Source organism: Arthrobacter sp. B0316-5-4, from assembly GCF_059090325.1.
Map to the genome: position 1 here is coordinate 1 of NZ_JBNHFN010000002.1, position 56,665 is coordinate 56,665.

Here is a 56,665-nt window from a genome sequence, read left to right on the forward strand (position 1 = left end):
TGCCAAGTGCATCGCTGATTAGCTACGTTCGGATGGGATAACCGCTGAAAGCATCTAAGCGGGAAGCTCGCTTCAAGATGAGATTTCCATACACATTATGTGTGAGAGGCCCCCAGCCAGACCACTGGGTTGATAGGCCGGATGTGGAAGCGAGGACTAAAGACTCGTGAAGCTGACCGGTACTAATAGGCCAACAACTTACACCACACAACACACTGCACGCGTCCACTATGTGGTTCCCGAACAACAACCGTTCACAGGAACCAACAACAAAATAACAACCAAGCACCACAGTTGTAACCACACACTTCCCACCCACCCCCACACACGGGGGCCGGGACGGGTAAAAAGGTTACGGCGGTCATAGCGTGGGGGAAACGCCCGGTCCCATTCCGAACCCGGAAGCTAAGACCCACAGCGCCGATGGTACTGCACCCGGGAGGGTGTGGGAGAGTAGGACACCGCCGGACACACATTAAACGGGGAGCCCCGACCACCACGGTCGGGGCTCCACCCATTTAACCCACACAACACAGCGATACCCACAAAACACGGCCAGGATGGGTGCCCGGCGACTTGGCTTCAGAATGACCAGAGCCTGGCCGCAAGCTGCACAGCAAGGCACTTGCCTGGCTGTGAGACTTGCCACGAGGGGCCGTTTAGTCTCTCCAGACGTACTGGCGCTGCGGCGGCGTCGAATAGAATTGCATAAGACAAACGAGTCGGTAGCTCAGCGCTGCCGACGGCGTGACAACGAAATAAGGGTTATGAGCGACTACGCACGCGCCAGTGGTCGGCTCGCAACAGGAGGAATCCACCATGGCTGAGCACAACGGCGGCAATCGCGGCGGCAATCGCGGAAACTTCGGCGGGAACCGGGACGACCGCGGTTCGTACCGCCCCAACAACAACTCCGGCGGCGATCCTCGCGGATTCCGCTCCAGGGACAACAGGGTCGGTAACGAGCGTCCGGCCCGTGATGGTGAGCGTCGTCCGTTTAACAACGACCGTGGTGACCGGAAGCCTTTCGGCGACCGCCCGGCCCGTGATGGTGAGCGTCGTTCCTTTGGTGGCGACCGTCCGGCTCGTGATGGTGAGCGTCGTCCGTTCAACAATGACCGTGGTGACCGGAAGCCTTTCGGCGACCGCCCCGCCCGTGACGGTGACCGCCGTCCCTTCAACAACGATCGTGGCGACCGGAAGCCCTTCGGCGACCGCCCGGCCCGTGACGGTGAGCGTCGCTCCTTTGGTGGCGACCGTCCGGCTCGTGATGGTGAGCGTCGCTCCTTTGGTGGCGACCGTCCGGCTCGTGATGGTGAGCGTCGCTCCTTTGGTGGCGACCGCCCGGCCCGTGACGGTGACCGCCGTCCGTTCAACAACGATCGTGGCGACCGGAAGCCCTTCGGCGACCGCCCAGCCCGTGACGGTGACCGTCGCTCCTTCGGTGGCGACCGCCCGGCCCGTGACGGTGAGCGTCGTCCATTCAACAATGACCGTGGTGACCGGAAGCCTTTCGGCGACCGTCCTGAGCGCGGCCCGCGGAACTTCGATGGCCCCCGCCGCGACAGCGATGAGCGTCGACCCTTCAACAATGACCGTGGTGACCGGAAGCCGTTTGGCGACCGTGGCGATCGCCCGGCGCGTGACGGTGACCGCCGCTCGTTTGGCAATGACCGTGGCGACCGCGGCAACTCCTGGGAAGAGCGTCCGGCGCGGGTTCCCAACGCAAAGGACATCCGCAGCGCGAACCGCCCTGACCGCGAACGTTCCCCTGAGATCGGCGATGACGTTACGGGCAAGGAACTTGACCGCGCCACCGGCCACCAGATCAAGACCCTCGAGGAGCAGAGTGCAGGCTGGGTTGCAAAGCACCTGGTCATGGCCGGCCGCCTGATCGACATTGAGCCTGAGCTCGCTTTCCAGCACGCGTTGGCTGCGAGCCGTCGCGGTGGACGCCTCTCAGTGGTCCGCGAAGCTGTCGGACTGACGGCTTACGCTGCCGGCCACTATGGTGAGGCTCTGCGTGAGTTCCGCACGTACCGGCGCATCAGTGGTTCCAACGTCCACCTGCCGGTCATGGCCGATTGTGAGCGCGGCTTGGGTCGTCCTGATCGGGCATTGGATATGGTCCGCTCTCCTGAGGCGCAGGACCTGGATGCTCCGGGCAAGGTTGAGCTCGCCATTGTGGCATCGGGTGCCCGTTCGGACCTGAACCAGCTGGATGCTGCCGTCAGCGAGCTTGAGATCCCGCAGCTGGACATCAATAGGGCGTTCTCTTACAGCCCGCGGCTTTTCCGCGCATATGCGGAGGCTTTGGCTGCAGTGGGTCGCACTGAGGAGTCTGAGAAGTGGGCCCGCCAGGCTTTGGTTGCCGAGAATGCCTTGGGCGTCGGGGACTTTGCCGAGCCGGAGATCGTTGACCTCGGCTGGGACGAGCGGGAGGAAGAAGCCGCGCGTAAGCCGCGCTTCGAGAAGCCGGCCCGGGACGCCGACGTCGTGAAGCCGGAGGCTGAAACTGTCATCGTCGAGGCGGCGGCAGCGGATGTCGAGCACGACGACGTGGAACTGGACGACGCTGAGTCGGACTACTTTGAGTCGAACGATGCCGAGTCGGATATCGATTCCGTTGAGGATGACGAGGCTGGCCACGAAGAGGCAGACGACGAGAACGCCGATTCCCGGAATGGCTGATTCCCTGATCTCATCCTTTGATGCTGTCCTCTCGGATTTGGATGGCGTGGTCTATGCAGGACCGCACGCCATCCCGGGAGCCGTGGAGTCGTTGCAGCGTCTCGAAACCGTGGGCGTTGGCCTGGGTTACGTCACGAACAACGCTTCACGGACGCCCGCCCAGGTCGCAGCGCATTTGCGTGAGCTGGGCGCCCCGGCTGAGGACCATCAAGTGGTCAGTTCCTCACAGGCAGCAGGGGAGCTCCTTGCTTCCATGCTGCCTGCGGGGGCGCATGTCCTTATCACCGGCAGCGCTGCACTGGCCCATGAGATCGAACTGGTAGGGCTGAAGCCCGTGCACAGCGCCGATGAGAACCCTGTGGCAGTGGTGCAGGGTTTCAATCCGGAGATCGGTTGGAAGGACCTGGCCGAGGCCTCTTATGTGGTGGCTGGCGGAGCTATGTGGTTCGCGACCAACACTGACATGTCCATTCCGCAGGCGCGGGGCATGGCGCCGGGCAATGGGACCCTGGTGGCCGCTGTAGCTGCTGCCACCGGCAAGTCACCGTTGGTGGCCGGCAAGCCTGAAGCGCCGCTTTTCCATGCTGCTGCGAAACGGCTTAACGCCGATCGCCCGTTGGTGGTGGGCGACCGCTTGGACACGGACATCCTGGGTGGAAACCGCGCAGGATTTGCGACGGCGGCCGTCCTCACCGGTGTGGATACGACGCACACCATCCTGGCCGCGCGCTCGGATGAGCGTCCCGACTATTTGTTGGCGGACCTTGAGGGTCTGTATGCCCCTTACCCGGAGGTCGTGAGCGAGGACGGAACGTTCCGTTGCGGTGCAGCCTCGGCTGTTGCCGTGGATGGCACGGTCACGGTCACTGGCGACGAAGCGGACATCGACGCTTGGCGTGCGGCGTGTGCCGCTTGGTGGGCGGCGGTTCCGGAGACCGCGGTGGCCCAGGCTCCCAAGCTGGAATGGCAAAGTCACTAGAGTGGTGCGATGACCGAACCCAGCAACGCCCCCGTGCCTGAGGCGGAGATCCCGGCTGTGGTCCAGTGGCCTGCCACCGCGACGCCGACAGGTGATGCGCCGGCGGACAGGGCCCTCGGCCTCTTGGCGGATGTTGCGGTGACGCCGGTTTCTGACCATGGCGAGCTGTACGCCGGCATCCACGACTCCCTTTTAGAAGCCTTGGATGCTGAGCCGGGCCTCCCGTCAGCACCGTCAAACACCCGCCCGGAAGGCGACAGCTAGCACATGGCACGACTTGATCAGGAACTCGTCACCCGGGGGTTGGCGAGGTCCCGGACCCACGCTGCCAAGCTCATCAGCGACGGGAAGGTCAGCTCCGCAGGGACGGTCCTGGCCAAAGCCGCCCTCCAAGTTGACGCGGCAACGGAGCTGCTTGTCGAAGCCCACCTTGAGGACATCTACGTCAGCCGTGCCGGGCATAAGTTGGACGGCGCGCTGAAGGCGTTTCCCGCCGTCGTGGTTGCCGACAAGCGGTGTCTCGACGCCGGTGCCTCCACGGGTGGCTTCACTGACGTGCTGCTGAGGCAGGGGGCCGCGCGAGTGGTTGCCGTGGACGTGGGGCACGGACAGTTGGTTCCGCACCTGCGGGAGGATCCCCGCGTGGACGTCCATGAGGGCCTTAACGTCCGTTACATGACGCCTGAACAGATCGGCGGACTTTCAGAACTGACGGTCGCGGACTTGTCCTTTATTTCGTTGACCCTGGTCGTGTACCCCCTTGCCCAATGCACCGAACCCGGCGGCGACATGGTCCTGATGGTGAAGCCGCAGTTCGAGGTGGGCAAAGAGCGGCTGAGCCGTACGGGCGTGGTCTCATCGGATAATGAACGACGCCGGGCGGTGGCCCAAGTGGCCCGGGCTGGGGTGGACGCTGGACTGGAGTTGATGGATCTTGCAACGAGTCCGCTGCCTGGCCAGGACGGAAATGTTGAATACTTCCTGTGGATGAAGCGCAGGATGTCCGCGGTGTTGCCTAAGATCGAAGAGCGGGACGCAGCCGTCGCCGCGTTAGTCGAGAAACTCTGGCCGAACCACTAGAAAGCAGAACCCGATGAGCAGGCGTGTACTGGTCCTTGCCCACACAGGGCGGGAGGAATCGCTCCGCGCAGCGTGGGATGCGTGTACGCAGCTGCACTCGTCTGGCTTGGTTCCCGTGCTCCAAAAGTCTGAGCTTGCCGATATTGAGCGGTTCTTCGGTGCCTTGGACACCCCGATCGAGATCCTTAACGACCACGTCAGCCTGGAGGACGTGGAGTTGGTCATGGTCCTGGGCGGTGACGGCACCATCCTGCGCGCGGCCGAGCTGGTCCGTGAGGTTGATGTCCCGTTGCTCGGGGTAAACCTGGGGCACGTGGGCTTCCTGGCTGAGAGCGAACGGGCCGACCTCGCCCAAACGGTCGAGTGGATTGCGAGCCGGCAGTACACGGTGGAAGAACGCATGACCATCGACGTTCAGGTGTGGATCAAGGGCCAGAAGATTTGGCACACGTGGGCTTTGAACGAGGCCGCCATCGAAAAGGCCAACCGCGAACGGATGTTGGAGGTCGTCACGGAGGTGGATGAGCGGCCCCTGACCTCTTTCGGCTGCGACGGCGTGGTCATGGCCACGCCTACGGGTTCCACCGCGTACGCGTTCTCTTCGGGCGGGCCCGTGGTGTGGCCGGAGGTTGAGGCCTTGGTCATCGTTCCCATTAGCGCGCACGCGCTCTTCGCGAAGCCCCTGGTGGTTTCGCCGCGCTCCAAGCTGGCCGTCGAAATCATGAACCGTACCGACGCGTTGGGCGTGCTCTGGTGCGATGGACGGCGCTCCGTGGACCTGCCTCCGGGTGCCCGCGTGGAAGTGACGCGTTCGGCAACGCCTGTGAGGCTCGCCCGAACGCATAAAACCCCGTTCTCCGCCCGGCTCGTCCGAAAGTTCGAGCTTCCCATCCATGGCTGGCGTGGCCCGGCTCCCCGCAGCGGCGAAGTCCACACCGGTCCTATTCCGGTGATCAGGACTCTGTCACCGGCACCTTTGCCCAGCCCGCGGGACCCAGGGCACGGTGAACCCTCCGACCCCACGAATGCGAAGTGAACCATGCTTGAAGAACTCCGAATCCGTGACCTTGGCGTCATCACCGACGCCGCCCTGCCGTTGGGCCCGGGCCTGAGCGTCGTCACAGGCGAAACCGGCGCCGGTAAGACCATGGTGGTGACCGCCGTCGGGCTTCTTCTCGGTGCCAGGTCGGACGCGGGTGCGGTCCGCAGCGGCGCCAAGTCCGCGTCCGCGGAGGCTGTACTGAAGCTTGATCCGGCGCACAGCGCCGTGGAGCGCGCCAAGGAGGCCGGCGGCGAGGCTGAAGAGTTCGACGGCGTTGCTGAACTGTTGCTCGCCCGCACGGTTGGTGCCGACGGACGCAGCCGTGCCTACGTTGGCGGACGCGCGGCACCTGTAGGGGTGCTGGCCGAGCTGGGGGAGAGCCTTGTAGTGGTGCACGGGCAGTCGGACCAGATCCGGCTCAAGAGCGCAACAGCCCAACGCCATGCGTTGGACCGTTTTGCCGGTGCGCCGCTGGCCAAGAGCCTGGGGGAGTACCAGGAGCTGTACAACCATTGGAAAGCCATCCAGGCCGAACTTGATACCCTGCGCAGCGAAGCCCGCGAACGGCTCCGCGAGGCTGAGTCCCTGGACGCTGCCCTCACGGAAATCGACGACGTGGATCCGCAGCCGGGCGAGGACGAAACCCTCAAGGCTGAGGCCGTGAAGCTGGCGAATGTTGAAGAACTTCGGCTGGCAGCTGCGGCGGCCCATGAGTCGCTCATCGCCGAGGAATTTGGCGACGCCGGGGATGCCACGTCCATGGTTGACGCGGCCAAGCGGACGCTGGAGCACGTGGCTGAACACGATGAAGAACTGCGTTCTGCTGCGACCAGGCTGGCGGAGGTCGGGTTCCTCCTGAATGACATCGCCGCCGAGTTGTCCAGCTACCAGGCCGCACTCGACACGGAGGGCCCGGAGCGGCTTTCCGAGATTGAAGAACGCCGGGCAGTCTTGGCCAAGCTGATCCGCAAATACGCCCCCAGTATCGACGAGGTGCTGGAGTGGGCTGCCACCGCCAGGACGCGGTTGGATGAGCTTCAGGACGACTCAAGCAGGATCGAATCCCTGGACGCGGAGGTGGCATCCGCGGAGGCCAGCCTGCGCAAGCAGGCAGCAGCGATCAGCAAAGCCCGACTCAAGGCTGCCAAGGACCTCTCAGCACGCGTCAGCGCCGAACTGAAGGCCCTGGCCATGGCGGACGCCACCTTGGTCATCGAGGTGGACGGCAGCGGCGTGTTGGGCCCGTGGGGTACCGATGAGATCGCGTTCCTCCTCCAGCCCCACTCCGGCGCTCCTGCCCGGCCGCTGGGGAAGGGGGCGTCAGGCGGTGAACTGTCCCGCGTCATGCTTGCCATCGAGGTAGTTCTCGCCGCTGTGGATCCCGTTCCAACGTTTGTTTTCGATGAGGTGGACGCAGGGGTGGGCGGCCGTGCCGCCGTCGAGATCGGACGCAGGCTGGCCATGCTGGCCCGGCACGTCCAGGTGCTGGTGGTGACCCACTTGCCCCAGGTGGCGGCATTCGCCGATCAGCACATCCGGGTCACCAAGACGTCGGTGCGGGGTTCTGACGGGAAGACCACCACCGGATTCACCTCCAGTGACGTGCAGTTGCTCAGCGAGGAGGAGCGGGTCAAGGAACTTGCCAGGATGCTGGCCGGCCAAGAGGACTCCGAGTCCGCGCAGGCACACGCCCAGGAATTGTTGGACGACGCGAAGCTCCTGCCGCAGCGGGCCTGAACACGATTGCCCGCAGTGCGAGCACCATCACATCGGTGCACTCCAAACCCCTGTGGCTCTTGATTGCCTGGCAGTCCTGAGCAACTATTGACCATTTGGGGAATCCGAACAGACGCTTGGAAGGCGTAATTGATGATAAGCTCGAATTCCGTGGTGCAGCGATCAAATTCCCGTGTAAATTCCCGGTTCCCGGGCTCGTCCAAGACGACCAAACACATCTTCGTCACCGGTGGTGTGGCGTCCTCGCTCGGTAAGGGTCTGACGGCTTCCAGCCTCGGCCACCTCCTGCGGGCACGCGGTTTGTCTGTAACTATGCAGAAGCTCGATCCCTACTTGAACGTGGATCCGGGCACGATGAACCCCTTCCAGCACGGCGAAGTATTCGTGACGGATGATGGCGCCGAAACCGATCTCGACATCGGACACTACGAGCGCTTCCTCGATGAAAACCTCGAAGGTTCGGCCAACGTCACAACCGGCCAGATCTACTCCACGGTCATCGCCAAGGAACGCCGCGGTGAATACCTCGGAGACACGGTGCAGGTCATTCCGCACATCACCGATGAAATCAAGCGCCGTATGCGTCTGCCCGCCGAGGGCAAGAACGCTCCGGACGTCATCATCACCGAAATCGGTGGCACCGTGGGCGACATCGAGTCGCAGCCGTTCCTTGAGTCGGCCCGCCAGGTCCGCCAGGACGTGGGCCGCAACAACGTCTTCTTCCTCCACGTTTCGCTTGTGCCGTACATCGGCCCTTCCCAGGAACTGAAGACCAAGCCGACGCAGCACTCCGTGGCAGCCCTCCGCTCCATTGGTATCCAGCCCGAAGCCATCGTGATCCGTTCGGACCGCGAAGTACCTGATGCCATGCGCGAGAAGATCGGCCGAATGTGCGACGTCGACATTGACGCCGTGGTAAACGCCGCTGATGCTCCCAGCATCTACGACATCCCCAAGACGCTGCACTCGCAGGGCCTGGATTCCTACATCGTGCGTGCCCTGGACCTGCCGTTCAAGGACGTTGACTGGAGCAAGTGGGACAAGCTGCTTGAAGCTGTCCACAACCCCAAGCACGAAGTCGAGATCGCCCTGGTGGGCAAGTACATCGACCTCCCGGACGCGTACCTTTCGGTGACTGAAGCCCTTCGTGCCGGCGGTTTCGCCAACGAAGCCAAGGTCAAGATCCGTTGGGTCCCGTCGGACGAGTGCGAAACCCTTGAAGGTGCCACCAAGTCCCTGGCCGGCGTGGACGCCATCTGCGTTCCTGGCGGCTTCGGCATCCGTGGCCTCGAAGGCAAGCTTGGGGCTTTGAAGTTCGCCCGCGAATCCAAGCTTCCCGTCCTTGGCCTGTGCCTTGGCCTGCAGTGCATGGTGATCGAGTACGCCCGCAACGTGGTTGGCCTTGAAGGCGCTTCCTCCAGCGAGTTCGAGCCCGATTCCAAGTACCCGGTCATTGCCACCATGGAAGAGCAGTTGGACATTGTGGACGGCAAGGGAGACCTGGGCGGCACCATGCGCCTGGGCCTCTACGAAGCCAAGCTGGACGAAGGTTCGGTCATCGCCGAGACCTACGGCACCACCACGGTCAGCGAACGCCACCGCCACCGCTACGAGGTCAACAACAAGTACCGCGAGCAGATTGCTGCCGAGGGCCTGGTGTTCTCCGGTACCTCTCCCGACGGCAAGCTGGTGGAGTACGTGGAACTTCCCCGCGAAGTCCACCCGTACTACGTTGCGACGCAGGCGCACCCGGAGCTTAGCTCCCGGCCCACGCGTCCCCACCCGCTGTTCGCAGGCCTGGTCAAGGCTGCCCTGGAGCGTCGCGAAGGCACACCCGTGGCAACGAAGACCGGCGCCCGCGCGGTAGCTGCCAAGTAAATACACGTACTAGCGAAGGACGGCGCGATGCCCGGTATTTCTGAAACCCCCCGCACATCAAGGCAGGTTTCGGACATGCCGAGCCCGCGCCGTCTTTTGTCTACCAACAAGGTTTACGAAGGCCGTATCTGGGACGTGGTCAGTGACTCGTTCCAGCTCGGCGAAGACACGGACACCCTGGTCCGGGACTATATTGACCACCCAGGCGCCGTCGCTGTCCTTCCCATGAACGTGGACGGCGAGGTCCTGCTGCTCAAGCAGTACCGGCATCCTGTCGGCATGGACCTCTGGGAAATCCCGGCCGGCTTGCTGGACGTGGAAGGCGAAGATTTTGTGGTGGGCGCGGCGCGGGAGTTGGCCGAGGAAGCCGACCTGGTTGCTGCTACGTGGAATGTCCTGGTGGACTTCTTCAATTCCCCGGGCTCTTCCAGCGAAGCGGTCCGAATCTACCTGGCCCGTGGAATTACTGACGTTCCGGAAGCGGACAGGCATGTCAGGACTGACGAAGAGGCCGAGATTGAGCTTCAGTGGGTCCCACTTGAAGATGCCGTCCAGGCTGTCCTCGAAGGCCGGCTGCACAATCCTTCCGCGGTGCTGGGAATCCTGGCTGCCGCAGCAGCGAAGGCTGATGGGTTCACTAAGCTCCGTCCCGCGAACGCGCCCTGGCCCGCACATCCGAGCCAGCGCTGAGCATGGCCGAGGCCCCCACACGTACCCTCAATGCCATTGACCGGGCTGTTACTGACTACCTGCAGCACGTCGGCGTGGAAAAGGGCCTGGCAGCGAACACGTTGGCTGCGTACCGTCGCGACCTCGCAAGGTACTCCAACTTCCTGGCCGCGCAAGGGATCGAGCGTCCCGGCAACATCACGCGCCATCACGTAACGGCCTTCGTCCAGGCATTGTCCGACGGCTCGGACGGCGCAGCAGCGCTGGGCGTCCGCTCTGCGGCGCGCACAGTGGTGGCCGTCCGCGGCCTGCACAAGTTTTGGGCGCTGGAAGGAACCACGACGGCGGACCCCGCCAGCGATGTCCACCCGCCGATGCCGGGCAAGAGGCTTCCAAAAGCCATCAGCGTTGGCGAAGTGACGCGCATCCTGGAAGCTGCCGGGACGGACACACCCACCGGTCTCAGGGACCGCGCGCTCCTGGAGTTCCTCTACTCCACCGGCGCACGCATCAGCGAGGCCGTAGGCTTGGACGTCGATGACGTCTCCCTCGAAGACTCCGGTGGCGATCCCGCGATCGTCAGGTTGTTCGGCAAAGGCTCCAAGGAGCGTTTGGTGCCTCTTGGATCCTATGGCGCCCGCGCCGTCGGCGCCTACGTAGTCCGCGGCCGGCCGCTGCTCGCGTCCAAGGGAAAAGGGACGCCGGCGTTGTTCCTCAATGCCCGGGGCGGCCGGATCAGCAGGCAGAGCGCCTGGACCATCCTCAAGGCTGCGGCCGAGAAAGCCCAGATCACCAAGGATGTCTCACCGCACACGCTGCGCCATTCCTTTGCCACCCATCTGCTTGAAGGCGGAGCGGATGTCAGGGTGGTGCAGGAGCTCCTTGGCCACGCGTCTGTCACCACCACGCAGGTCTACACTCTGGTCACGGCGGACACCCTGCGGGAAATCTATGCAGCTGCGCATCCGAGGGCGCTCGGCTAGGCCATCTCGCCAAGGCGGAAAAGGGCTAGCCTATGACGTTCAAGGTCAACTCGACGGCGTTCACAAACAGGGCCAGCACGGACGTGCCCAGACCAGCCACCAGCAGGAGGCCCGGGTGGGCCAAGCCGACCACCACCCGTTTGAGCCGGGGCCGGCCGCGGAGGAACTTCTTGGGCACCCTGGTCCTGACCGGTATTTGCCGCCAACCGCGGAGCCGCCTCAGGAACCACGCGCACCGGACAATGAACGCCATCCAGAGGACGGACAGCACCAATGGAACGGCGGCAAGCATCAGGTTGAACCCGAGTGCAGTGACTTCTTTCTCCGAATCCCCGATCACGGACTGCACGGTGGTGGAGATGGAGGCGCTCATCACTACGGACGCGGCCCAGACCATGAAGGCTGCCACCAGGGCCAGGAACCGAACGAAGAAATGACCCAGGACCGTCGCGTCCACGGCTTTAAGGTGGCTTCGTGGCGTGGCATGCAGGACCACCAGAGTAGAGATCAGGGTAGGCAAGGCGGCTAAGAGGACCAACAGGGACCAGGTCCACCCAGCCAGGTCCACCACTTCGTCCAGGACAATGAGTCCGGCCCACAGGACTGTCCAGGCCCAGCCCGCGTAGAGCGGCTGCGCCACAAGCCAACGCGGAAGCCAGGCATCCCGTTCTGTTGTGCCGGTGCCTGGCGTTCCAGCAGCGGCCTCGCCTCTGTCGGACGCTTCAGGAACCTCGTCGACGCCGCCCGCAACGGCGCGCACGTCACCCCCACCTTCGCTCATGGGCTCACTGTAGCAATGGCGGCTACGGCTGGGGAGTACAGGTTAAGGTAGTCAGCATGACTGCAGCCCAGGTGACTTTGTGCTTCCTCCTTCGTGATGCCGCGGGCGGTGAGCACGTGCTGCTCGGCACCAAGAAGACCGGCTTCGGCCGCGGCAAGGTGGTGGGCATCGGCGGACACCTGGAACAGGGCGAAACTGCGGAGCAGGCTGCTTGTCGGGAGGTCATGGAGGAAATCAACGTGGTAGTGGCCCCGGAGGACCTGGTTCCTGCCGGGACAGTTGATTTTGTTTTTCCGGCCAGGCCCGAGTGGAACATGGCTACCACCGTGTTCCTCACCCACGCATGGGATGGGGAACCTACCGAAAGCGTTGAAATTGCGCCGGCGTGGTTCCCTGTGGCCCGTCTCCCAGTGGAACGCATGTGGGCGGACGCCGAGCATTGGTTGCCTGCCATGATTTCCGGGCAGCGTATCGCGGTCCGTGTCGCCTTGGCCGCCGACAACGAAAATGTCGCGGACGTCCGCACCGAAGCTTGGGTGGGGCCGGTTTAGTGCCACGGACGACGGCGGTCCGGTCACCTCAGGTGACCGGACCGCCGTCGTTCTTTCTGCTTTGAGGCCTGAGCCCTACGGCACGTGCCGCTCTTCGGGGCCGTTGTATTCGCTCAAAGGCCGGATGAGGGAGTTTGATGCTACCTGCTCCATGATGTGCGCGGTCCAGCCCGTGATGCGGCTGGCCACGAACAGGGGCGTGAACGTCTGGGTGTCGAAGCCCATGAGATGGTAGGTGGGGCCGGCCGGGTAGTCGAGGTTGGGCTTGATGGCCTTCGCCTCGTCCATGGCTTGTTCCAGCCCGTTGTAGAGGCCCAGGAGTTCGGGGCGTCCGTAGTGGGCGATCATCTTATCCAGTGCGGCCTTCATGGTGGGCACGCGGGAGTCGCCGTGCTTGTAGACGCGGTGTCCGAAGCCCATGACCTTCTTTTTCTGGGCCAGGGCGTCTTCCATCCAGGTCTTTGCGCGGGACGCGGCTTCCTCCAGCGATTCTTCGCTGCGGATGCCGATCTCGTCGAAGGTATGCATGACGGCTTCGTTGGCGCCTCCGTGCAGGGGGCCCTTGAGGGCGCCGATCGCGGCGGTGACGGCCGAGTGCAGGTCCGCGAGGGTGGAGGTGACCACCCGGGCGGTGAAGGTGGAGGCGTTGAAGGAGTGTTCTGCGTAGAGGATCATCGAGACGTTGAACGCCTCAACCACTTCGGGAACCTGTTCTTCGCCGAACGTCATCCACAGGAAGTTCGCCGAGTAGTCCAGGTCCTCACGCGGCTCAATCGCGTCCTCGCCGCGGCGGCGGCGCTGGTCATAGGCCACGACGGCCGGCATGGCAGCCCAGAGGTCGATGGCCTTCTTCATGTTGGCCTCGGGTGAGGAATCCTCGGCCAGTTCGTGCCGGGCGCCCAGCACGGAAGCTGCCGTACGGCAGACATCCATGGGGTGCGCCGTAGTGGGCAGCGTATCAATGACGGACTTGACTACGGGGTCCAAGGCTCGGCCTGCGCGTTCGCGGGCAGTAAATTCCGCGAGCTGCGATTCGTTGGGCAGTTCGCCGTTCCACAGCAGGTAGGCAACTTCTTCGAAGCTGCACTTGGCGGCCAGTTCCTGGACCGGGTACCCGCGGTACAGCAGCGAGTTGGTGTCCGGGTTGACTTTCGAGACGGCGGTGTAGTCCACCACGACGCCGGCAAGGCCCTTTTTGATGTCTTCAGCAGCCATGCTGAACTCCTTCGTTCATGATGCAGGGCCCGGTAGCGGGACCCTGCGTTCCCCTTGATGAAATTGGAACCTAGCGGATGCCAGGAACCTTGAAGTTGAATACGCCGGTATCGAACTGGTTGTATGCCTCGTAGTCCACGAGTTCATAGAGGCGGGCACGCGTGAGCATGTTCTCCACTTGCGCCTCTTGGGTCCCCGCAGCCTTGATCGATTCCAGAGTACGCTCTGCAGCGCCCATGGCAATGCGGAGGAGCGTGACGGGGTAGATGACCATGTTCACGCCAACGCCCTGGAGCTGGTCCACGGTGAAGAGGTCGCTTTTGCCGAACTCTGTCATGTTGGCCAGGATGGGCACGTCCACGGCGTCGCGGATGGCCTGGAACTCGTCCAGGGTGGCCATGGCTTCGGGGAAGATGGCGTCGGCGCCTGCGTCCACCAAGGCGCGGGCGCGGTCTTGTGCGGCCTGGATGCCCTCGACGGCGCGGATATCGGTCCGGGCCATGATGAGGAAGTTCGGGTCCCGGCGCGCGTCGGCTGCGGCGCGGATGCGTTTGGTGGCGGTGTCGATATCGACGACGTTCTTGCCGTCCAGGTGTCCGCAGCGTTTGGGGTTGAACTGGTCCTCGATGTGGCAGCCGGCCAGGCCGGCGTTTTCGAGTTCCTGGATGGTGCGGGCCACGTTCATGGGTTCGCCGAAGCCGGTGTCCGCGTCCACGAGTGAGGGCAGGTCGGTCATGCGGGCGATCTGCCCGGCGCGGGTGGCTACCTCGGTGAGGGTAGTCAGGCCGATGTCAGGCAGTCCGAGGTCGTTGGCCAGGACGGCGCCGGAGATGTAGACCCCGGCGAAGCCCTTTTCCTCGATGAGCCGTGCCGAGAGCGGGTTGAACGCGCCCGGGAACTGCTGGATGGTGCCGGAGTTGAGCAGCTCGCGGAGCCTGACCCTTTTCTGCTCGGGGGTGGTTGTGGAGTACAACATTTAGAACAGTCCCTTCGGGGCTGCGTCGAGGTTGATGACCCCGGGAGCTGCGGTGATGTTGAGCTGGTCCAGTTCGCCTTCGCCCAGTTCGGTGACGCGTTCGACGGCGGTGAGGAACCTTTCGATCTCGGCTTCCTCCACCAGCCCGGCCGCGAGGGTGCGGAACTTGTTGATGTATTGCTCACGGGCGAACGGCCGGGCACCGAGGGGATGTGCGTCGGCTACGGCGATCTCATCGGTGACCACGGTCCCGTCCGTGAGGGTGATTTCCACGGTGCCGCCGAAGGCCTTCTCCGCGATGTCCAGGGAGTGGTAGCGGCGGGTCCATTCCGGGTCTTCGACGGTGGTGACCTTCTGCCAGAGTTCCACGGTGTCCGGGCGGGCGGCCCGTTCGGGGCTGTAGGAGTCCACGTGGTGCCAGGCGCCGTCCTGGAGTGCGACGGTGAAGATGTACGGGATGGAGTGGTCCAGGGTTTCCCGGGACGCGGTGGGGGAGTACTTCTGGGGATCGTTCGCGCCCGAACCGATGACGTAGTGGGTGTGGTGGCTGGTCTTGATCAGCACCGATGCCACGTTGGCCGGGTCGGTGGTTTCGGGGTGCTCGCGGTGGAGTTTGCGGGCGAGGTCGATCCAGGCCTGGGCTTGGTACTCGGCGGAGTGTTCCTTGGTGTAGGTGTCCAGGATGGCCCGCTTTGCTTCGCCGGGCAGCGGCAGCGGGACCTCGTAGGAGGCGTCCGGGCCGTCCAGCATCCAGGCGATCACGCCGTCTTCGCCTTCGTAGATCGGCACGGGAGAGGTCTGGCCGCGCATGGAACGGTCCACGGCTTCGACGGCCATTTTGCCGGCGAAGGCCGGGGCGTGGGCTTTCCAGGTGGAGATTTCGCCCTTGCGGGACTGCCGGGTGGCGGTGGTGGTGTGCAGGGCCTGGCCCACGGACTGGAAGATCGTCTCAACATCCAAACCCAACAACGTGCCGATGCCGGCGGCGGCGGAGGGGCCCAGGTGCGCGACGTGGTCGATCTTGTGCTTGTGCAGGCAGATCGCCTTGACCAGGTTCACCTGGATTTCGTAACCGGTTGCGATGGCCCGGACGAGGTCGGCGCCGTTGGAACCGACGTGCTGGGCGACGGCGAGGATCGGCGGGATGTTATCGCCCGGGTGGGAGTAGTCAGCGGCCAGGAAGGTGTCGTGGTAGTCCAGTTCGCGCACGGCCACGCCGTTCGCCCAAGCGGCCCACTCGGGGGAGACCTGCTCGCTGATGCCGAAAACCGAGGCGCCCTTGCCGTTGGCGGACGGTGCGTGGGTCAGGGCCTGCGCGCGGGCAGCAACGATCGGTGCCCGGTTCAGCGACGCGATGGCCACGGAGGCGTTATCGATGATCCGGTTGATCACCATGTCGGTGACCTCGGGGGACACCTCGACGGGGTCGGCAGCGACCACGGCGATCTTGTGCGCCAACTGCTCCTCGCGGGGCAGGTTCTCTTCGCTCTTGTAGACACGGACGTGATGGTTCTTAACCATGATGCTCCTTCTAGGCAGGGGTATGGGTGGCTTTGACGTGGGTGAGGCTGCGGTGCAGGTGGACTGTGGTGGCTGCTTCTGCCAGCCGGGGGTTGCCGGCGGCGATCGCTTCTGCGATGGCGGCGTGTTCGGCTGCGGCCGCGTGAAGCCGGGCGGTGTCGTCTGCCGCCAGGCGGCGGACCCGGACCAAGTGGACGCGGAGGCTCCGCATGGCGTGGGCCATGTAGGTGTTTGAAATGGCGGCGTCGATGGCGTCGTCCAACCGGCCTACCAGCGCATAGTAGTCGTGGCGGGCGGGGTCGTCTTCGCTGAGCAGTTCAGGGGCGAGCAGCAGTTTGGCGTGAAGTTCGGCGAAGACGCCGGGCTCGCCGCGTTGGGCGGCCAGGCCTGCGGCCCGCACTTCGAGTGTTTCGCGCAGCTCAAAAAGTTCGTCGATGCTGTCCAGCGAGATATCGGTGACGACGACGCCGCGGCCTCCTGCCGCCGTCGTCAATCCCTCAGCTGTGAGCCTGCCCAGCGCCTCCCGGACCGGCGTGCGGGACACGCCGAGGCGCTCGGACTGCTCAACCTCCGCCAGCACCGTGCCCGGACGAAGGCGCCATTCGATGATGTCTTCCCGGAGGGCAGTGTAGGCCCGGTCACTGGCGCGCATGCCCCCAGTGTATACACACCAACAGGCAAAAGCGACAGATTGGGTGTTTTCTGCCCGCTGTGTATACAGAAATCAGCTTCGGTTCCAGCCGTATTCGTTTTCGGGCCGCCCCGGAGTTCCGTACCGTGCCGCCCGGGTAACTGTCCCGGCGTCGGCCAGGTACTCCAGGTATCGGCGGGCGGTGACGCGGGACATTCCGAGCGCCTCCATGACTTCGCTGGCCGACACAGGCTGTTGCCGCGCCCGGACCAGGTCCTTCACGGACTCCAGGGTGGAGCCGGACAGGCCCTTCGGCAGCGGCAACTCCGTCGGAGCGCGAAGGCTCGCGAACGCCTGGTCCACGTCGCTCTGCGACGCTCCGGCCTTGGAGATCCCGGACATCGACCCTGCCAACTGGTCACGGAAGGTCCGGTAGCTGCCCAGCTTGTCGGCGAACGTCGCGTAGGTAAAGGGCTTGATGAGGTACTGCACGACGCCGATCGACACGGCACTGCGCACGATGTTCAGTTCCCGGACGGCGGTAATCGCGATGATGTCCGCAAAAACTCCTGCCGACCGCATGCGGCGGGCCACGTCCAGGCCGTGCAGGTCAGGCAGGTTCATGTCCAGCAGTACCAGGTCAACCGGTGCGCCGGCGGCGGCAAATTCACTGAGGATACGCAGGGCCGACTGCCCATCGGGTGCCGTACCCACCAAAGTGAACCCCTCAAGACGGCCGACGTAGACGGAGTGGGCATCGGACGCTATCGGCTCGTCCTCAACCACCAGGACGCGGATGTCTGTCATTCCTGCTCTTCCTCGGGATCCGGCACGGGCAACACAACATGGAACTGCGCACCGCCGGGATTGCTGATGGTCATCGTACCGTTCAGTCGCTGCACCGCCTGCCTCACCAACGCCAGTCCGACCCCGCGGCCATGGGCTCCTCCCGCGCCCGCTGCCGGGGACTTGGTGCTGAAACCGTACTGGAGCACGTCATCAATGGACCCCGGGTCGATGCCACTGCCGGTGTCCCGCACCGTGAATTCGACGGCGGCAGCTCCGGCTTCCACATCCAACTCCACTGTTCGCGGGTACTCACCGGCGGCGGCCGCATCGATTGCATTGTCCAGCAGGTTGCCGAGGATGGTCACCAGGTCCTGGATCTCAAGCCCGCGGACACCGGAACTCCCGGAGGTACGGACCACCAACTCCACCCCACGTTCATGGGCTTCGGCGGCCTTACCCATGACCAAGGCGCTCATCACCGGCTCGTCCACGGACGCCACCATGTCATCGGTGAGCTGCTGGCTCAACTCGAGGTCCTTCGTGGCGAAATCCAGGGCTTGCGGTGTGCGGCCCAGCTCCAACAGCGAAACGATCATGTGCAGCCGGTTGGCGTGTTCGTGGGTCTGGGCGCGCAAGGCATCGGACAACGTCTTCATGGTCTGCAGCTCAGTGCCCAAGGATTCGATCTCGGTGCGGTCGCGGATGGTGGCCACCGTGCCGTACACGGCTGGTCTCTGCCTGCTGCGCCCGGGCACTGGCGCCACAGCAGGGGCCTGGTTAACCACCAGGATCCTGGAGCCCGTGAGGTGGATTTCATCATGGGCCGGCCTGCCGGACTCGAACAGCGCCCGCAGGCTGCCGTCGAACGGCAGGTCGGCCAGCCGTGGGGCAGCATCAGGGGACCGATCGGCGTCGGACGGCTCCAGGCCCAGCAATTCCGCCGCTTGGTCGTTGTACATGACTGCCTTGCCGCGTGTGTCCACCAGGATGAGTCCCTCGCGCACGGAATGCAGGACTGATTCGTAATAGGCGAAGAGTTGGGCCAGTTGTTCCGGACCCCAGCCGCGCGTCACCGAACGCAGGTATCGGCCAAGCAGCCAGGAAGCGATGGATCCGAAGGTCAACACCACCAGGGCGATGCCGCCGATCACGCCCAGGCGTTCCGCGACGTCGGTGTCCACGGTCCGCACTGTCACACCGGCCGCCACGAGCGCCTTGACCGTGCCGCCTTGGTCTTTGACGGGGGAGATGGTCCGGACCGAGGGGCCAAGCGTCCCGGCTGTGACCTCGGTGAACGTGTTGCCGTTCAAGGCCGGTTCGATGGTTCCTATGTACGGCTTGCCCAGCTCCTCTGCCCGGGGATGGGTCCACCGCGTCCTGTCCGGAGCCATGATGGTGATGAAATCCGCATCGGCCTCACTCATGACCTTCAGGGCGTAGGGCTGAAGTACTGCCGACGGGTCCGCCGTGGATGCAGCCTGGAGGACCAGCGGGTTGTTGGCTATGGACGTTGAGATGGCACGCATTCGGCTGCCCGCGTCGTCGTAAGCACGGTCCCGGGCCTCCAGCACGGAAAACGCACCGAAAGCCGCCGTCAGTATCAGGACGAACAGCAGGTTCGCCACAAACAGACGGCGGGCGATGCTCCAGCTGTGAAACACGTGGGCCTCCCATGACCAATATGACCGCAACGGTGATGTGTGTCACCAACGGCTCAATGATGGATATCACACAAGGGCAGCGGATTGGACATCAGTGCAGGACCGCAGCGCCTTACACAGTATCCAGAAGGAGAATCCCATGACCTCTCAACGAGGAGAGTCGGCAGTCGCTGCCAAAGGTGGACGCAAGGGGCTCGACAAGTCCCACTACCTGTATATCGCCGTTATCCTGGCCGTTGTGCTGGGCGCCGTAGTCGGCCTGCTGTTCCCTGAGGTCGGAAAATCCCTCAAGCCGCTGGGCGACGGTTTCATCAAGCTCATCAAGATGATGATCGCCCCCGTCATTTTCTGCACGATCGTCCTGGGTATCGGTTCGATCGCCAAGGCCGCAACGGTGGGCAAGGTGGGCGGACTGGCCCTGGGCTACTTCGTGGCGATGTCCACGTTCGCCCTGGCCATCGGCCTGGTTGTCGGCAACCTCATCCACCCGGGAGAGGGACTCAAGCTGACCCCCTATGACCCGAACAAGAAGGCCGCAACGGACAGCACCGCGGACTTCCTCCTGGGCATCATCCCGGGCGACATCCCTGTCCTGCCCACCCTGCTGGCAGCCATCCTGGTTGGCTTCGCCCTGCAGAAGATGGGCAAGGAGGGTGCTCCCATCCTGAAGGCCATCGGCCACGGGCAGCGGCTCGTCTTCCGCATCCTGATCATGATCATGTGGCTTGCTCCCGTCGGCGCCTTCGGTGCGATCGCCGCCGTCGTCGGTGCAACCGGTGCCCAAGCGATCTTCAGCATGTTCACCCTGATGCTGGCCTTCTACATCACCTGCGCCCTGTTCATCGTGGTCATCCTGGGAACGCTGCTCCGGGTCGTGGCCGGCGTCAACATCTTCCGGCTCATGAAGTACCTGGCCCGCGAGTACCTGCTCATCTTCTCCACGTCCTCCTCCGAAGCTGCCCTGCCCCGCCTCATCGCCAAGATGGAGCACCTGGGTGTGTCCAAGCCGGTTGTTGGCGTCACGGTCCCCACGGGCTACTCCTTCAACCTGGACGGCACAGCCATTTACCTGACCATGGCCTCCCTCTTCGTCGCCAACGCCATGGGCACTCCACTGGACCTGGGCGCCCAGATCTCGCTGCTCATCTTCATGATCATCGCCTCCAAGGGTGCTGCCGGTGTCACCGGCGCAGGCCTGGCAACACTCGCCGCCGGCCTCCAGGCACACAAGCCCGAACTCCTGGGCGGCGTGGGCATGATCGTGGGAATCGACCGGTTCATGTCCGAGGCCCGCGCCTTGACCAACTTCACCGGCAACGCCGTGGCCACGGTCCTGATCGGCACCTGGGTCAAGGAAATCGACAATGGCCAAGTGGAGCGCGTCCTCTCCGGCAGCGAACCCTTCGACGAGCAGACCATGATCGCCCACGGCAGTGACGAGGAAACTGCCCCCGAGGGTGAGCCCCGGGAGAAGGCAACCGTCTAGCACCGCAACGCGAAGCACGCACTGAAAAGAAGGCCGGCACCTGTTGGGTGCCGGCCTTCCGTGCTCCCGGGGCCCGACCCGGCGCCCCGACCAGAACCTTCGACCTCAACTAGAGGGTCAAGGCTCAATACGCGGCCAATGTCAAGTTCCCCGGAATACCGTGTCGGGGCCTGTAGCCTAAGTGGGTAGTAGCGCTGAAGCCGGGGGCACAGCAGCAGGGAAGATCGTCGTCGAAAGAGTGGTTGGATACGTGAGCATCGAACGGGGTTCCGCAACGTTGGAAGGTACCGGGCTCGATCTGGAAGACGCCATCATGGGGCCCACTGGGCGCCCCCACCGCGAATTTCCGGAACCCGCTCCGTTGGCCTCCCACGGCCCGGCGAGAGTCATCGCCATGGTCAACCAAAAGGGTGGCGTAGGCAAAACCACGTCCACCATCAATCTCGCGGCTGCGCTCGCAGAGTACGGTCGGCGTGTCCTCCTGGTGGACTTCGATCCCCAGGGTGCACTGTCCGCTGGGCTGGGTGCCAATCCGCACGAGCTCGACCTCACCGTCTACAACGTCCTCATGGACCGCAAGGTGAGCATCCGCGACGCCATCCAGCAGACCGGTGTGGACGGCGTGGACCTCCTGCCCGCCAACATCGACCTTTCCGCGGCCGAAGTCCAGTTGGTGAACGAGGTAGCCCGCGAGCAGGTCCTGGACCGCGCACTGAAGAGCGTCGAAGACGATTACGACGTCGTCCTGATCGACTGCCAGCCTTCCCTGGGCCTCCTGACCGTCAACGCACTGACAGCAGCACACGGAGTCATCATTCCGTTGATCTGCGAGTTCTTCGCCTTGCGCGCGGTCGCCCTCCTGGTGGAGACCATCGAAAAGGTGCAGGACCGCCTCAACCCGCGCCTGCAGGTGGACGGTGTCCTGGCTACCATGTACGACGCCCGCACGCTGCACAGCCGCGAAGTGATCTCACGGTTGGTTGAGGCCTTCGGCGACAAAGTCTTCGAAACCGTCATCAAACGCTCCATCAAGTTTGCCGATGCAACCGTCGCGGCCGAGCCGATCACCAGCTACGCCGGCAACCACATTGGCGCAGACGCCTACCGCCGCCTTGCCAAGGAACTGATTTCGCGCGGCGGCGCGCCGTAGCGGACGGTGGGACCATCGCTCGCCCCGATGACTGACACTCCCGCGGCCGCGTCAGCAACCGTAGGGGATACAGCGCCCGACGCCGGTACCTCCGAGGCCCGCAAGCCGGGCTTCGAGGTGCGGCTGGCCAACTTCACTGGCCCCTTCGACCTCCTTCTGGGCCTGATATCCAAGCACAAGCTGGATATCACCGAAGTGGCGTTGGCTACAGTCACCGATGAGTTCATCAAGTACATTCGCCGCCTGCAGGAACTCGGCGAGGACTGGGCGTTGGACGAGGCCAGCGAGTTCCTGGTGATCGCCGCAACGTTACTGGACCTTAAGGCTGCGCGCCTCCTTCCGGCCGGCGAAGTGGAAGACGCAGAGGATATTGCACTCCTCGAGGCCCGGGACCTGCTCTTCGCCAGGCTCCTGCAGTACAAAGCCTTCAAGGAAATTGCCGGGATACTGGGCGGGACCTTGGAAGAGGAAGCACTCCGCTACCCGCGGCAGGTGGCCTTGGAAGGCCACTTCGCGGCGTTGCTCCCTGAACTCGTGTGGCGGCACACGCCCGGACAGTTCGCGGAACTGGCGGCCAAGGCGCTCAAACCCAAGGACACTGCGGCCCCGGAAGTTGGCCTGGACCACCTCCATGCTCCGCCGGTCAGTGTTAAAGAGCAGGCAGAAATCATGGGCTACCGCTTGAAGCTGGGCGCACCCCTTACTTTTAACGCGTTGATCGCTGATGCCGAGACCACCCTGACGGTGGTGGCCCGCTTCCTTGCCTTGTTGGAGATGTTCCGGGACCGGGTGGTTGCCTTCGAGCAGCCCGAGCCCCTTGCCGTGCTGACAGTGCGTTGGACCGGCGACGACGCCACCTGGGACAGTTCCAGCCTGAGCGAGGAATACGGGGCAGGACCAGGCATGGACGAATCCGGGAATGATGGAGACAGTAATGAGTGAACAGGTAACGGAGCCGGACGGCCTGGCCGGGCTGGAAAAACTGCCGGGCGGAGCCCGCGCTGCGTTGGAAGCTGTCCTCATGGTCATCGACGAGCCAGCCACCACCGAAGAGCTGGCCGCGGGACTGAACGTCACGGTCGCCGTCGTCGAGGATTTGCTGCATGACCTGCAGCGGGAGTATAGCGGCTATACTGTTAAAGCCCCGGACGTGGATGCTGTCGGCTTTGCCGATGCCAGCACTGCACCCCGGGGTTTTGAATTGCGGAACGTCGCCGGAGGATGGCGGATCTATTCGCGGTCGGATTTCGCCGACATCGTGGGCAGGTTCGTCCTGGAAGGGCAGACCACCAGGCTGACTCAGGCGGCGCTTGAGACTCTGGCGGTCATTGCCTACCGGCAACCGGTCTCCAGGGCCCGGGTGTCCGCGATTCGAGGCGTCAATGTCGATTCCGTCGTCCGGACTCTTACCCAGCGTGGTTTGATCGAGGACTCCGGAAACGATCCCGAATCCGGGGCGGTCCTGTACAGGACTACCTCCTACTTCCTTGAGCGGATGGGCATTGGCTCGGTGGCAGAACTGCCCCAGCTCTCGCCCCACCTTCCGGGTTTGGAAGGGATCGACGAGTACTACGACGCCACCCGGATGTAGCCAACGGCCACAGACGGCAGCACCAAAACTTAATACGGACACACGCACCACAACAAGGTGCACAGCAACAAGGGGCAGACGATGTCTGTCCGGCTGGCTAGTGTTGATTTCAACACCAAATGCCGGCCATTACTACACAAGGACGGGTCATGACACAGGCGGGACGCCAGAGTTCACCACGTAACGGTTCGGGGCGCAACAGCTCCGGACGCAATGAGGCCAAGGGCGGCGCAGGCCGCTCCAACGCCGGCGGCTTCTCCGGCCGCGGCGGCAGCGCCGGCGCTGGAAAGCGCAACTTCACCCAGGGCGAGGGTCGCCCCTACAAGGCTTCGAAGCCGCGCGAAGCGGCTCCCTTCGATCCCGACAACCCCACATCGGCCGGCGATTACGATCGCGGCCAGGCCGCCAGGCCAGCCAAGCCTTTCCGTAAGCCCGGCTCCAACAAGCCCGGCTTTGGCAAGGCTCCCGGTACTCCGGGCGCGCTGAAGCCCAAGCCGAAGCAGGCAAAGCAGTTCGGCTCCAAAGCGTTCGGCAGCGAACGCTTCGGCCAGAACCTGGGCCCCATCCGCAAGCCGGGCCGCAACCGCGGACCGCGACAGGAAGTCCCGCAGTCGGATCTTCACGACGTAGACGGCGTACGCCTGCAGAAGGTCATGGCGCAGGCCGGCGTGGCTTCCCGCCGCGTCTGTGAGGAAATGATCCTCGAAGGTCGCGTCGAGGTTGACGGCGTGGTGACCACCGAGCTCGGCATGCGCGTGGATCCCACGGCTGCCGTGATCCACGTTGACGGCATCCGGATCCAGCTCGACGAAACGCTGGTTTACATGGTGTTCAACAAGCCCAAGGGCGTCGTTTCCACCATGGAAGACCCCGAGGGTCGTCCCTGCATCAGCGACTTCCTCAAGAACAACAAGAACAAGGGCGAACGGCTGTTCCACGTCGGCCGCCTCGATGTCGCCACCGAGGGACTGCTGCTGCTGACGAACGACGGCGAACTCGCCAACCGTCTGACGCACCCTTCCTATGAGGTGCCCAAGACGTACCTGGTGCAGGTCCGTGGCCCGTTCCCGCAGGGCGTCGGCGCCAAGCTCAAGAACGGCGTCGAGCTCGAAGATGGCGTAGCAGCTGTGGACTCGTTCAAGCTGGTTGACTCCACTCCCGGCCACGTCCTGATCGAGGTTGTCCTCCACTCCGGCAAGAACCGTATTGTGCGTCGCATGTTCGACGCCGTCGGTTTCCCGGTGGAGCGGCTGGTCCGTGTCAAGGTCGGTCCCATCGGTTTGGGCGACCAGCGACAGGGCAGCATCCGCAACCTCGGCAGGCAGGAAGTCGGACACCTCCTGGCATCCGTAGGGCTCTAGGGCATGTCGGCATTCGGTACGCACGGCCGGGGCCATCTCGATGGCCCGGTCGTCGTTCTCGGTACAGGCCTGCTTGGGGCCAGCATAGGCCTGGGCCTGCGCGGCCGCGGGGTTCCCGTCTTCCTTTTTGATCCGTCACCGACCAACCAGGCCGTTGCCGTGGATATCGGCGCGGGGCGTCCGTTGGCGGAGCTGGACCAGGAACCCCAGCTTGTTGTTGTTGCCGCACCGCCGGACGTCACGGCCGATGTCGTGGAGAAGGCGCTTGCGGATTACCCGTCCGCGGTCGTCGTCGATATTGCCAGCGTGAAAGCCGCCATCCAGGCTGAACTGCGTGAGCGGGGCGTGGATCTCACCCGGTACGTGGGTACCCATCCCATGGCCGGCCGGGAAAAGTCGGGTCCGGTCGCGGCGCGCGGTGAGCTTTTCACATCCATGCCGTGGGTTGTTTGTCCGACGGAGGAAACCGGAAGTGCGGCCCTGCAGGCGGCCCGGTCCCTCGCCGGAGATCTCGGGGCGACCGTTTCGCAGTTCACCGCCGACGAGCACGATGAAGCCGTGGCCTTGGTTTCGCATCTGCCGCAGATCATGTCATCCCTGCTCGCCAGCCGTCTCCAGGGGACGCCGCTGCATGCGTTGTCCCTGGCGGGCAACGGACTGAGGGACACCACCCGCATCGCGGCCAGCGATCCCACGCTGTGGGTGCAGATCCTGGGCGGCAATGCGAACAAGGTGGTGTCGATTTTGCACGGCGTCCGCGAGGACCTGAACCGCCTGATCGGAACACTGGAAGAACCCCTGGCACCCGGCGCCCGGCTTGACCTTGCACAGCTCATCAGCGAGGGCAATGCGGGGCAGGCCCGGATCCCGGGCAAGCACGGCGGACCTCCGCAGGCCTACTCGTGGCTCACCATCCTGGTGGACGACAAGCCAGGCCAGATCGCGCAGCTCCTGACGGAGATCGGCGAGATCGGCGTGAACCTCGAAGACCTCCGGCTCGACCATTCGTCGGGTCAGAACGTGGGCATGGTGGAGCTTTCCGTGCTTCCCAGCAAGCACGACCTCCTTGTTGAAGCTTTGACTGACCGTGGATGGCGGGTACTCCAGTAATGACACGAGAATTCTTTGGCCCCGAAACGGTTGCCCGCCCCGGCAAGCCTTTGGTGATTGCCATCGACGGCCCTTCAGGTTCCGGGAAGTCCAGCGTCAGCAAAGAGGTGGCCAGGCGCTTGAAGCTGGCCTACCTCGACACCGGCGCCATGTACCGTGCCCTGACCTGGTATTGCCTGAAGACCGGTGTGGACCTTCACGACGGCGCCGCGGTGGAGGACGCCTCCAAGAAAATCCCGTTGGAAATCAGCACGTCCACGGCCACGGAGTATGTAGCCGTGGACGGAACGGATATCACTGAGGAAATCAGGGACCCCCTCATTTCCTCGTCGGTGAGTGCGGTCGCCACCACCCTTGGAGCGCGCACGGAACTCATTCGCCGGCAGCGGGAGCTCATCGGCCAGCACCACCACCGCATGGTGGTGGAAGGACGCGACATTACTACCGTCGTCGTCCCCAATGCCGAGGTCCGCATGCTGCTGACCGCCAGTGAGGAAGCCAGGCTCCGGCGTCGTGGCATCCAGCTGGGTGGCACGCAAAGCAAGGAACAACTGGCCGCCCAGGTGATCCAGCGCGATGCCAAGGACTCCACGGTGGTGAACTTTACGCAGGCAGCCGACGGCGTAGTGACGCTCGATTCTTCGGACCTGGACTTCGAGGAGACGGTGAATACTGCCCTGGCGATCGTCAGCAAGGTCATCTATGGCGACTGAGAACCAGCTTCCAGCGCCATGGACGCGGCTGTGGAGCCGTCCCATCGGATGGATCATTGACCATGTGTTCTACCGGACCGAGGTCACGGGCAAAAGTAACGTGCCCGCCGCCGGACCGGTGGTTTTCGCCGCCAACCACATCAGCTTCCTCGACGGCCCGGTTATGTTCGGTGCTTCGCCCCGCCCCATGCACATCCTGGTCAAGAAGGAGATGTTCACAGGTATCCTCGGCAAGGTCCTCAGGGGCTCCGGGCAGATTCCCGTGGACCGTACAGGGGACCGCGTGGCCCTGCATACCGCCAGGAAACTGCTCGACGCCGGCCGTTGCGTCGGTATCCTGCCGGAAGGAAGCCGGGGGAGCGGTTCCGCCGAAAGCATCAGCAGCGGAGTTGCCTGGCTGGCACTGAACTCTGCCGCGACAGTCATACCGGTCGCCATTCTTGGAACCCGTCAGGGTGAAGAGCATCGGGACCATATCCCCAAACCACGCCGGAAGCTCTATGTCAGCTTCGGCGAACCAGTCACGGTGAAGCGCCGGAAGGGCGAGCCGGGGCGTGTTTCAATGGACAGGGCGGCTGCGGACATCCGCGACGCCCTGGCCGAACACGTCCAGGACGCCATCCGGGCCACGGGCCAGGGCCTCCCCAGCGAGCCTGCGCCCGGAGCATCCACTTCGCAGCACCGCCAAACAGCAGTAGCCGGGACGCCGGCAGACCACCCCTAAGGAAAGTGCAATGAGCGATACGACTCAAAAATCCGGCCTCCACGGAGCCGGCGACGACGAATACACGCCCACCGGCACCGACCAGGTGGCGGAGAACCTGGCTGCCCTGGACGACGACGAGGCCGAACTCCGCGCCGCGTCCCTCCGGGCGGGCCTGGACGATTACGAGCTCGATGAAGAAGATGCAGCGCTGCTGAGCGGCGAGTACGGCGACGAGGGCGACGAAGGCCCCCTGAAGCTGGACCCCGTCCTCGCCATCATCGGCCGGCCGAACGTGGGCAAGTCCACCCTGGTGAACCGCATCCTGGGACGCCGTGAAGCAGTGGTGGAAGACACCCCCGGCGTGACCCGCGACCGCGTGATGTACTCGGCCAACTGGAACGGCCGCAACTTCACCCTGGTGGACACCGGCGGATGGGAGCACGACGCCAAGGGCATCCACGCCCGGGTCGCTGAGCAGGCCGAGATGGCTGTTGAACTAGCAGACGCCGTGCTCTTCGTCGTGGACTCCGCCGTCGGCGCAACCGCCACGGACGAGGGCGTCATGAAGATGCTCCGCAAGAGCAAGAAGCCGGTCATCATGGTGGCCAACAAGGTTGACGACTTCGCCCAGGAAGCCGACACGGCGACGCTGTGGGGCCTTGGCTTTGGCGAGCCGTACCCCGTTTCCGCACTCCACGGCCGCGGAGTCGCCGACCTCCTTGACCACGTCATGGACACCCTGCCCGAATACTCGCTGGTGGAAGGCGTTGACCGCACTGGCGGACCGCGACGCATCGCGCTGATCGGTCGCCCGAACGTGGGCAAGTCCTCGCTGCTGAACAAGCTTGCGGGCTCCGAGCGTGTGGTGGTGGACACCTTGGCCGGCACCACGCGCGACCCTGTTGACGAGTTCATCGAACTCGGCGACCGCACCTGGCGCTTCGTGGATACTGCCGGTATCCGCCGTCGCCAGCACATGGCACAGGGTGCGGACTTCTACGCGTCCCTGCGTACGCAGGCCGCGCTCGAAAAGGCGGAGGTCGCCGTCGTGCTTCTTGCCGTCGACGAAGTCCTCAGTGAGCAGGACGTCCGCATCCTCCAGTTGGCCATTGAGTCCGGCCGTGCGCTGGTTCTCGCGTTCAACAAGTGGGACCTGCTGGACGACGAACGCCGCCGGTACCTTGAGCGCGAAATCGAGCAGGACCTGGCCCACGTTGAGTGGGCACCGCGCGTCAACATCTCAGCCAAGACCGGCTGGCACAAGGACCGCCTGGTTCCTGCGCTGGACACGGCACTGGAGAGCTGGGACCGCCGTATTCCCACCGGACGCCTGAACGCGTTCCTGGGCGAACTGGTTGCCGCACACCCGCACCCCGTCCGTGGTGGCAAGCAGCCGCGTATCCTCTTCGGCACGCAGGCATCAAGCCGGCCGCCGAAGTTCGTGCTGTTCACCACCGGCTTCCTGGACCCCGGATACCGCCGTTTCATCACCCGCCGCCTCCGCGAAACGTTCGGCTTTGAGGGCACGCCCATCGAGGTCAACATGCGTGTTCGCGAGAAGCGCGGCAAGAAGCGCTGATTGAGACGGGCATCACAGCCGAGTTTGGCTGAGATGGCGTTGGCACCCTCCAACTTCGTGTAAGCTTTTGGAGGTGGTTCGGCCGGACTGCTTAGGTGGGACTCTTCGGAGGAAAACTTAGGCGGAGAACGGTGGAACCAGCGGGCTGTAGCGCAGCTTGGTAGCGCACTTGACTGGGGGTCAAGGGGTCGCAGGTTCAAATCCTGTCAGCCCGACCATAAAGGCCGGAATCACGCGGAAACGCGGTGATTCCGGCCTTTGGTCGTTAACGTGCCATGCTCTCCCGGCTTGTCCGTTGGGCCCGGCGTTCAATGCCTGGGAAAACGAACAAGACCGGGATTCTGGCTAGGCCTTCTGCAGTGCCCCGAGCGCCCGGACCAGGGGCTCAAGCTCCGGCACGGCCTCGGCCGCATCCAGTGCCGCAGCCAGGGTGTCGTCATGGACCGGCTTGGCTGCCTCGAGCAGTTTCTGGCCGCCCGCCGTCAGTTCGGTGTAAATACCCCGACGGTCATCTGCGCACAGAATGCGGGTGAGGAGTCCGCGGTCTTCAAGCCGGTTGACCAGGCGGGTAGTGGCGCTGCTGGACAGGGCAGTGGCGCGGGCCAGTTGCTGCATCCGCATGTGCCACCCGTCCTGGCGGCTCAGGGCGTCCAGGACCGTGTATTCAACCACGGACAGGTCGCTGGCGGCCTGCAGCGCCTTCTCCAGTTCCGCCTCGATGCTTCCGTGCAGGGCTGCAAGGGTGCGCCAGCCCTGTGCCCGAACCTCGACGGCGTCATCCTTGATGCCCATGTGTGCTGTGCTCCTCAGTTGTTTGGCGGATCCGGGCAGACGCACCAGGAAAAGTAGTTGCTTGCGCAAGTATCTAGCGTGTGCAACTATATATAGAGCGTCTGCAACTAATATTCTACGGTTCCCGGCGGCGCACTTCCACTCCCGTGGGAACCACCCAGATAAGGAGCTCCACATGCCCGCAGGGTTGATTGCCCTTGCCCTAGGCGGATTTGGCATCGGATTGACCGAATTCGTGATCATGGGCCTCCTGCCGGAGGTTGCTGCCGACTTCCAGGTCAGCGAGGCTTCTGCCGGATGGTTCATTTCCGGCTACGCCCTCAGCGTCACTGTCGGTGCCCTGCTGGTGACGGCTGCGGTAACCCGCCTGCCGCGTAAACCTGTCCTCATGGGTTTGCTCGTCCTCTTCATTGCCGGCAATTTCCTTTCCGCCATCGCCGACAGCTACACGGCCATGCTGATTGGCCGCATTGTCGCCGCGCTCTGCCACGGCGCCTTCTTCGGTATCGGGTCGGTGGTGGCCGCGAGCCTGGTCCCGTCCCACAAGAAGGCCGGAGCCATCGCCATCATGTTCACCGGCCTGACGGCCGCCAATGTGCTGGGCGTGCCCTTTGGAACCCTCCTTGGCCAGAACTTCGGCTGGCGCTCCACTTTCTGGGCAATCACCGCTATTGGTGTCATCGCACTCCTCGGTATCGCGCTCATGGTCCCCAAGGCCAGCACGGAACCGACCAAGGGCCTTCGCAGCGAACTGGGTGCCTTCAAGTCCGGCCAGGTCTGGCTCTCCATCGTGGTCACCATCCTGGGCTTCGGTGGAATGTTCGGTGCCTTCACCTACATTGCTTTTACCCTGACGGAGGTCTCCGGTTTCGAGTCCGGTGCGGTGCCGTGGCTCCTGGTGCTGTTCGGAGGCGGACTCTTTGTTGGAAACTTCCTCGGTGGCAAGGCAGCGGACAAGGCCTTGGATAAGACACTCATCGTCATCCTCGCGGGGCTCGTCGTCGTACTGGTGTTCTTTGCCCTCACTGCTTCCAACGGCATTGCCACGTTGATCTCCCTGGCGCTGATGGGCGGGTTTGGATTCGCGACAGTCCCTGGCCTGCAGATGCGGGTCATGCATTTCGCCTCTACAGCGCCGACGCTTGCGTCCGGGGCGAACATCGGTGCCTTCAACCTGGGTAACGCGCTGGGAGCCTGGCTCGGCGGCGTGACCATCACGGCCGGGCTCGGCTACACGTCACCCATCTGGGCCGGCGCCGGCATTACTGTCGCAGCACTGGTGGTCATGGTCATTGCTGCCGCCACGGCCAGGCGCGGGGGAGCCGCGGCACCTGCTGCAGCGTCCGACGTCGAACGCGAACCACGCGGGGCGACTGTCGCCTGAGGCGGAACCGCCAGCAGAAAAAAACCCGCCACGGACCGTTCCGTGGCGGGTTTTTGGCGTCCTATGCCAAGGGCGTCGAGTCGGGGGTTTCCGCGGCTGCGTTCCTGGCGGCCCTGGCGCGTTCGCTTTCGGCCTGCTTCAAAGCTTTCATCTGCTTTCCTCGCCTCCTCCATACAGCCCAAAGCACTGTGATTCCAACGAAGGCCACCACGGCGGCAATCGCGGAAATTGCGGTCCAGGTTGTGAAGAATCCTGCATCCACGCTCAAGGTCCGCTGGCCCGCATGGGCTGACTCGGTGCTGCCGAAAACTATCCCGGCGGTGAGCAGGTTGGGGGTGGCGATAGCGACAGCTACCAGGAGGATGGCGATCTTCCACGGCCAGGTCACGGCTCTGCGGGTGGCCTGCCAGGCCACAAGCAAGGGAATGAAGGTGAAGACGAAGCCGTAAAACATGCCCACCAGGACGCTCGCTCCAAGGTCCCGCCGTATTTGCCCGGCGATGACATCGGACCACCAGCGCGGGAGTATGGCGCCAAGAATAAAGTAGGCGCAAACCGCGACAAGCAACGCCCCCAGTATCAGAATGACTTTGACCCCCGCATTGCCCTTTTTCCGAGCTGGTACTTGTGCTTGTTCAGTCATGGGTCAATCATGGCAGAGACCCCCTTGGGTGCAGGGGAATTGTGCCTATACTTTCAGCGGTGGCCAGCATTGCGGGCCGCCGTCGAGATTCGCCATTATCCCGATGAAAGGCCACCCGTGAGCAATATTCCAGCAGATCTTTCCTACACCGCAGAACACGAATGGGTGTCCGCTCCGGACTCCGAAGGAGTGGTGCGGATTGGCATCACCGACTTTGCACAGGATGCGCTGGGCGATGTCGTGTACGCCCAAATGCCCGAACCCGGCACCAAGGTCACCGGAAACCAAGTGGTGGGGGAGGTCGAGTCGACCAAAAGCGTCAGCGATATCTACGCTCCGGTGACGGGAGAAGTCATTAATCGCAACGACGCCCTTGATACTGATCCTGCCCTCATTAACTCCGACCCTTACGGCGAAGGTTGGCTGTTCGAAGTAAAACTGGCCGAGGCAGACGCCGTGGATTCCTTGCTCAGTGCATCGGAGTACGAACAACAGGTAGGCTAAAGTTATCTGGCCCGTCAGGCCGTTTCCCCTCGTGGGAAGGGGTACGGCGGGCCGGGAACCGATTTGCCCGGCGGTACCGGGATGCGGAAGTGCTGGCAGGGTTTGGAACTGCCGGCGGATGAGGAGGAAATTCCATGGTTGGCGGCGAACAGAATCAAGCCAATGTCGGGAACGGCGCGGAGGAGCAGCCTACGTCGGAGACCACCTCGATCAGCATCACGCCAACGTGGGATGAGCCCAGCATCGCCCCCCAGTTGGGCGCCGAGGAACGGGCGTCAGTGGACGCCCTGCCTCCGAACTCGGCTTTGCTGATCGCGCACAGCGGACCCAACGCCGGCGCCAGGTTCCTGCTCGACGCGGACACCACCACGGCCGGACGTCATCCCGATGCGGACATCTTCCTTGACGATGTCACTGTGTCCCGCAAGCACGTCCAGTTCATCCGGACGGCTACCGGTTTCGAGTTGGTGGACATGGGCAGCCTCAATGGAACGTACGTCAACCACGACCGCGTTGACCGCGTGCAGCTCAAGAGCGGCAATGAGGTCCAGATCGGCAAGTTCCGGTTGACCTACTACCTGAGCCCTGTCCGCGCAGCAGGCCAAGTCTGACGGGGTATCTGCCTGTGGCTATTGCCCAGCCGGACCGCCGCGGACCGCAGGTCCTCAACATCGGGGAAGTCCTCGCACAGCTGAGCGATGACTTCCCGGGGATGTCTGCGTCCAAGATCCGTTTCCTCGAGGAAAAGGGCCTCATTAACCCGAAGAGGACACCCGCCGGGTACAGGCAGTACGCCGATCACGACGTGGAGCGGCTCCGTTTTGTCCTCGCCCTGCAGCGCGACCAGTACTTGCCGCTCAAAGTCATCAAGGATTACCTCGATGCCATCGACCGTGGAGAGCGGCCGGAGAACCTGCCGCCTGGCGTCACGGTTTCTCCCAGGGTTGTTTCGGCGGAGATGGCAGCAGAAGTGCAGGGGCGTGCCCGGGCACTGACGGAGGAGCAACTGCGTGCCGAGTCCGGCGCCAGCGTGCCCTTATTGGAGTCGCTCCTGAGCTTCGGACTGATCAGCCATAGCGGCGGGAAGTTTGACGAGCACGCCCTCCAAGTCGCCAGGGCATGTGTCCAGTTGGAAAGCCATGGGCTTGAACCGCGCCACCTCCGGCCGTTCCAGGCGGCTGCGGAACGCGAATTCGGATTGGTCGAGCGGGCTGTTGCTCCGTTGACATCCCGCCGCGACGCCGCTTCCCAGGCGCGGGCAGCCGAGGCCGCCCGCGAGATCAGCGATCTCTGCCTGACTCTTCACAGGGCGCTGGTCCACGGACACATCTCCCGGATGGACGGCTAATGATCGAGGTCGAAATCGTCGGCGTCCGGATTGAACTGCCGTCCAACCAGCCGCTGGTCCTTCTGCGGGAACTCAATGGCGAGCGTCACGTTCCCATTTGGATAGGTACCCCTGAGGCCAGCGCCATCGCCCTTGCCCAGCAGGGCGTCGTCCCTCCGCGGCCCATGACCCACGATCTCCTGGTCGATGTGGTGGAATCCTTGGGGCATTCGATTATCAGCGTCAACATTGTGGCGGTCGAGGACAACATCTTTTATGGCCAACTGCAATTCGACGACGGCACGGTGGTCAGTTCGCGCGCGTCGGATGCGTTGGCACTTGCTTTGCGGGCCAAATGCCGTATCTGGTGCGCCGACGCCGTGATGGACGAAGCCGGCGTCCGCATCACCGAACACGACGAAGGCGAAGACTCGGAACCGGATCCAACCGTGGACGAAGAACGTGAAATGCGTCGCTTCCGCGAGTTCCTGGATGACGTTGAGCCCGAGGATTTCGAGGGCTGAAGGCACCCTAAGCCTAAAGTTGAGGGTGAAACTTTCGACACGACTGGAATTCGGGCCCAAGGTCTTTGACCTCGGAGCCCCACGGGCCTAACGTCGAAGGTATCAAGTTCCCGTTGCATCCACTGCCAACGCAAGTCACACTGGAAGGTGCCGCCTTGCGGGAATTACAATGCTGCATTTCGGTGTTGTATCGGTGTGTGCACCGTCCCCAAGGGAACTGAGAACAAGGAGGTCACGTGAGTCCGAAAGGCGAAGCAGGCGAGCTGAAGCAGTCCTCTGCCAGCATTGCTGCGCCCGCATCCGGCGCCCAAGGTTTGCTCTTCACAGAGGACCTTCCTGTGCTGGACGAGGACGCGGGCTACCGCGGCCCCACCGCTTGCAAAGCCGCAGGCATCACGTACCGGCAACTTGACTACTGGGCGCGTACCGGCCTTGTTGAGCCTGCCGTCCGCGGCGCCGCCGGTTCCGGTTCGCAGCGCCTCTATGGCTTCCGCGACATCCTGGTCCTCAAAGTGGTGAAGCGACTCCTCGATACTGGAGTCTCCCTGCAGCAGATCCGGACCGCCGTGGAGCACCTGCGGGAGCGCGGCGTCGAGGACCTGGCCCAAATCACCCTGATGAGCGATGGCGCCAGCGTCTATGAATGTACGTCAGCCGACGAGGTCATTGACCTTGTACAGGGCGGACAAGGCGTTTTCGGCATCGCCGTTGGACGCGTATGGCGGGAAGTTGAGGGAAGCCTGGCCGCTCTTCCAAGCGAGCACGCCGCCGAGCAGTCCTTTCCGGACGACGAACTGAGCAAACGGCGTGTAGCGCGCCGCATCGGCTAGGAACCAGCCACCCAAAGAATTCGCATGACACAGTAAGAGCCTCTTCCCCGCGGGGGAGAGGCTCTTCCTTTGTTGCGAAGTATTGGGCCTGGCCTTACCGCTGGCGGCGGTCCCGCAAGGCGGCCTGGCCTTCCAGGAGGTTCTGGAGCAGGGCGTCGAACAGCTTGGCGGAGTTCTTGGCCGAGTCGCCGGGCCAGTGATGCACCGAATGCGCGGCGCCCTGGATCTGCTGCCAGTTGGCCTGTTCAGGAATGTGGGGTGTCAAGAGCAGCTCCCCGAACATGGATTCCATCTCCGCCAAACGGAACGTGTGCTCAGCCGATCCCGTGCGGACCCGGTTGGCAACGATGCCCGCGGGGGCCAGGTTGGGGGCGAATTCCTGCCGGAACAGTTGAATGGCGCGCATGGTGCGTTCGGTGCCGGCCACGGAGAACAGCCCCGGCTCGGCGACCAGGACCACGCGGTCGCTGGCGCTCCAGGCCATGCGTGTCAGGCCATTGAGGGACGGAGGGCAATCCACCAGGACGAGTTCGTAGGCGGTAGTGCCGGCCAGTACCGCGGACAGCCTGCGAAGATCACGGCGACCCAGGTCCGGGCGGTCATAGATTCCAGTGAAGGCGGAACCTACTGCGACATCCAACGTGCCGTCGCTGGAACCGTTGGACACCCAGCTGCTGCCGGCGACGTTTTCTTGGATCCTGGCCTTGCGGGGGCTCTTCAGCATCCGGCCGATGTCCAGCTTCGAGCCTGGTTGCACGCCAAGTGCCGTCGTGGCATCGGCATGGGGGTCGAGGTCCACCACCAGGGTGGGGATTCCTGCTGCGAGGGCCGCGGACGCCAGGCCAGTGGTCACGGACGTCTTGCCGACGCCACCTTTGAGGCTGCTGATGCTGACTACTTGCACTTGAAAAACCAAAACCTAACGCCGGTTGCCGTATCGCGCTGATTCGGCTCCGGAAGCACCGGAGCCGGGGTTTGCCGAAGCCCCCTCAACATCATATGGTGCATCGCCGCGGATTCCCGCTTTCTACGCGCCAGGGCAGTGAACGGAGCCTTCCCCGATAGCACGGCGTCCGGTCGCGCGCACGCATATACAGCCCACATGACGATTCCTTTGTGATGGTTGCCACAAAGATTTGTGTTTGATGCTGGCGGCACTACACACTGTGACCACCGACCGATCCACCCGCAATGATGCAGGAGAAGTATGTTTTCGAAAATTCTGGTGGCCAATCGCGGCGAAATCGCGATCAGGGCGTTTCGCGCTGGTTATGAACTGGGCGCCAAGACCGTAGCCGTCTTTCCGCATGAGGATCGCAACTCGATCCACCGGCAGAAGGCCGACGAAGCTTATTTGATCGGCGAGGTGGGCCATCCCGTCCGCGCCTACCTGGACGTCGAGGAGGTTGTCCGCGTCGCCAAGGAAGCCGGCGCTGACGCCATCTACCCCGGCTACGGGTTCCTCTCGGAAAACCCTGACCTGGCACGTGCCGCCAAAGCCGCCGGAATCACCTTCGTGGGTCCTCCGGCCGAGGTGCTGGAGTTGGCAGGCAACAAGGTCGCAGCCCTGGAAGCGGCGCGCAAGGCCGGTGTCCCGGTCCTTAAGTCGAGCCAGCCTTCCAAGGACCTCGACGAGCTCATTGCTGCGGCGGATGAGATCGGCTTCCCCATCTTCGCCAAGGCCGTCGCCGGCGGTGGCGGCCGTGGCATGCGGCGCGTGGAAACACGCGAGGCCTTGCCGGAGGCGTTGCAGTCCGCCATGCGCGAGGCTGACGCCGCCTTTGGCGATCCCACGATGTTCCTCGAGCAGGCAGTGCTGCGCCCCCGCCACATCGAGGTGCAGATCCTGGCTGATGCCGAGGGCAACGTCATGCACCTCTTTGAGCGTGACTGTTCACTCCAGCGTCGCCACCAGAAGGTAGTTGAGATCGCTCCTGCGCCAAACCTGGACGAGAACATCCGCCAGGCGCTCTACCGCGATGCTGTCGCTTTCGCGAAGGCCCTCAACTACGTCAACGCCGGAACGGTCGAGTTCCTGGTGGACACCGAGGGTGAACGGGCCGGCCAGCACGTCTTCATCGAAATGAACCCCCGTATCCAGGTTGAACACACGGTGACCGAAGAAATCACCGACGTCGACCTCGTTCAGGCCCAGATGCGGATTGCTTCGGGGGAGACCCTCGCGGATCTCGGACTGAGCCAGGACTCGGTCTCCATCAAGGGCGCGGCACTCCAGTGCCGAATCACCACTGAGGACCCGGCCAACGGTTTCCGCCCCGACGTCGGAAAGATCACCGGGTACCGGTCCGCTGGTGGTGCCGGTGTCAGGCTCGACGGCGGTACCGTCTACTCGGGTGCCGAGATCAGCCCGCACTTCGACTCCATGTTGGTGAAGCTGACCTGCCGTGGCCGTGACTACCCGGCCGCGGTCGCCCGTGCACGCCGTGGCCTCGCCGAGTTCCGGATCCGTGGCGTGTCCACCAACATTCCGTTCCTGCAGGCAGTGCTCGCCGATCCGGACTTCAACGCCGGAAACGTGGCCACCGACTTCATTGACAAACGCCCTGAACTGCTCAGGTCGCACATCTCGGCCGACCGCGGCACCAAGCTGCTCACCTGGCTGGCCGAGGTGACCGTGAACAAGCCGAACGGCGAGCTCAAGGTCCACTCCGACCCCGCCAGCAAGCTCCCCGCCGTCGAGGGCCCCGTTCCCACCTCGGGTTCCCGCCAGAAGTTGCTGGAGCTGGGTCCGGAGGGCTTCGCGAAGGCCCTTCGCGAACAGCAGGCCGTGGCAATTACGGATACGACCTTCCGTGACGCCCACCAGTCCTTGCTGGCCACCCGCGTCCGTACGCGTGACCTGGTGGCCGCCGGCCCCGCAGTGACGGCCCTGATGCCGGAACTCCTGTCCGTCGAAGCCTGGGGTGGGGCGACGTACGACGTCGCGCTCCGCTTCCTTGGTGAGGACCCCTGGGACCGCTTGGCTGCTTTGCGCCAGGCGTTGCCGAATACCTGTATCCAGATGCTCCTTCGCGGACGCAACACCGTGGGTTACACCCCGTACCCGGAAGAGGTGACGGAGGCATTCGTGAACGAGGCCGCCGCCACGGGTATCGACATCTTCCGCATCTTCGACGCCCTCAACGACGTGAACCAGATGGCCCCGGCCATCCGCGCCGTGCGTGCGACGGGTACGGCGGTGGCGGAAGTCGCCCTGTGCTACACGGGCAACCTCCTTGATCCCAACGAGGACCTGTACACGCTTGACTACTACTTGGATCTCGCCCAAAAGATCGTCGACGCCGGGGCGCACATCCTCGCGATCAAGGACATGGCTGGCTTGCTGCGTCCCGCAGCTGCCGCGAAGCTGGTTTCGGCATTGCGTGAGCGCTTCGACCTCCCCGTCCACCTGCACACGCATGACACCGCGGGAGGCCAGCTGGCCACCCTCCTGGCTGCCGTGGATGCAGGCGTGGACGCTGTTGACGTGGCTGCAGCTTCCCTGGCAGGAACCACCAGCCAGCCCGCTGCTTCCGCTTTGGTTGCGGCGTTGGCCAACACTCCCCGGGACACGGGCCTCAGCCTGGCCAACGTCGGCGCCCTGGAACCGTACTGGGAAGCTGTCCGCCGGGTTTATGCACCGTTTGAGTCCGGCTTGCCCGGTCCCACGGGGCGCGTGTACCGGCACGAGATCCCGGGTGGCCAGCTGTCCAACCTGCGCCAGCAGGCCATTGCGCTGGGGCTGGGTGAGCAGTTTGAGGCCATCGAGGACATGTACACGGCAGCGGACCGCATTCTTGGCCGCCTGGTCAAGGTGACGCCGTCTTCCAAGGTGGTGGGCGACCTCGCACTGCACCTGGTAGGCCTCAATGCCGATCCCGCGGACTTCAACGAGAACCCCCAGAACTACGACATCCCAGACTCCGTCATCGGCTTCCTCTCAGGCGAACTCGGTGATCCTCCCGGAGGCTGGCCCGAGCCGTTCCGCACCAAGGCCCTCCAGGGCCGCAGCGTCAAGGTGCGCGACGTGGACATCAGTGCCGAGGACAGCGCTGCGCTGAAGGGTGACTCCAAGACGCGCCAGCACACGCTGAACCGACTCCTCTTCGCCGGTCCCACCAAGGAATACCTGAAGAGCGTCGAGACCTACGGGAACATCTCCGTGCTCGACACCCGCGACTACCTGTACGGGCTCCAGCAGGGCGAAGAACACGTCATCGAGTTGGAGAAGGGCGTCCGCCTGATCGCCCAGCTCGAGGCAGTCTCCGAGGCCGACGAAAAGGGCATGCGCACAGTCATGTGTACGCTCAACGGACAGTCCCGCCCGGTGGTTGTGCGCGACCGTTCCGTGGTCAGCAACGTCAAGGCTGCCGAGAAGGCCGATCCTGCCCAGCCGGGACAGGTAGCCGCCCCGTTCGCCGGTGCCGTCACCGTCACGGTCAAGGCAGGGGACGTCGTCAACGCTGGCGACACAGTTGCCACGATTGAGGCCATGAAGATGGAAGCGTCGATTACGACGCCGGTGGCGGGCACGGTCTCCCGCCTCGCCATTTCTTCGGTCGAGCAGGTCCAGGGCGGCGATTTGCTGCTGGTGATCGGCTAGTTACCGGCCCAAAAAGTACCCCGTCCGCATTGAACTGCTCAATGCGGGACGGGGTACTTTTTTGTTCGTGGTGGACAGCGTTTGCTAGGAGGCGCGGGGTGCGGAGTACATCTCCTCGATGATGGCGTCGAAATCCTTCATGACCTGGGCGCGCTTGACCTTCAGCGAGGGCGTGAGGTGGCCCGAGGCCTCGGTGAAGTCTGCGGCAACGATCCGGAAGGACTTGATCGCCTCGGCCTGGGAAACTGACTGGTTGGCCTTGCTGACCAATTCCTGCACTGCGGCCTTCACCACCGCGTGCCCGGCGGCCTCGTCGAGCGGGGTTTGTGCAGGGAGTCCGTGACGTTCCAGCCAACCCGGCAGGGCTTCTTCGTCCAGGGTAACCAAGGCTCCAATGAAGGGACGGTTATCGCCGACCACCAGGACCTGCGAGACCAGTGCGTCGGCGCGGATCTGGTCCTCCAGCAAGGCCGGAACCACGTTCTTGCCGCCGGCGGTGACAATGATTTCCTTCTTCCGGCCCGTGATCTTCAGGAAGCCGTTGCTGTCCAGTTCGCCAATGTCGCCCGTGCGGAACCAGCCATCGGTGAAGGTCTCCTCGGTCAGGTCCGGCCGGTTGAAGTAGCCGCGCATGACGCACACGCCCTTGGCGAGGATTTCGCCGTCGTCCGCGATCTTCACTGAGTTCCCCGGCAAGGGAGCGCCCACGGTGCCGATCTTGATCATGGAGGGCGTATTGACCGAGATGGGGGCCGTGGTCTCCGTGAGGCCGTAGCCTTCCAGGATCTGGAGGCCGATTCCCTGGAAGAAGTGGCCGAGGCGTTCCCCCAGGGGGCCGCCACCGGACACCGCGTGGGCCACGTGGCCGCCCATGGCATCCCGGAGCTTTCCGTAGACGAGTTTGTCGAACACGGCATGCTTGATCTTCAGGCCGAGCCCCAGGGATCCGGACTGACGGGCCTTGGAGTAGGCGATCGCCGTGTCTACGGCCCGGTGGAAGATGGCGCCCTTGCCGCCGTCCTCGGCCTTGGTCAGAGCCGAGTTGTAAACCTTCTCGAAGACGCGTGGGACAGCGAGGATGAAGGTGGGCTGGAAGCTCTGCAGATCGGCCAGCAGGTTCTTGATATCCGGGGTGTGAGCCACCTTGACGCCACCGGCCACGGCCAGGACGGAGATGAAGCGTGCAAACACGTGGGCCAGGGGCAGGAACATGATGGTCTTGCCATCCTCGTTGATGATGCCCGGCAGGGACGCCCGTGCATTCTCCGAAAGCTCCACGAAATTGCCATGGGTCAATTCGCAACCCTTCGGCCGGCCGGTGGTGCCCGAGGTGTAGATGATGGTGGCAAGATCGGCCAACCCCGCCGCGGAGCGTCGTGACTCGAGTTCGTCATCGGGTACCCCTGCGCCAGCAGTACGCAGGGCATCCAGGCCGGCGCCCTCCAGCTGCCACACGTTGGCCACTGAGCTGATGTCTTCCGCGGCAACCGCCTGGCGGATGATGTCCTCGTGGTGGGCTGCTTCGCCAAAGGCTGCCACGGCACCGGAATCACCCAGGTTCCATGCCACCTGCGAGGGCGAGGACGTTTCATAGATTGGCACCGAAACGGCGCCTGCGAACCAGATGGCAAAGTCCACGAGGGACCATTCGTAGCGGGTCCTGGACATGATGCCTACCCGGTCGCCCGGCCCCACTCCGCTGGCAATGAGGCCCTTGGCCAGGGCCTGGACGTCTGCGAGGAAATCCTTGGCTCGAATGTTCTGCCACTGCGCGTTGCTGTCCAGCTTGGAAAACAGTGCAGGGTTGGATGCCTTCTCCGCTGCCCGGATCACGAAGTCCGTGATGTTGGTTTCCGGAGCGATGCTCACGAGGGGCGGAACACTGATTTCACGCACGGTAGCTCCTTTGATATGCACGGGCCACGAGGGGCTGCTTTCACTCTAGTATGCCCGCTCATGGAGGTGTGTCCTATTTCACCTACTGGCGAGTAACTTTACGGATTACCCGTCATTTCAAGCAACTCGGGCCCTTCCGGAAGGCCCGTTTCCCGTTGTGTGGCGGCTGCGGAATAGGATGATGGGATGCCCGCAATTAGGTCCAGCTCCCGTGCCCGACTCAGGCCTCCAGCGCCGGTTTTCAAGGATGTGCCCTGGGGTGCGCGTCGCAGCCATATGGGCCGGCGCGGGCTCGCGATCGGGATCGACATTGGCGGTACCAAGGTGGCGGCCGGCGTGGTGGACGCGGAGGGGCGCGTCCTGGCCGAAGCCCGCCGCTCGACTCCTGGCGCCGACCCGCGGGCCGTGGAACAGACCATCGTGGAACTCGTGGACGAGCTCAGTGCCGGGCACCGGGTCGCTTCGGTGGGAATCGGTGCTGCCGGGTGGATGGACCTCGACGGCGGCACAGTCCTTTTCAGCCCACACCTGGCATGGCGTAACGAGCCACTGCGGGAAAGCCTGCAGAAGCTGCTTCGGCGGCCCGTCCTCCTGACCAACGACGCCGACGCGGCGGCCTGGGCCGAGTGGCGCTTTGGTGCCGGGCGCGGCGAGAGCCGACTGGTGTGCATCACGTTGGGTACCGGCATTGGCGGTGCCATGGTGATGGACGGCAGGGTGGAGCGCGGCCGTTACGGCGTGGCCGGCGAATTTGGTCACCAGATCATTTTCCCGGGCGGACACCGTTGCGAGTGCGGCAACCGAGGGTGCTGGGAGCAGTACGCCTCCGGCAACGCCCTGGGAAGGGAAGCCCGGCAGCTGGTCCGGACGAACTCCCCGGAGGGGCGCGCGCTCCTGGAAAGGGCGGGTGGCACGGCCGAGAACATGACCGGGGCCACCATCACGGCCCTGGCGCTGGCCGGCGACGCCACCTCGCGGGAGCTTTTGGCCGACCAGGGAGAATGGTTGGGACTAGGCCTGGCCAACCTCGCAGCTGCCCTCGATCCCGGAACGTTCGTGATCGGTGGAGGGCTATGCGACGCGGGGGAGCTGTTGGCTGGCCCGGCCCGCGAATCATTCGCCAAGAACCTTACCGGGCGGGGATTCCGCCCCATGGCCAGGATTGACCTGGCCGCCCTCGGCCCACGGGCCGGAATGATCGGAGCCGCAGACCTTTCGCGGGTCAGCGGCCGCGCGCACAGCTAAGTCCGCAGGGCAGAAGCCGGCGCAGGCACCTAGAGGCGGGCGCCGTCGTCGTCCTCATTCTTTTCCTGCGGAAGCCGCATGATGAGGTAGACCACCGAGACCACGAAGGCTGCGACGATCCCCATAATCGCCACGAGCGGGGCGGACCGCCAGAACATGGCCGTGAAAAGCAGTGCGACAGGACCTCCCACGGCACCGACCCACGCCAGCATGATCAGGGGCTCGGTGCCCGCCAAACTGGGTGGGTCTTCGGGGACAAAGACGTCATCAAGGTCATCGGCCTCAAAATCGCGGGGTCCCAGGGGGCGGCCAGGGCTGTCAGACGGGGCCGGGACCGCCGACGCGTCGGGCACCGGTTCTGTCGCAGGCGTCGTCAAGCCCAGCGGATCAAAATCCTTGAAAGCCTTGCCGGTTCCGCGCTGCGCCGGTCCGACGTCCCCCGGGGCAGGCTCCGCAAGCGGTGGGCCCGGCGATTCCGTGGACGAAGAGGGCGTGGCCTCCAGCCTGGCCACGAGGTCCAGCCAGACGGCGTCGTCATCCTTGTTCGCGCTTTGATCGGCAGAGTTGGGATCAGGCCTGTTCATGGGCTGTGTCCTTTTCGGAGGAAGGAGCGTGTCCGGCCAGGTTCGCAACGGTTTTTTGGATGAATTCCACCGTGCCCTGGAAGATCTCGGGGGCATCGTTGTCCAGCGTGGCAACGTGGTAGCTGTTGGCCAGGTAATGGATGTCGACAGGTGCGCTTGCGCGGGAACGAAGGAGTTCCAGGCTGGCCTTCGAGATGACGTTGTCCACCGTGGATTTGTACACGCGAACGGGCGCATTGATGCGGGGGAGCAGGGCAGTGGTGTCCTTGTACATCTTCTTCAGCTGATGGGCTGCCGCGACAGGAGTCCGGGCGTAGGCGCCTTCGTCCTGGTCCGGCTTGAGGATGTCATTGGCGATGGCCGGAGTCGACTTCACCACATATTTCAAAGCGGCCACGACGACGGCACGCGGGTCATCGAGGACCAGTCCCGGGTTGACCACAATGGTGCCGGCTACCGGACGGGTGGCCGCGATCCGCAGGGCCAGGGTGCCGCCCATGGATAGGCCAGCGGTGAAGACGTAGTCGCATTCGGCCGCCAGTTCGAGGTAAGCCTCGTCCACTGCCCGGTGCCACTCCCGCCAGGAACGGGTAGCCATGTCCTGCCAGGTGGTGCCATGGCCTGGAAGCAGCGGCAACCGTACCGCGTAGCCAGCAGCGGCCAAGTGTTCGGCCCACGGCCTGACGCTGTGCGGGCTGCCTGTGAACCCGTGCGACATCACGACACCCACGCGTGGCCCAATCCCGCTCCACTGGCTGAGGAACGGCGAGAAATCCGGAAGCTTGTTCATGATGACTCTGAGGCTACTCTGTCGTCGGCGTACTGACGGAAAAACCCGGCGGATTCTTCGAAAATGGTCGGCGCGTCGACATCCAGGGTGGCCACGTGCCCGCTATGGGGAAGCGTGACGACCTTCAGGCGGGAGGAAGCGATGTGCCGTTCGATGGTGGCCACGGAGCTCGGAGGTATGACGCCGTCCACCGCCGATTTGAACACCAGTGCAGGCGCCTCCACTTCCGGCAGGCCACGGGTCGCAGCGCGGAAGAGCTTTTTCAGCTCATGCACTGACTTCAAGGGAGTCTTGGAGTAGTCGCCCGTCTCATCGGTGGCCGGTGCCGGTGAGTCCTCCACGATGGGGGTGGTGGTCGGCATCACGTACTTCAGGGCGCCCACGTACCTCACCCGCCGGTCGTAGAAGCTGAGGCCGGGGTTGACCAGGACCAGTCCAGGAACGTCGTGGAGGGCGGCGACCCGGAGGGCCACGGCGCCTCCCATGGACAGCCCGGCAACAAAACAGGTCTTGGTCTGTCCGGCCAGTTCCAGATAGCTCTGCTCGAAGGTCCGGTACCAGTCCTGCCACCGCGTGGTAGCGAGATCACGCCAGCTGGTGCCGTGGCCGGGGAGGAGAGGCACCGACACGGCAAATCCCTGGGAAGCCAAGTACTCAGCCCACGGGAGCATGCTCAAGGGGCTGCCCGTGAAGCCGTGGCAGATGGCCACGCCCGTGGAGGCGTTTGGTCCATGCCCGGCATGGTGGAAGGCGAGCGGCGCGGCAGGTGAAGGGCGTTCCGTCATGCGTCCCATCGTGTCACTCTTCCTCGGATTTCTCACTGGAGTAGGGTTGCTGTTGAGTGCCGGCCGGGTTGCCGGAAGCTTGTCAACCGTCGGCCGTGAGGGGACTAACGTGTTCTATTGGGTCATGAAGAGGATCTTTCTTGGTCCGATCCTCAAGCTTCTGTTCCGCCCCTGGGTCAAAGGGCTGGACAACGTTCCCGAACACGGCGCCGCCATCCTGGCGTCCAACCACTTGTCCTTTTCCGACTCCATCTTCCTTCCGTTGATGGTTCGTCGCCCTGTGATCTTCCTGGCCAAGTCCGAGTACTTCACGGGAAAAGGCATCAAAGGACGCCTCACGGCCCTGTTCTTCCGGTTGAGCAACCAGCTCCCCATGGACCGTTCGGGCGGCGCTGCGTCGGAAATGTCACTGCAGGCAGGCAAAGATGTACTTGCATCCGGCGGCCTGCTGGGCATCTACCCTGAAGGTACCCGCAGCCCTGATGCCAAGCTCTACCGCGGCAAGGTGGGCGTGGCCAAACTGGCCCTTCAGACACGGGTGCCGGTGGTGCCGGTGGCCATGATCGGAACCGAAAAGGTCCAGCCCATCGGTAAGAGACTGCCGAACATCCGGCGGATCGGCATCATCTTCGGGCAGCCAATGGACTTCAGCCGTTATTACGGCATGGAGGACGACCGGCAGGTCCAGCGGGCCGTAACTGATGAAATCATGTCCGGTCTGATGCGCCTCTCCGGCCAGGAATACGTGGACGAATATGCGGCAGTGGTCAAGGCCCAGCTGGCCGGAAAAGGCCCGGAGCCAGTCCGAAAAGTCGAGGTTGCCGAGGACGCCACCCGCGACATCTCCGAGGACAGGGATGAACCGCGGGGCGGCGGGAACGGATCAACGGAGAAACTGTGACGCAGCGGCCATCATCGGTTACGGCTGCAGTCCCGCAACCCCGCCGGAGGCCACTACTCTTGAAGGGTGACTGAGCTAACCGCGAACACCGCACCCTCCATTGCAGACCCCCTCGCCAGCACCGCCCAGAGCGGAGCTGCGAACTATCCCGGGCTTGACGCCTGGCGGGACCTGCCGATCTCCCAGCAGCCCACATGGTCGGACGCCGAGGTCTTCAAGGCTTCCGTCAAGGAGCTTTCAGCGGTGCCGCCGCTGGTTTTCGCCGGAGAAGTGGATGTCCTTCGGGAACGGCTCGCCGCCGCTGCCCAGGGCAAGGCCTTCCTCCTGCAGGGTGGAGACTGCGCCGAGACGTTCGAGGCCGCCACCGCGGACAAAATCAGTGCCCGGGTAAAGACCATCCTCCAGATGGCCGTCGTCCTCACCTACGGCGCTGCCATGCCCGTCATCAAGATGGGCCGCATGGCAGGCCAGTTCGCCAAGCCCCGTTCCTCCAACGACGAAACGCGCGACGGCGTGACCCTCCCCGCGTACCGCGGCGACATCGTCAACGGCTACGAATTCACTCCCGAGTCCCGCGCACATGATGCAGGCCGGATGCTCAAGGCGTACCACACGTCCGCCTCCACCTTGAACCTCATCCGGGCCTTCACGCAGGGCGGCTTTGCCGACCTTCGCCTGGTGCACCAGTGGAACAAGGGATTCACCGAGAACCCCGCCCACGCACGCTACGAGTCCCTGGCACGGGACATCGACCGGGCCATCAGCTTCATGGACTCATGTGGCGCCGACTTTGAGGCACTCAAGCGCGTCGAATTCTTCGCCAGCCACGAAGCACTGCTGCTGGACTACGAGCGCGCGCTGACACGCATCGACTCACGCACGGGCCTGCCATACGACACGTCATCGCACTTCCTGTGGATCGGGGAGCGAACCCGCGAACTGGACCACGCCCACGTGGACTTCCTGTCCCGTGTCCGGAACCCGATCGGCGTCAAGCTTGGCCCGTCCACCAGCGGTGACGACGCCCTGCGCCTGATCGACAAGTTGGACCCCAACCGGGAACCGGGCCGCCTCACGTTCATTACCCGCATGGGCGCCAAGAACATCCGCGAGAAGCTGCCCGCCGTCGTCGAGCGTGTTACCGCCTCTGGCGCCCAGGTCCTGTGGGTCACCGACCCGATGCACGGCAACACGGTCACGTCGCCCAACGGCTACAAGACCCGCAATTTTGATGACGTCATTGACGAGGTCCGCGGCTTCTTCGAGGTCCACCACTCGCTGGGTACAGTCCCGGGCGGCCTTCACGTCGAAATGACGGGTGACGACGTCGCTGAGTGCCTGGGCGGTGCCGATCCGATCGACCAGGACGCGTTCCTGGACCGCTACGAGTCGGTCTGCGATCCTCGCCTGAACCACATGCAGTCACTGGAAATGGCGTTCCTGGTCGCGGGCGCCCTCTCCAAGCGCTGACAACGTGAGCTGACAAAGCGAAAGGCGCGGTCCGGCTGAACCCGGACCGCGCCTTTGTCGTTTCCTGGGTACTAGACCACTGTCAGTGTGATGAGGGAACCCTCGGCCACTTCTGTGTTGACGGGGTTCTGGTCGCGGACAGTCCCGAAGAAGCCACCCAGGATTTCGTTGATCTTCACCTCGAACCCCAGGTCCTCAAGCTGTTTGCGGGCTTCTTTGGCCTGCTTGCCGACGAAGCTGGGAACCTTCACCAAGCGCGGCCCATCAGACACGGTGAGAGTCACGGTGTCGCCCTTGACGAGGTTGCCGCTTGCCGGGGCCTGGGAAAGAACGGCGTCCTTCGGGACCTTCCTGTCATGGACCGCGTCCGGAGCGATCGCTGCCTTCAGGCCCACGTCCTGGAGGGCCTTGATGGCGGCGTCCTTCGTCAAACCCCTGACATCGGGGACGGGAACCGGCTGCGGCCCCTTGGACACCACCAAGGCCACTGGCGTGCCGTGCCGCACTTCCTTGCCGGTTGCGGGGTCCTGTGAAATCACGACGCCGGCCGGCACCTTGTCGTCGAAGGCTTCGGTGACGTTGCCCAAGGCCATTTGTGCTGTGTTGAGGGCGTTCTTGGCCTCTGCCAGGGTGACTCCCGTGAGTGTTGGCAGTGGGAAAAGCTGTGCCCCCTTGGAAACGAAGACTGTGACGGATTGGAACTTCCGGACTTCCGCGCCGGACTCGGGCTCGGTCCCAACAGCGAAACCGGGCAGGACGTCGTCGTCGAACACGTCACGTGGCTCGGACTGGAAGCCGGCGGTGCGAAGCAACTGCTGGGCTTCAGCCACGGTCTTGTTCTTGACATCGGGTATGGTTCCGGGAGATCCGGGACCCATGCCGAAGAACCACCCTGCGGAGGCGGCCAGCAATGCCAGGATGACGATCACGATGGTCCAGATGATGCCGCGGCGGCGTGGGTTGCCTTCACGAAGTTGACGGACCGGAGTTGCCGCGGCCCTGGCGCGGTCTTTTGCTTGCTGCCGTTCAATCCTCTTCAGCTCGCGCTTGCCAGGCTGGTTCAGGTCGCGGTCGGTGGCGTCCTGTGGGGAACGTTGGAGCCCCGTGCCAGCGGCCGCCATGATGGTGGTGGGGTTGCGCTGGTGCGAGATGAACTCGGTGGGTGACGCAGTGGTGGCCAAGGCCTCGGTCGGATTGCCGGCGGGGTTGCCCACCGGCGTCGTTTCGTTTGCGGTCGCGGGGGAGTGCGGCGTCTGCACGGGCGACTGCCGGTGGTCCAGCTGCTCATCGGTGAGCGTGGTTCGGATGTGGCGCAGCTCCGTCAGCAGGGCAGCGCCGTCCACCGGGCGGTTTTCGGCATCTGTGGCGGTGCACCACTGCACCAGTTCATCCAGGTCGTCGGCGAGGCCGGGGACCACATCCGAAGGCCGCTCGACAACCGAGTTGACGTGCTGGTACGCCACCTGGATGGGTGAGTCGCCTGCGTAGGGTTGCTTACCGGTCAGCATTTCGTAAAGCATGATGCCGGCCGAGTAAATGTCGCTGCGGGCGTCCGCTGCCTGGCCGAGCACCAGTTCGGGGGCCAGGTAGGCCACGGTGCCGATCAGGGCACCCGTGCTGGTGTTGGCTGAGACTGCCCGGGCCAATCCGAAGTCAGCTACCTTGATGCGTCCGTCGTCGGCAATGAGGACATTCTCCGGCTTGATGTCGCGGTGGATCAGGCCGGAGCCGTGGGCGGCCGCGAGTCCTTCGATGACGGGATCGATCAGCGCCAGTGCGAGGCGTGGCGGGAGGGCGCCCTGTTCAGTCATGACGTCGCGAAGGGTGTGCCCCTTGACGTATTCCATGACGAGGTAGGCGATGTGACCGTCCTCGCCTTGGTCCAGGACTCCCACGATGTGCGGGTGGGAGAGGCTGGCAGCTGCCTTCGCTTCGCGGCTCAGGCGTTGCAGGAAGGTGGGATCGTTGGCCAGGTTCGGGTGCAGGACTTTAAGGGCTACGTCGCGCTCCAGGCGCTGGTCCGTAGCCAGGTACACGGTGGACATTCCGCCCCTCGCGAGGCGTGAACGGACCGTATATCGCCCGTCCACGGTGGTCCCGATGAGGTGGTCCTGCGTTGGTTCTTGCACCATACGATCCTAAACGAGACGGGGAAGGGGCCCGAATCCACGCAGGATGCGGGCCCCTTCCGAGGTGCTGTGCAAGACCTAGCCGAAGGTGCGCTGGCGGGCCTTGATCGACTCGACGTAGCGCTTGGTGTCGTCGTACATTCCGTACTTGCTCACCGAGTACTGGCCCTGGTAATAGCCAGCGATCGCGCTGTCCAGGTCCTTGCTCGTCGCAATGAGCGCCCGGATGATGGCGACGCCGGCAGTGGCGTTGTCGTACGGGTCCAGGAGGTTGAGTTTCCGGCCTACCAGGTCGGAGGCCCACTGGCCCGAGGAAGGGATGACCTGCATGGTGCCGATGGCGTTGGCAGGGGAGACTGCGCGCTGGTCAAAGCCGGACTCCTGTTCGGCGAAAGCCAGGGCCAAGGACGGGCTGACGCCCATTCGCCGGGCGGTATCGGCCACAATGCCCTTCATTTCAGCGCGGGTCGGCACTGGGGAGGCATTGAGGAGTGCCTTGTTTTCGTTGGCGGAGCTGACTACTGCCGGCGGGTAGGTGAAACCAAGGAAGGTGCTGGGAACCAGCGGCTTGGTTTCGCCCGCGGGCTGGAGGCTGCTGCCCGCGCCGGGAATGGTGAGCTTCTGGCCGGGGTAAATGACAGTGGTAGCCGTGACGTTGTTGGCACTCATCAGCGCGGCAAGGGAAACACCGTGCCGCGAGGCGATGGAGCTGAGCGTGTCACCGGCCTTGATCACGTAGGAACCCGCGTTCGTCACGGGTGCCGGCGTCGGTGCTGCCGGGGCCGACGGTGCGGTGGGAGCGGCAGGAGCCGATCCGCCGCTGACCTTGATTTTCTGGCCCGGGTAGATGATGGAGCTGCCGTTGAGGTTGTTCCAGCTGAAGATGCTGGACAGCGGTACGCCGTGCTTGGCGGCAATTGCGCCCAGGGTGTCTCCGGATACCACTGTGTAGACAGTGGCGTTGCCCGGGGTGCTCGGTGTGCTGGGTGCCGGAGCCGAAGGCTGCGCGGGTGTGGTGGAGGCCGTCCCGGTGAGCTTGATGGTCTGACCGGGGAAGATCAACGTGGTCGCAGTGAGCTTGTTCAGTTCAAGCACCGCGTTGGTGTCCAAGTTGAAGCGGCGCGCAATTGCACTGATGGTGTCGCCGCGGACGATCGTGTAGGTATCCGGAACCGAGGGCGCCATCGGGCGCAGGGCGGCGGGAAGGGTAGCCGCCACCGCCTGGGCAGGAATCACAGTGCCGGTGTTGACGGCCTGGGCCTTCATGGCCGCCGCAAGGGTGGCCGGAATTTTGCGGGGCTGCGGGGCCGGTGTCGCCATGGACGGTTGCGCCAAGGCCAGAGAGGACAAAACCACGGCGGGAAGCGCAGCCGTGGTTGCCGCAATGACCGGCATGCTCATGGTTCGTTTCGGCGAGCGGGGCGTCGTCATGAAAGTGTCCTCATCTCAACAGCGGGGGCGATTGTTAGCGCTGTTGTCAGTGTTACCAATGTTACTGATGTTATCAATGGTGCAAGAGTGATCAGTGTGAATCTCTCACACTTATTCCATCGGCACAACAATTCGACGCGTAATGGATTATGCTGACCGATTTATCGGGCAGAAATGGCGACTCCAGGGCGATCGGCGCGCACCGCCGTCGTGCTCCGGCTAGGCGAGGGGCGGGGCGGCGTGGCAACCTTGTTCCGTGAGTAATGTAGAAAGCCTTGTTTCCGACTGGCTGCCCTTGCCGGATGTCGCCGAATTGCTGGAAGTTTCCATCACCAAGGTCCACGGACTTTTGGATGAGGGGGCCCTTGTAGCCATCAGGCGCGGAGAACGTAATGTCCGTTCGATCCCGGCCCTGTTTATTCAGGACGGTCACGTCGTTGACAGCCTGAAGGGGACGGTCGCGGTCCTCAGCGACGCCGGATATACGGACGAAGAGTTGATTGTTTGGCTTTTCACGCCCGACGAGTCGCTGCGGGGACGGCCCATCGACGCCTTGCGGGAAGGCCGCAAGACGGAGATCAGGCGCCGCGCGCAGTCACTGGCCTGGTAGGGGCCGCGCCCCCTCGGGGGGTAACACACACTTAAACGCGTACGACGACGGTTCCCACCGTCGTCGTACGCGTCATGTCGTGTTACTGCCGGCTGCCGTTACGGCAGCAAGGTGCGCGGCCGGTCAGGCCGCGCGGCTCACGGCGGCTTCGGCAAGCCGGCTGAGCGCTGTCAGGGGGACTTCCTCCAGGGGCAAGCGCTCAAGGGCTGCGAAGGCCTGCGAACTCAGTTCGGCAATAAGCGCCTCAGTGGCCTCCAGCGCGCCGCTTTGGACAATAATGCGCCTGATCGCTTCCACTTCTTCCGCTCCCAAACCCGGATTGCCCAGGGTGCGGTCAAGGTAATCGGCTTCGGCCGGGCTGGCCTGATTAATGGCGAAACCCACAAGGACGGTTCTTTTTCCTTCGCGGAGGTCGTCCCCAGCTGGCTTGCCAGTGGTTTCGGGATCGCCGAAGACTCCCAGGACGTCATCCCGCATCTGGAATGCCTCGCCAAGCGGCAAGGAGAACTCCGAGTATGCCCTCAGGAGTCCAGCGGGGGCGCCGGCCAAAGCCCCTCCCAGGGCGAGGGGATGTTCGGTGGAATACTTCGCGGACTTGTATCGGATGATCGACTTTGCCCGGTCCACGGATCCCGCACGGTCGCGGACAGGTCCAGCCACCTCTTCGAGGATGTCAAGGTACTGACCGGCCATCACCTCTGCCCGCATGACGTTGAAAATGCTTCGTGCCGGTGTTCCGGATGCCGCGCGTGGCCCGATGCCGGTGAACGACTCCTCGCTGAAGGACAGGCAGAGATCACCGGTCAGGATGGCGGCGGCGTCCCCGAAACGCCCGCTGTCCAGGGCCCACCCTTGGGCCTCATGGAGTTGGCTGAATCTCTTATGTACGCTGGGCCCGCCCCGTCGCGTATCGGAACGGTCGATGATGTCATCGTGGATAAGCGCTGCGGCTTGGAAGAGTTCAAGGGCGCACCCGGCAGTGACGATGTCCGGATCGCCGGCTCCGCCGCCCGCGCCCCGCCAACCCCAGTAGCACAACAGCGCCCTCAGGCGCTTGCCGCCAGTGACCAGCTGCGAAATGGAACCGATGAGCGGAGCGACGTCGGCAGAGACATCCGCCATGAGGTCCTGCTGCCCGGAAAGGAAGCCGTTCAGTTTACCGGCAACGGCACTGACGAATTCCGCTTGTTCAGAGGACACCTGGGAGGAAACCGTCACTTGACGGATCCTGCCGCCACGTTGGCGCCAATGGTGAAGGTGGAAACGCCCTCCTTCTGCCGGATGGATACGTTGACGGTCTCGCCGTCGCCCCGGATGAAGTCAAGCGAGGTGACATTGCCGACTGCCTCGGGGCCAGGAACCAGTTTGAAACCCTGTGCTTCAAGTGAGGCCTTGTAGTAGTCCACCACCCCTTCCGGGGGCGCCTTCACCGTTCCGACCAGTGCCACGTTGGTCAGGGCATCCTTTTTGTCCACGCTGCTGGAGCGAACCGAAGTGTTGGGCATGACCGGAATCAGTTGCTGGGGGAAGCCGGGGACCAGCGCATTTACGGTCGCAGTTGCATCGGGCACGGGAGCGGTTGTCCCGGTTGAAGCTGTCGCTGAGGGGGCAGCGGAGCCGGACGGCGTCGCGGCAGCGCTTGACGTTGCAGGGGACGACGTCGAGGCCGCGCCGCTTGGAGACGGAGTTGCTGAACCCCCGGTCGACGGTGTGCAGGCTGAGGCCGCCACTGCGACACTTACTGCGAGCAGGGCAAACCCTCGCGATTGAGGAGTTCCAAAGAGCTTCACAGGGTATCCTTCCTGGGGCTGAGCCGGATTGTGCCTCCAGTTTAGTCAGTGGCCGGGCATAGTATTGCCGGTGTGAGGCAGGAAGCATTCGGTGGCACCCAAGGTGCCGCCAACGGATCCGCCCGCAGCGCTGGAGATGCCCTGCGGGAACTGAGGCGAACCAGCATACTTCATGTGGACATGGATGCCTTTTTTGTCTCGGTGGAACTTCGCAGCCGCCCGGAACTTCGAGGCAAGCCGGTGATAGTGGGTTTCCCGGCTGAGCGCTCAGTGGTCCTGTCCGCGTCGTATGAGGCCCGGGCAACAGGGGTGAAATCGGCGATGCCCATGTCCATTGCCATGAGGCGGTGCCCGGCGGCAGTCATCATCAATCCCAGGCATAAGGCCTACTACGAGGTCTCGGAACAGTTGATGGAGATTTTCGCCTCAATCACCGACCTCGTGGAACCCCTGAGCGTAGATGAGGCCTTCCTTGACGTGGGTGGGGCCATCCGGCGGTTGGGATCGCCGCTGGAGATCGGTCACCTCATCCGCCGGAGGGTTCAATCGGAGCTGGGCATCACCGCCTCCGTGGGCATTGCTGCCTCCAAGTTTGTGGCCAAGATCGCATCAACGCGCTGCAAGCCGGATGGCATCCTGCAAATCAACGCCGATGACACTGTTCCCTACCTGCACAGCTTGCCCGTCAACGCTTTGTGGGGGGTCGGAGGAAAGACCGGTGAAGTCCTGGCCCGCTTGGGTATCCGCACCGTTGCCGATGTTGCCGCGACGCCACTCGCTTCCCTTAAGAAGGTGCTCGGAGCAAGTGGAGAGCACGTCCACCGCCTGTCCATGGGGATAGACCCCAGGCCGGTAACCCCTACTCGGCTCGAAAAGAGCATCGGCGCTGAGGAAACCTTTGCCGTGGACACGGGAGACAACGCCTTGCTGCACCGGGAGTTGCTGCGGTTGTCGCACAGGACCGCTTCCCGCCTCCGCAGCTCCGGCATGCTCGCAAGGACAATTGCCCTCAAGCTCCGCTACTCCGATTTCTCCACTGTTTCGCGGAGCCGGACTGTTCAGACTCCCGTGGACAGTGCCCAGTTGATCTACCAGGTGGCGGTGCAGCTCATGGAGTCTTTGGGACCGCGATCCATGAGTGTCCGCCTGGTGGGGGTTCGGGCTGAGCAATTGGAGCCGGCCGGGCAGACATCCATGCAGTTGAGCCTTGATCGCAGGGACGACAATTGGCGTGCCGCGGAGCAGGCCCTGGACCGCGTGTCCGAACGCTTTGGCTCCAGCACCTTGCTGCCTGCCCGGCTTTTGGAACCCGGTAAGCCTCCGGCGGGGAGCTGATCCCCGGGAGGGGGCTTTGCGGACGGCTGCGTGTCTTTCAGATCGGCGTCCGACAAACTATCCTATTTATTACAGAGATTTAGATCGTCTGGACAAACTGTTTCCATAACAGTCGGTCCCCGAATGCCCGCTGAACCCAGAGAGTATTTTGGGAACGATTCCCTTGGTCCGATCGTTTTGGTAACAGACGCACAGGACGCGTTATGTCCAGACGCTGGCTGACTAAAGGAGGTCGCGATGCCCCTCTCGGAGCACGAACAGAAGCTGCTTGAGCAACTGGAGAAGCAACTTCATGAGGACGATCCGAAGTTTGCCAACACGATGGGCTCGGATCCCATACGCAGCTGGTCAACCCGGCATGTGATTATCGGTGTGCTCGGCGCTATCGCAGGCATCCTCCTCCTGCTGGTGGGTGTGTCCATCCAAGCGATTCCCATAGGGGTGCTCGGGTTTGTCGTCATGGGTGCCGGGGTCTATTTCGCCACGTTGCGTGGCTCGGCCTTCGGTAAGGGCGGCAAGGCCAAGCCAGGAAAGGCCAAGCCCAAGAGCACGTTCATGAGCAGCCTCGAAGAACGCTGGGACGAACGCCGCCGCGACGACAACTGACCTCCTGTTCCCGTTCGGCAGCCGAAATCACCGGACAGGAACTGAAGTGAGCATTCCCTGACTACTGCCGGGGATAACGAAAGGCCCGCATAGCGGGTCTTTTCGCGTTTAACCACGGTTCGCGGGCGCCCTCATCCGGCGTACACGTTCCCTCGACCTTAGTAGTGCTCCCTGCCGCGAGCCTGAGCACTCCACTTCCCACCACCCGGCCCACCAATCCGGCGTATTGCTGCCGTTCGGGCGGCCTGGATGCCTCCGCGCCGGACCCCACCCAGGAAGGGCCTCCCACGGCCCTCCACTGTGCTCCCTCCCTGAAATTCCGCGGGAATAGTGGCCGGCCGATTCTCAAAGTGGTGGAGAAACGTCCCAACGTGCGTTGACTGTGGGGCGTTGTGGAGTAAAGTGGAGAACATAAGAGGGTAGTGGCAGTGTTGGGCATGTGCGGGCACCTTGACTGAGGGGCGGTGGGGCCAGTGTTCTTGGGCACTCACTCTCCACGTCTCGACGAAAAGGGCCGAATCATACTTCCCGCCAAGTTCCGCGAGGAGCTTGCCGAGGGGCTGGTCCTCACCAGGGGCCAGGAGCGCTGCATCTACGTCTTCAGCCAGAAAGAATTCGAACGTATCCACGAGTCGATGCGGGAGGCACCACTGTCCTCCAAGCAGGCCCGCGACTACATCAGGGTTTTTCTGTCTGGGGCCTCGGACGAAGTACCTGACAAGCAGGGGCGCGTGACGATTCCGCCGGCGCTCCGGACGTACGCCGGCCTAGGCCGGGAACTGGCAGTGATTGGAGCCGGTACCCGCGCAGAGATCTGGGATGCCGAAGCTTGGAATGAGTACCTCAACGAGAAGGAAGCAGCCTTCTCGGAAACGGATGACGACAATCTGCCCGGGTTCTTCTAACCGGTCGGAGCGAGCAGGGATCCCGCTTCTTGGATGGGATCTCCAGCCGCCCATTGAACAGTCTTCCTGGCTCAACTTCCCCTGAGCCAGGCCGGCAGGACGATAGGCGCGGATGGGGATCCGATTCAAGAATCAGCGTGCAAGCACTAAAGGAAAGAGGAGGCAGCGTGGAAGAGCAGGACGCGGCAAAGCCCACATCGGAGCGCCACGTGCCCGTCCTGAAAGACCGCTGCATTAATCTGCTCGCCCCCGGCTTCGAGGCTGCACGGAAACTGGGCAGGACGCCCGTCGCCATCGACGCAACGCTGGGCATGGGCGGCCACTCCGAAGCGATGCTGCAGCGCTTTCCCGATCTTCACCTGGTGGGCATCGACCGCGACGAGGAAGCCCTCGCTTTGGCCGGGGCCCGTTTGGAACCCTTCTCGAACCGGACGGACCTCGTCCACGCCGTCTACGACGAGATTGAAGACGTCCTCGCCGATCTTGGCATCCCGGAGGTCCACGGAATCCTCATGGACCTGGGGGTTTCCTCCCTGCAGCTGGACGAGCGTGAACGCGGTTTCGCCTACTCCTACGACGCTCCGCTGGACATGCGGATGGACACCAGCCGTGGGCAAACGGCAGCAGATGTGGTCAACAACTACAGCGAAGACGAACTGGTGCGCATCATCCGCAAATGGGGTGAAGAGAAATTCGCCGGA

Annotated in this window: 54 protein-coding genes, 1 tRNA gene and 2 rRNA genes (1 of these 57 cut by a window edge); 38 read left to right on the forward strand and 19 right to left on the reverse strand. The window is 63.8% G+C overall.

What is annotated here, in order from left to right; genetic code table 11:
• Nucleotides 1-207 (forward strand): 23S ribosomal RNA (locus tag AC5RU9_RS04305); the annotation flags it as partial.
• Nucleotides 208-353: 146 nt separating this feature from the next.
• Nucleotides 354-470: ribosomal RNA gene (gene rrf, locus AC5RU9_RS04310) — 5S ribosomal RNA — on the forward strand.
• A gap of 295 nt (nt 471-765) precedes the next feature.
• Here rrf and AC5RU9_RS04315 read toward each other — a convergent pair.
• Nucleotides 766-1,872 carry a hypothetical protein gene (locus AC5RU9_RS04315; RefSeq protein ID WP_494015475.1) on the reverse strand — a complete coding sequence of 369 codons (1,107 nt, stop codon included), beginning with the start codon at nt 1,870-1,872 and terminating at the stop codon, nt 766-768.
• 6 nt (nt 1,873-1,878) lie between these two features.
• Between AC5RU9_RS04315 and AC5RU9_RS04320 the strand changes: the two genes are divergently transcribed.
• The 9 genes from AC5RU9_RS04320 (at nt 1,879) to xerD (ending at nt 11,059) form a co-directional block, all read left to right on the forward strand.
• Nucleotides 1,879-2,691: a hypothetical protein gene (locus tag AC5RU9_RS04320; protein ID WP_494015476.1), complete on the forward strand. Its 813-nt coding sequence runs from the start codon at nt 1,879-1,881 to the stop codon at nt 2,689-2,691.
• Complete coding sequence (locus AC5RU9_RS04325; protein WP_494015477.1) at nt 2,684-3,670, forward strand: HAD-IIA family hydrolase; 987 nt, start codon at nt 2,684-2,686, stop codon at nt 3,668-3,670. Before AC5RU9_RS04320 ends, AC5RU9_RS04325 begins: the two co-directional genes overlap by 8 nt.
• A gap of 9 nt (nt 3,671-3,679) precedes the next feature.
• Nucleotides 3,680-3,934, forward strand: a complete 255-nt coding sequence (locus AC5RU9_RS04330) for a hypothetical protein (protein ID WP_494015478.1) — start codon at nt 3,680-3,682, stop codon at nt 3,932-3,934.
• Between the two features lie 3 nt (nt 3,935-3,937).
• Nucleotides 3,938-4,750 carry a TlyA family RNA methyltransferase gene (locus AC5RU9_RS04335; RefSeq protein WP_494015479.1) on the forward strand — a complete coding sequence of 271 codons (813 nt, stop codon included), beginning with the start codon at nt 3,938-3,940 and terminating at the stop codon, nt 4,748-4,750.
• A 13-nt stretch (nt 4,751-4,763) separates the two neighbouring features.
• The gene (locus tag AC5RU9_RS04340; RefSeq protein WP_211711369.1) at nt 4,764-5,786 is read left to right on the forward strand and encodes an NAD kinase; all 1,023 of its coding nucleotides are present in this window, start codon (nt 4,764-4,766) and stop codon (nt 5,784-5,786) included.
• A gap of 3 nt (nt 5,787-5,789) precedes the next feature.
• On the forward strand, nt 5,790-7,529 hold the full coding sequence (gene recN, locus AC5RU9_RS04345) for a DNA repair protein RecN (protein WP_494015480.1): 1,740 nt from the start codon (nt 5,790-5,792) through the stop codon (nt 7,527-7,529).
• Nucleotides 7,530-7,661: 132 nt separating this feature from the next.
• Nucleotides 7,662-9,407, forward strand: coding sequence for a CTP synthase (gene pyrG / locus AC5RU9_RS04350; protein WP_494015481.1), 1,746 nt, complete (start codon nt 7,662-7,664; stop codon nt 9,405-9,407).
• A gap of 27 nt (nt 9,408-9,434) precedes the next feature.
• Nucleotides 9,435-10,097, forward strand: a complete 663-nt coding sequence (locus AC5RU9_RS04355) for an NUDIX domain-containing protein (RefSeq protein WP_494015482.1) — start codon at nt 9,435-9,437, stop codon at nt 10,095-10,097.
• A gap of 2 nt (nt 10,098-10,099) precedes the next feature.
• Nucleotides 10,100-11,059 (forward strand): site-specific tyrosine recombinase XerD, encoded by a 960-nt coding sequence (gene xerD, locus AC5RU9_RS04360; RefSeq protein WP_211711365.1) that lies wholly within the window; start codon nt 10,100-10,102, stop codon nt 11,057-11,059.
• A gap of 25 nt (nt 11,060-11,084) precedes the next feature.
• Here the strand turns inward: xerD and AC5RU9_RS04365 are convergent, their stop codons facing one another.
• A complete protein-coding gene (locus AC5RU9_RS04365) occupies nt 11,085-11,840 on the reverse strand; it encodes a hypothetical protein (protein ID WP_494015483.1) in 756 nt (251 codons plus the stop codon).
• Nucleotides 11,841-11,896: 56 nt separating this feature from the next.
• On the opposite strand from AC5RU9_RS04365, the gene AC5RU9_RS04370 reads away from it, so the two are divergent.
• On the forward strand, nt 11,897-12,391 hold the full coding sequence (locus AC5RU9_RS04370; protein WP_494015484.1) for an 8-oxo-dGTP diphosphatase: 495 nt from the start codon (nt 11,897-11,899) through the stop codon (nt 12,389-12,391).
• Nucleotides 12,392-12,466: 75 nt separating this feature from the next.
• Here the strand turns inward: AC5RU9_RS04370 and AC5RU9_RS04375 are convergent, their stop codons facing one another.
• The 6 genes from AC5RU9_RS04375 to AC5RU9_RS04400 form a co-directional block, all read right to left on the reverse strand.
• Entirely contained in the window at nt 12,467-13,606 is a 1,140-nt protein-coding gene (locus AC5RU9_RS04375; protein WP_494015485.1) for a bifunctional 2-methylcitrate synthase/citrate synthase, read from the reverse strand.
• 70 nt (nt 13,607-13,676) lie between these two features.
• Nucleotides 13,677-14,582 (reverse strand): methylisocitrate lyase, encoded by a 906-nt coding sequence (gene prpB, locus AC5RU9_RS04380; RefSeq protein ID WP_494015486.1) that lies wholly within the window; start codon nt 14,580-14,582, stop codon nt 13,677-13,679.
• Nucleotides 14,583-16,103: an MmgE/PrpD family protein gene (locus AC5RU9_RS04385; protein ID WP_494015487.1), complete on the reverse strand. Its 1,521-nt coding sequence runs from the start codon at nt 16,101-16,103 to the stop codon at nt 14,583-14,585.
• 10 nt (nt 16,104-16,113) lie between these two features.
• Nucleotides 16,114-16,755, reverse strand: a complete 642-nt coding sequence (locus AC5RU9_RS04390) for a GntR family transcriptional regulator (RefSeq protein ID WP_494015488.1) — start codon at nt 16,753-16,755, stop codon at nt 16,114-16,116.
• A 72-nt stretch (nt 16,756-16,827) separates the two neighbouring features.
• The gene (locus AC5RU9_RS04395) at nt 16,828-17,541 is read right to left on the reverse strand and encodes a response regulator (protein ID WP_494015489.1); all 714 of its coding nucleotides are present in this window, start codon (nt 17,539-17,541) and stop codon (nt 16,828-16,830) included.
• Complete coding sequence (locus tag AC5RU9_RS04400) at nt 17,538-19,184, reverse strand: sensor histidine kinase (RefSeq protein WP_494015490.1); 1,647 nt, start codon at nt 19,182-19,184, stop codon at nt 17,538-17,540. Before AC5RU9_RS04400 ends, AC5RU9_RS04395 begins: the two co-directional genes overlap by 4 nt.
• Before the next feature lie 139 nt (nt 19,185-19,323).
• Between AC5RU9_RS04400 and AC5RU9_RS04405 the strand changes: the two genes are divergently transcribed.
• The 10 genes from AC5RU9_RS04405 (at nt 19,324) to AC5RU9_RS04450 (ending at nt 29,098) form a co-directional block, all read left to right on the forward strand.
• Nucleotides 19,324-20,670, forward strand: coding sequence for a cation:dicarboxylate symporter family transporter (locus AC5RU9_RS04405; protein WP_211711356.1), 1,347 nt, complete (start codon nt 19,324-19,326; stop codon nt 20,668-20,670).
• 250 nt (nt 20,671-20,920) lie between these two features.
• On the forward strand, nt 20,921-21,820 hold the full coding sequence (locus AC5RU9_RS04410) for a ParA family protein (RefSeq protein ID WP_211711355.1): 900 nt from the start codon (nt 20,921-20,923) through the stop codon (nt 21,818-21,820).
• A 6-nt stretch (nt 21,821-21,826) separates the two neighbouring features.
• Nucleotides 21,827-22,762, forward strand: coding sequence for a segregation and condensation protein A (locus tag AC5RU9_RS04415; protein ID WP_494015491.1), 936 nt, complete (start codon nt 21,827-21,829; stop codon nt 22,760-22,762).
• Nucleotides 22,755-23,411 carry an SMC-Scp complex subunit ScpB gene (gene scpB, locus AC5RU9_RS04420; protein ID WP_494015492.1) on the forward strand — a complete coding sequence of 219 codons (657 nt, stop codon included), beginning with the start codon at nt 22,755-22,757 and terminating at the stop codon, nt 23,409-23,411. The genes AC5RU9_RS04415 and scpB overlap by 8 nt, the downstream gene beginning before the upstream one ends.
• Nucleotides 23,412-23,560: 149 nt before the next feature.
• Complete coding sequence (locus AC5RU9_RS04425; RefSeq protein ID WP_494015493.1) at nt 23,561-24,772, forward strand: pseudouridine synthase; 1,212 nt, start codon at nt 23,561-23,563, stop codon at nt 24,770-24,772.
• 3 nt (nt 24,773-24,775) lie between these two features.
• Nucleotides 24,776-25,882, forward strand: coding sequence for a prephenate dehydrogenase (locus AC5RU9_RS04430; protein WP_494015494.1), 1,107 nt, complete (start codon nt 24,776-24,778; stop codon nt 25,880-25,882).
• Nucleotides 25,882-26,595, forward strand: coding sequence for a (d)CMP kinase (cmk, locus tag AC5RU9_RS04435; protein WP_494015495.1), 714 nt, complete (start codon nt 25,882-25,884; stop codon nt 26,593-26,595). Before AC5RU9_RS04430 ends, cmk begins: the two co-directional genes overlap by 1 nt.
• Nucleotides 26,585-27,319 carry a lysophospholipid acyltransferase family protein gene (locus AC5RU9_RS04440; RefSeq protein WP_494015496.1) on the forward strand — a complete coding sequence of 245 codons (735 nt, stop codon included), beginning with the start codon at nt 26,585-26,587 and terminating at the stop codon, nt 27,317-27,319. The genes cmk and AC5RU9_RS04440 overlap by 11 nt, the downstream gene beginning before the upstream one ends.
• Before the next feature lie 10 nt (nt 27,320-27,329).
• Complete coding sequence (der, locus tag AC5RU9_RS04445) at nt 27,330-28,880, forward strand: ribosome biogenesis GTPase Der (protein WP_211711348.1); 1,551 nt, start codon at nt 27,330-27,332, stop codon at nt 28,878-28,880.
• A 141-nt stretch (nt 28,881-29,021) separates the two neighbouring features.
• Nucleotides 29,022-29,098, forward strand: a tRNA-Pro gene (locus AC5RU9_RS04450).
• A 127-nt stretch (nt 29,099-29,225) separates the two neighbouring features.
• Here the strand turns inward: AC5RU9_RS04450 and AC5RU9_RS04455 are convergent.
• Nucleotides 29,226-29,672 (reverse strand): MarR family winged helix-turn-helix transcriptional regulator, encoded by a 447-nt coding sequence (locus AC5RU9_RS04455; protein WP_494015497.1) that lies wholly within the window; start codon nt 29,670-29,672, stop codon nt 29,226-29,228.
• A 175-nt stretch (nt 29,673-29,847) separates the two neighbouring features.
• Here AC5RU9_RS04455 and AC5RU9_RS04460 point away from each other — a divergent pair, with 175 nt between their 5' ends.
• A complete protein-coding gene (locus tag AC5RU9_RS04460; protein ID WP_494015498.1) occupies nt 29,848-31,056 on the forward strand; it encodes an MFS transporter in 1,209 nt (402 codons plus the stop codon).
• Nucleotides 31,057-31,117: 61 nt separating this feature from the next.
• On the opposite strand, the gene AC5RU9_RS04465 is transcribed toward AC5RU9_RS04460, so the two are convergent.
• Nucleotides 31,118-31,699: a hypothetical protein gene (locus AC5RU9_RS04465; protein WP_494015499.1), complete on the reverse strand. Its 582-nt coding sequence runs from the start codon at nt 31,697-31,699 to the stop codon at nt 31,118-31,120.
• Nucleotides 31,700-31,816: 117 nt separating this feature from the next.
• Here AC5RU9_RS04465 and gcvH point away from each other — a divergent pair, with 117 nt between their 5' ends.
• The 5 genes from gcvH to AC5RU9_RS04490 all read left to right on the forward strand — a co-directional run bounded on the left by gcvH (nt 31,817) and on the right by AC5RU9_RS04490 (nt 34,884).
• Nucleotides 31,817-32,203 (forward strand): glycine cleavage system protein GcvH, encoded by a 387-nt coding sequence (gene gcvH, locus AC5RU9_RS04470; protein WP_494015500.1) that lies wholly within the window; start codon nt 31,817-31,819, stop codon nt 32,201-32,203.
• A gap of 134 nt (nt 32,204-32,337) precedes the next feature.
• Nucleotides 32,338-32,814 (forward strand): FHA domain-containing protein, encoded by a 477-nt coding sequence (locus AC5RU9_RS04475; RefSeq protein WP_309996450.1) that lies wholly within the window; start codon nt 32,338-32,340, stop codon nt 32,812-32,814.
• Nucleotides 32,815-32,834: 20 nt separating this feature from the next.
• Nucleotides 32,835-33,551 carry a transcriptional regulator FtsR gene (gene ftsR, locus AC5RU9_RS04480; RefSeq protein ID WP_211711377.1) on the forward strand — a complete coding sequence of 239 codons (717 nt, stop codon included), beginning with the start codon at nt 32,835-32,837 and terminating at the stop codon, nt 33,549-33,551.
• The gene (locus AC5RU9_RS04485; RefSeq protein ID WP_090825576.1) at nt 33,551-34,054 is read left to right on the forward strand and encodes a bifunctional nuclease family protein; all 504 of its coding nucleotides are present in this window, start codon (nt 33,551-33,553) and stop codon (nt 34,052-34,054) included. Before ftsR ends, AC5RU9_RS04485 begins: the two co-directional genes overlap by 1 nt.
• Nucleotides 34,055-34,290: 236 nt before the next feature.
• A complete protein-coding gene (locus AC5RU9_RS04490) occupies nt 34,291-34,884 on the forward strand; it encodes a MerR family transcriptional regulator (RefSeq protein ID WP_211711341.1) in 594 nt (197 codons plus the stop codon).
• 94 nt (nt 34,885-34,978) lie between these two features.
• Here the strand turns inward: AC5RU9_RS04490 and AC5RU9_RS04495 are convergent, their stop codons facing one another.
• On the reverse strand, nt 34,979-35,788 hold the full coding sequence (locus tag AC5RU9_RS04495) for a ParA family protein (protein WP_494015501.1): 810 nt from the start codon (nt 35,786-35,788) through the stop codon (nt 34,979-34,981).
• A gap of 303 nt (nt 35,789-36,091) precedes the next feature.
• On the opposite strand from AC5RU9_RS04495, the gene AC5RU9_RS04500 reads away from it, so the two are divergent.
• Nucleotides 36,092-39,487, forward strand: a complete 3,396-nt coding sequence (locus AC5RU9_RS04500) for a pyruvate carboxylase (RefSeq protein WP_494015502.1) — start codon at nt 36,092-36,094, stop codon at nt 39,485-39,487.
• 84 nt (nt 39,488-39,571) lie between these two features.
• On the opposite strand, the gene AC5RU9_RS04505 is transcribed toward AC5RU9_RS04500, so the two are convergent.
• Complete coding sequence (locus AC5RU9_RS04505; RefSeq protein ID WP_494015503.1) at nt 39,572-41,383, reverse strand: AMP-dependent synthetase/ligase; 1,812 nt, start codon at nt 41,381-41,383, stop codon at nt 39,572-39,574.
• Between the two features lie 186 nt (nt 41,384-41,569).
• Here AC5RU9_RS04505 and AC5RU9_RS04510 point away from each other — a divergent pair, with 186 nt between their 5' ends.
• Nucleotides 41,570-42,628 (forward strand): ROK family protein, encoded by a 1,059-nt coding sequence (locus AC5RU9_RS04510; RefSeq protein ID WP_211711337.1) that lies wholly within the window; start codon nt 41,570-41,572, stop codon nt 42,626-42,628.
• 29 nt (nt 42,629-42,657) lie between these two features.
• Here AC5RU9_RS04510 and AC5RU9_RS04515 read toward each other — a convergent pair whose 3' ends face one another.
• From AC5RU9_RS04515 to AC5RU9_RS04525, 3 genes are read right to left on the reverse strand one after another with little or no spacing between them, the layout of a single operon-like run.
• A complete protein-coding gene (locus tag AC5RU9_RS04515) occupies nt 42,658-43,212 on the reverse strand; it encodes a hypothetical protein (protein WP_494015504.1) in 555 nt (184 codons plus the stop codon).
• Complete coding sequence (locus tag AC5RU9_RS04520) at nt 43,199-44,002, reverse strand: alpha/beta hydrolase (protein WP_494015505.1); 804 nt, start codon at nt 44,000-44,002, stop codon at nt 43,199-43,201. The genes AC5RU9_RS04515 and AC5RU9_RS04520 overlap by 14 nt, the downstream gene beginning before the upstream one ends.
• Nucleotides 43,999-44,787 carry an alpha/beta hydrolase gene (locus AC5RU9_RS04525; RefSeq protein ID WP_211711376.1) on the reverse strand — a complete coding sequence of 263 codons (789 nt, stop codon included), beginning with the start codon at nt 44,785-44,787 and terminating at the stop codon, nt 43,999-44,001. The genes AC5RU9_RS04520 and AC5RU9_RS04525 overlap by 4 nt, the downstream gene beginning before the upstream one ends.
• Nucleotides 44,788-44,896: 109 nt before the next feature.
• On the opposite strand from AC5RU9_RS04525, the gene AC5RU9_RS04530 reads away from it, so the two are divergent.
• Nucleotides 44,897-45,688 (forward strand): lysophospholipid acyltransferase family protein, encoded by a 792-nt coding sequence (locus tag AC5RU9_RS04530; protein ID WP_494016055.1) that lies wholly within the window; start codon nt 44,897-44,899, stop codon nt 45,686-45,688.
• A gap of 66 nt (nt 45,689-45,754) precedes the next feature.
• Nucleotides 45,755-47,158: a class II 3-deoxy-7-phosphoheptulonate synthase gene (locus tag AC5RU9_RS04535; RefSeq protein ID WP_211711333.1), complete on the forward strand. Its 1,404-nt coding sequence runs from the start codon at nt 45,755-45,757 to the stop codon at nt 47,156-47,158.
• Nucleotides 47,159-47,229: 71 nt separating this feature from the next.
• Here the strand turns inward: AC5RU9_RS04535 and pknB are convergent, their stop codons facing one another.
• Nucleotides 47,230-49,290, reverse strand: coding sequence for a Stk1 family PASTA domain-containing Ser/Thr kinase (gene pknB / locus AC5RU9_RS04540; protein WP_494015506.1), 2,061 nt, complete (start codon nt 49,288-49,290; stop codon nt 47,230-47,232).
• Between the two features lie 75 nt (nt 49,291-49,365).
• Entirely contained in the window at nt 49,366-50,718 is a 1,353-nt protein-coding gene (locus AC5RU9_RS04545; protein WP_494015507.1) for a lytic transglycosylase, read from the reverse strand.
• A 256-nt stretch (nt 50,719-50,974) separates the two neighbouring features.
• On the opposite strand from AC5RU9_RS04545, the gene AC5RU9_RS04550 reads away from it, so the two are divergent.
• On the forward strand, nt 50,975-51,328 hold the full coding sequence (locus AC5RU9_RS04550) for an Rv2175c family DNA-binding protein (protein ID WP_494015508.1): 354 nt from the start codon (nt 50,975-50,977) through the stop codon (nt 51,326-51,328).
• Between the two features lie 123 nt (nt 51,329-51,451).
• Here AC5RU9_RS04550 and AC5RU9_RS04555 read toward each other — a convergent pair whose 3' ends face one another.
• Complete coding sequence (locus AC5RU9_RS04555) at nt 51,452-52,546, reverse strand: polyprenyl synthetase family protein (RefSeq protein WP_494015509.1); 1,095 nt, start codon at nt 52,544-52,546, stop codon at nt 51,452-51,454.
• Nucleotides 52,543-52,833: a hypothetical protein gene (locus tag AC5RU9_RS04560; protein WP_249184100.1), complete on the reverse strand. Its 291-nt coding sequence runs from the start codon at nt 52,831-52,833 to the stop codon at nt 52,543-52,545. Before AC5RU9_RS04560 ends, AC5RU9_RS04555 begins: the two co-directional genes overlap by 4 nt.
• Between AC5RU9_RS04560 and AC5RU9_RS04565 the strand changes: the two genes are divergently transcribed.
• The 5 genes from AC5RU9_RS04565 to rsmH form a co-directional block, all read left to right on the forward strand.
• Entirely contained in the window at nt 52,832-53,098 is a 267-nt protein-coding gene (locus tag AC5RU9_RS04565) for a hypothetical protein (protein WP_494015510.1), read from the forward strand. The genes AC5RU9_RS04560 and AC5RU9_RS04565 overlap by 2 nt on opposite strands.
• A gap of 92 nt (nt 53,099-53,190) precedes the next feature.
• The gene (dinB, locus tag AC5RU9_RS04570) at nt 53,191-54,453 is read left to right on the forward strand and encodes a DNA polymerase IV (protein WP_494015511.1); all 1,263 of its coding nucleotides are present in this window, start codon (nt 53,191-53,193) and stop codon (nt 54,451-54,453) included.
• 237 nt (nt 54,454-54,690) lie between these two features.
• Nucleotides 54,691-55,059, forward strand: a complete 369-nt coding sequence (locus tag AC5RU9_RS04575) for an SCO2097 family morphological protein (protein WP_211711326.1) — start codon at nt 54,691-54,693, stop codon at nt 55,057-55,059.
• A 473-nt stretch (nt 55,060-55,532) separates the two neighbouring features.
• Entirely contained in the window at nt 55,533-55,964 is a 432-nt protein-coding gene (gene mraZ / locus AC5RU9_RS04580) for a division/cell wall cluster transcriptional repressor MraZ (RefSeq protein ID WP_211711325.1), read from the forward strand.
• A 167-nt stretch (nt 55,965-56,131) separates the two neighbouring features.
• Nucleotides 56,132-56,665 carry the 5' portion of a 16S rRNA (cytosine(1402)-N(4))-methyltransferase RsmH gene (rsmH, locus tag AC5RU9_RS04585; protein ID WP_211711324.1) on the forward strand. 465 nt of this gene lie beyond the right edge of the window, so the window shows 534 of its 999 coding nt (coding positions 1-534); the start codon lies at nt 56,132-56,134; its stop codon lies off the right edge, out of view.

Coding starts and splice junctions, on each gene's coding strand:
- AC5RU9_RS04320 (WP_494015476.1), top strand. CDS start 1,879: ATGGCCGGCCGCCTGATCGACATTGAGCCTGAGCTCGCTTTCCAGCAC.
- AC5RU9_RS04325 (WP_494015477.1), top strand. CDS start 2,684: ATGGCTGATTCCCTGATCTCATCCTTTGATGCTGTCCTCTCGGATTTG.
- AC5RU9_RS04330 (WP_494015478.1), top strand. CDS start 3,680: ATGACCGAACCCAGCAACGCCCCCGTGCCTGAGGCGGAGATCCCGGCT.
- AC5RU9_RS04335 (WP_494015479.1), top strand. CDS start 3,938: ATGGCACGACTTGATCAGGAACTCGTCACCCGGGGGTTGGCGAGGTCC.
- AC5RU9_RS04340 (WP_211711369.1), top strand. CDS start 4,764: ATGAGCAGGCGTGTACTGGTCCTTGCCCACACAGGGCGGGAGGAATCG.
- recN (WP_494015480.1), top strand. CDS start 5,790: ATGCTTGAAGAACTCCGAATCCGTGACCTTGGCGTCATCACCGACGCC.
- pyrG (WP_494015481.1), top strand. CDS start 7,662: ATGATAAGCTCGAATTCCGTGGTGCAGCGATCAAATTCCCGTGTAAAT.
- AC5RU9_RS04355 (WP_494015482.1), top strand. CDS start 9,435: ATGCCCGGTATTTCTGAAACCCCCCGCACATCAAGGCAGGTTTCGGAC.
- xerD (WP_211711365.1), top strand. CDS start 10,100: ATGGCCGAGGCCCCCACACGTACCCTCAATGCCATTGACCGGGCTGTT.
- AC5RU9_RS04365 (WP_494015483.1), bottom strand. CDS start 11,840: ATGAGCGAAGGTGGGGGTGACGTGCGCGCCGTTGCGGGCGGCGTCGAC.
- AC5RU9_RS04370 (WP_494015484.1), top strand. CDS start 11,897: ATGACTGCAGCCCAGGTGACTTTGTGCTTCCTCCTTCGTGATGCCGCG.
- AC5RU9_RS04375 (WP_494015485.1), bottom strand. CDS start 13,606: ATGGCTGCTGAAGACATCAAAAAGGGCCTTGCCGGCGTCGTGGTGGAC.
- prpB (WP_494015486.1), bottom strand. CDS start 14,582: ATGTTGTACTCCACAACCACCCCCGAGCAGAAAAGGGTCAGGCTCCGC.
- AC5RU9_RS04385 (WP_494015487.1), bottom strand. CDS start 16,103: ATGGTTAAGAACCATCACGTCCGTGTCTACAAGAGCGAAGAGAACCTG.
- AC5RU9_RS04390 (WP_494015488.1), bottom strand. CDS start 16,755: ATGCGCGCCAGTGACCGGGCCTACACTGCCCTCCGGGAAGACATCATC.
- AC5RU9_RS04395 (WP_494015489.1), bottom strand. CDS start 17,541: ATGACAGACATCCGCGTCCTGGTGGTTGAGGACGAGCCGATAGCGTCC.
- AC5RU9_RS04405 (WP_211711356.1), top strand. CDS start 19,324: ATGACCTCTCAACGAGGAGAGTCGGCAGTCGCTGCCAAAGGTGGACGC.
- scpB (WP_494015492.1), top strand. CDS start 22,755: ATGAGTGAACAGGTAACGGAGCCGGACGGCCTGGCCGGGCTGGAAAAA.
- AC5RU9_RS04425 (WP_494015493.1), top strand. CDS start 23,561: ATGACACAGGCGGGACGCCAGAGTTCACCACGTAACGGTTCGGGGCGC.
- AC5RU9_RS04430 (WP_494015494.1), top strand. CDS start 24,776: ATGTCGGCATTCGGTACGCACGGCCGGGGCCATCTCGATGGCCCGGTC.
- cmk (WP_494015495.1), top strand. CDS start 25,882: ATGACACGAGAATTCTTTGGCCCCGAAACGGTTGCCCGCCCCGGCAAG.
- AC5RU9_RS04440 (WP_494015496.1), top strand. CDS start 26,585: ATGGCGACTGAGAACCAGCTTCCAGCGCCATGGACGCGGCTGTGGAGC.
- der (WP_211711348.1), top strand. CDS start 27,330: ATGAGCGATACGACTCAAAAATCCGGCCTCCACGGAGCCGGCGACGAC.
- AC5RU9_RS04455 (WP_494015497.1), bottom strand. CDS start 29,672: ATGGGCATCAAGGATGACGCCGTCGAGGTTCGGGCACAGGGCTGGCGC.
- AC5RU9_RS04460 (WP_494015498.1), top strand. CDS start 29,848: ATGCCCGCAGGGTTGATTGCCCTTGCCCTAGGCGGATTTGGCATCGGA.
- AC5RU9_RS04465 (WP_494015499.1), bottom strand. CDS start 31,699: ATGACTGAACAAGCACAAGTACCAGCTCGGAAAAAGGGCAATGCGGGG.
- AC5RU9_RS04475 (WP_309996450.1), top strand. CDS start 32,338: ATGGTTGGCGGCGAACAGAATCAAGCCAATGTCGGGAACGGCGCGGAG.
- AC5RU9_RS04485 (WP_090825576.1), top strand. CDS start 33,551: ATGATCGAGGTCGAAATCGTCGGCGTCCGGATTGAACTGCCGTCCAAC.
- AC5RU9_RS04500 (WP_494015502.1), top strand. CDS start 36,092: ATGTTTTCGAAAATTCTGGTGGCCAATCGCGGCGAAATCGCGATCAGG.
- AC5RU9_RS04510 (WP_211711337.1), top strand. CDS start 41,570: ATGCCCGCAATTAGGTCCAGCTCCCGTGCCCGACTCAGGCCTCCAGCG.
- AC5RU9_RS04515 (WP_494015504.1), bottom strand. CDS start 43,212: ATGAACAGGCCTGATCCCAACTCTGCCGATCAAAGCGCGAACAAGGAT.
- AC5RU9_RS04520 (WP_494015505.1), bottom strand. CDS start 44,002: ATGAACAAGCTTCCGGATTTCTCGCCGTTCCTCAGCCAGTGGAGCGGG.
- AC5RU9_RS04525 (WP_211711376.1), bottom strand. CDS start 44,787: ATGACGGAACGCCCTTCACCTGCCGCGCCGCTCGCCTTCCACCATGCC.
- pknB (WP_494015506.1), bottom strand. CDS start 49,290: ATGGTGCAAGAACCAACGCAGGACCACCTCATCGGGACCACCGTGGAC.
- AC5RU9_RS04545 (WP_494015507.1), bottom strand. CDS start 50,718: ATGACGACGCCCCGCTCGCCGAAACGAACCATGAGCATGCCGGTCATT.
- AC5RU9_RS04565 (WP_494015510.1), top strand. CDS start 52,832: ATGACCGGAATCAGTTGCTGGGGGAAGCCGGGGACCAGCGCATTTACG.
- AC5RU9_RS04560 (WP_249184100.1), bottom strand. CDS start 52,833: ATGCCCAACACTTCGGTTCGCTCCAGCAGCGTGGACAAAAAGGATGCC.
- AC5RU9_RS04575 (WP_211711326.1), top strand. CDS start 54,691: ATGCCCCTCTCGGAGCACGAACAGAAGCTGCTTGAGCAACTGGAGAAG.